General features: G+C 68.8%; 59 protein-coding genes (2 of these 59 only partly in view). 22 read left to right on the forward strand and 37 right to left on the reverse strand.

Features of this window, described 5'->3' with window-relative positions:
• Both NO998_RS06930 and NO998_RS06935 read left to right on the forward strand, forming a co-directional pair.
• Positions 1 to 1,061, forward strand: the 3' portion of a protein-coding gene (locus NO998_RS06930; RefSeq protein ID WP_267646375.1) for a putative sulfate/molybdate transporter. The gene continues 43 nt to the left of window position 1, outside the view; 1,061 of the gene's 1,104 nt are visible here — the last part of the coding sequence; its start codon lies off the left edge, out of view; the stop codon is at positions 1,059 to 1,061.
• A 31-nt stretch (positions 1,062 to 1,092) separates the two neighbouring features.
• Positions 1,093 to 1,866, forward strand: a complete 774-nt coding sequence (locus tag NO998_RS06935) for a hypothetical protein (RefSeq protein WP_267646376.1) — start codon at positions 1,093 to 1,095, stop codon at positions 1,864 to 1,866.
• An 80-nt stretch (positions 1,867 to 1,946) separates the two neighbouring features.
• Here the strand turns inward: NO998_RS06935 and NO998_RS06940 are convergent, their stop codons facing one another.
• Both NO998_RS06940 and hpt read right to left on the reverse strand, forming a co-directional pair.
• A complete protein-coding gene (locus tag NO998_RS06940) occupies positions 1,947 to 3,323 on the reverse strand; it encodes a uracil-xanthine permease family protein (protein ID WP_267646377.1) in 1,377 nt (458 codons plus the stop codon).
• A gap of 93 nt (positions 3,324 to 3,416) precedes the next feature.
• A complete protein-coding gene (gene hpt / locus NO998_RS06945; protein WP_267646378.1) occupies positions 3,417 to 3,965 on the reverse strand; it encodes a hypoxanthine/guanine phosphoribosyltransferase in 549 nt (182 codons plus the stop codon).
• Positions 3,966 to 4,065: 100 nt separating this feature from the next.
• Between hpt and NO998_RS06950 the strand changes: the two genes are divergently transcribed.
• Together NO998_RS06950 and NO998_RS06955 are read left to right on the forward strand one after the other, a co-directional pair.
• Positions 4,066 to 4,392 (forward strand): rhodanese-like domain-containing protein, encoded by a 327-nt coding sequence (locus NO998_RS06950; RefSeq protein WP_267646379.1) that lies wholly within the window; start codon positions 4,066 to 4,068, stop codon positions 4,390 to 4,392.
• A gap of 1 nt (position 4,393) precedes the next feature.
• The gene (locus tag NO998_RS06955) at positions 4,394 to 4,816 is read left to right on the forward strand and encodes a desampylase (protein WP_267646380.1); all 423 of its coding nucleotides are present in this window, start codon (positions 4,394 to 4,396) and stop codon (positions 4,814 to 4,816) included.
• Here NO998_RS06955 and NO998_RS06960 read toward each other — a convergent pair whose 3' ends face one another.
• Both NO998_RS06960 and NO998_RS06965 read right to left on the reverse strand, forming a co-directional pair.
• Entirely contained in the window at positions 4,817 to 5,197 is a 381-nt protein-coding gene (locus NO998_RS06960) for a YccF domain-containing protein (protein WP_267646381.1), read from the reverse strand.
• A 78-nt stretch (positions 5,198 to 5,275) separates the two neighbouring features.
• The gene (locus tag NO998_RS06965; RefSeq protein WP_267646382.1) at positions 5,276 to 6,907 is read right to left on the reverse strand and encodes a thiamine pyrophosphate-binding protein; all 1,632 of its coding nucleotides are present in this window, start codon (positions 6,905 to 6,907) and stop codon (positions 5,276 to 5,278) included.
• A gap of 121 nt (positions 6,908 to 7,028) precedes the next feature.
• Between NO998_RS06965 and NO998_RS06970 the strand changes: the two genes are divergently transcribed.
• Positions 7,029 to 7,391 (forward strand): hypothetical protein, encoded by a 363-nt coding sequence (locus NO998_RS06970; RefSeq protein ID WP_267646383.1) that lies wholly within the window; start codon positions 7,029 to 7,031, stop codon positions 7,389 to 7,391.
• Positions 7,392 to 7,397: 6 nt separating this feature from the next.
• Here the strand turns inward: NO998_RS06970 and NO998_RS06975 are convergent, their stop codons facing one another.
• The 5 genes from NO998_RS06975 to NO998_RS06995 form a co-directional block, all read right to left on the reverse strand.
• Positions 7,398 to 8,198: an aldo/keto reductase gene (locus tag NO998_RS06975; protein ID WP_267646384.1), complete on the reverse strand. Its 801-nt coding sequence runs from the start codon at positions 8,196 to 8,198 to the stop codon at positions 7,398 to 7,400.
• Between the two features lie 54 nt (positions 8,199 to 8,252).
• Positions 8,253 to 9,551: an Asp-tRNA(Asn)/Glu-tRNA(Gln) amidotransferase subunit GatA gene (gene gatA, locus NO998_RS06980; protein WP_267646385.1), complete on the reverse strand. Its 1,299-nt coding sequence runs from the start codon at positions 9,549 to 9,551 to the stop codon at positions 8,253 to 8,255.
• Positions 9,551 to 9,841, reverse strand: a complete 291-nt coding sequence (gene gatC, locus NO998_RS06985) for an Asp-tRNA(Asn)/Glu-tRNA(Gln) amidotransferase subunit GatC (RefSeq protein ID WP_267646386.1) — start codon at positions 9,839 to 9,841, stop codon at positions 9,551 to 9,553. Before gatC ends, gatA begins: the two co-directional genes overlap by 1 nt.
• 117 nt (positions 9,842 to 9,958) lie before the next feature.
• Positions 9,959 to 10,549: a hypothetical protein gene (locus tag NO998_RS06990; RefSeq protein ID WP_267646387.1), complete on the reverse strand. Its 591-nt coding sequence runs from the start codon at positions 10,547 to 10,549 to the stop codon at positions 9,959 to 9,961.
• A 60-nt stretch (positions 10,550 to 10,609) separates the two neighbouring features.
• Positions 10,610 to 11,770: an acyl-CoA dehydrogenase family protein gene (locus NO998_RS06995; protein ID WP_267646388.1), complete on the reverse strand. Its 1,161-nt coding sequence runs from the start codon at positions 11,768 to 11,770 to the stop codon at positions 10,610 to 10,612.
• Between the two features lie 135 nt (positions 11,771 to 11,905).
• On the opposite strand from NO998_RS06995, the gene NO998_RS07000 reads away from it, so the two are divergent.
• Positions 11,906 to 12,316 (forward strand): hypothetical protein, encoded by a 411-nt coding sequence (locus tag NO998_RS07000; RefSeq protein ID WP_267646389.1) that lies wholly within the window; start codon positions 11,906 to 11,908, stop codon positions 12,314 to 12,316.
• Positions 12,317 to 12,354: 38 nt separating this feature from the next.
• On the opposite strand, the gene NO998_RS07005 is transcribed toward NO998_RS07000, so the two are convergent.
• The 5 genes from NO998_RS07005 to NO998_RS07025 form a co-directional block, all read right to left on the reverse strand.
• Positions 12,355 to 12,948: a response regulator gene (locus tag NO998_RS07005; protein WP_267646390.1), complete on the reverse strand. Its 594-nt coding sequence runs from the start codon at positions 12,946 to 12,948 to the stop codon at positions 12,355 to 12,357.
• Positions 12,949 to 12,995: 47 nt separating this feature from the next.
• Positions 12,996 to 15,047: a PAS domain-containing sensor histidine kinase gene (locus NO998_RS07010; RefSeq protein WP_267646391.1), complete on the reverse strand. Its 2,052-nt coding sequence runs from the start codon at positions 15,045 to 15,047 to the stop codon at positions 12,996 to 12,998.
• Positions 15,048 to 15,113: 66 nt separating this feature from the next.
• Entirely contained in the window at positions 15,114 to 16,103 is a 990-nt protein-coding gene (locus tag NO998_RS07015; protein ID WP_267646392.1) for a transcription initiation factor IIB, read from the reverse strand.
• A 257-nt stretch (positions 16,104 to 16,360) separates the two neighbouring features.
• Complete coding sequence (locus tag NO998_RS07020) at positions 16,361 to 16,717, reverse strand: SpoIIAA family protein (protein ID WP_267646393.1); 357 nt, start codon at positions 16,715 to 16,717, stop codon at positions 16,361 to 16,363.
• A gap of 72 nt (positions 16,718 to 16,789) precedes the next feature.
• Positions 16,790 to 17,695, reverse strand: coding sequence for a DUF7260 family protein (locus NO998_RS07025; protein ID WP_267646394.1), 906 nt, complete (start codon positions 17,693 to 17,695; stop codon positions 16,790 to 16,792).
• A gap of 95 nt (positions 17,696 to 17,790) precedes the next feature.
• Between NO998_RS07025 and NO998_RS07030 the strand changes: the two genes are divergently transcribed.
• Entirely contained in the window at positions 17,791 to 18,108 is a 318-nt protein-coding gene (locus tag NO998_RS07030) for an EthD family reductase (protein WP_267646395.1), read from the forward strand.
• On the opposite strand, the gene NO998_RS07035 is transcribed toward NO998_RS07030, so the two are convergent.
• A complete protein-coding gene (locus tag NO998_RS07035) occupies positions 18,109 to 18,678 on the reverse strand; it encodes a DUF7344 domain-containing protein (RefSeq protein WP_267646396.1) in 570 nt (189 codons plus the stop codon).
• A gap of 277 nt (positions 18,679 to 18,955) precedes the next feature.
• On the opposite strand from NO998_RS07035, the gene NO998_RS07040 reads away from it, so the two are divergent.
• The 5 genes from NO998_RS07040 (at position 18,956) to NO998_RS07060 (ending at position 23,069) form a co-directional block, all read left to right on the forward strand.
• Positions 18,956 to 20,149 (forward strand): TasA family protein, encoded by a 1,194-nt coding sequence (locus NO998_RS07040; RefSeq protein WP_267646397.1) that lies wholly within the window; start codon positions 18,956 to 18,958, stop codon positions 20,147 to 20,149.
• A 15-nt stretch (positions 20,150 to 20,164) separates the two neighbouring features.
• Complete coding sequence (locus NO998_RS07045) at positions 20,165 to 20,302, forward strand: hypothetical protein (protein ID WP_267646398.1); 138 nt, start codon at positions 20,165 to 20,167, stop codon at positions 20,300 to 20,302.
• A gap of 6 nt (positions 20,303 to 20,308) precedes the next feature.
• Entirely contained in the window at positions 20,309 to 21,478 is a 1,170-nt protein-coding gene (locus tag NO998_RS07050; RefSeq protein WP_267646399.1) for a TasA family protein, read from the forward strand.
• A 111-nt stretch (positions 21,479 to 21,589) separates the two neighbouring features.
• Entirely contained in the window at positions 21,590 to 22,459 is an 870-nt protein-coding gene (locus NO998_RS07055; protein ID WP_267646400.1) for a TasA family protein, read from the forward strand.
• Positions 22,460 to 22,508: 49 nt separating this feature from the next.
• Positions 22,509 to 23,069 (forward strand): signal peptidase I, encoded by a 561-nt coding sequence (locus NO998_RS07060; protein ID WP_267646401.1) that lies wholly within the window; start codon positions 22,509 to 22,511, stop codon positions 23,067 to 23,069.
• A 13-nt stretch (positions 23,070 to 23,082) separates the two neighbouring features.
• Here the strand turns inward: NO998_RS07060 and NO998_RS07065 are convergent, their stop codons facing one another.
• Positions 23,083 to 23,508: a hypothetical protein gene (locus NO998_RS07065; RefSeq protein ID WP_267646402.1), complete on the reverse strand. Its 426-nt coding sequence runs from the start codon at positions 23,506 to 23,508 to the stop codon at positions 23,083 to 23,085.
• A gap of 30 nt (positions 23,509 to 23,538) precedes the next feature.
• Here NO998_RS07065 and NO998_RS07070 point away from each other — a divergent pair, with 30 nt between their 5' ends.
• Complete coding sequence (locus NO998_RS07070) at positions 23,539 to 24,735, forward strand: hypothetical protein (RefSeq protein ID WP_267646403.1); 1,197 nt, start codon at positions 23,539 to 23,541, stop codon at positions 24,733 to 24,735.
• Here NO998_RS07070 and NO998_RS07075 read toward each other — a convergent pair whose 3' ends face one another.
• Entirely contained in the window at positions 24,736 to 25,092 is a 357-nt protein-coding gene (locus NO998_RS07075) for a DUF5658 family protein (RefSeq protein ID WP_267646404.1), read from the reverse strand.
• 46 nt (positions 25,093 to 25,138) lie between these two features.
• On the reverse strand, positions 25,139 to 26,356 hold the full coding sequence (locus NO998_RS07080; protein WP_267646405.1) for a CaiB/BaiF CoA transferase family protein: 1,218 nt from the start codon (positions 26,354 to 26,356) through the stop codon (positions 25,139 to 25,141).
• Between the two features lie 78 nt (positions 26,357 to 26,434).
• Here NO998_RS07080 and NO998_RS07085 point away from each other — a divergent pair, with 78 nt between their 5' ends.
• Positions 26,435 to 27,268 (forward strand): aldo/keto reductase, encoded by an 834-nt coding sequence (locus tag NO998_RS07085; protein WP_267646406.1) that lies wholly within the window; start codon positions 26,435 to 26,437, stop codon positions 27,266 to 27,268.
• Position 27,269: 1 nt separating this feature from the next.
• Here the strand turns inward: NO998_RS07085 and NO998_RS07090 are convergent, their stop codons facing one another.
• Positions 27,270 to 28,604 carry an erythromycin esterase family protein gene (locus NO998_RS07090; RefSeq protein WP_267646407.1) on the reverse strand — a complete coding sequence of 445 codons (1,335 nt, stop codon included), beginning with the start codon at positions 28,602 to 28,604 and terminating at the stop codon, positions 27,270 to 27,272.
• 207 nt (positions 28,605 to 28,811) lie between these two features.
• Between NO998_RS07090 and NO998_RS07095 the strand changes: the two genes are divergently transcribed.
• Complete coding sequence (locus NO998_RS07095; protein ID WP_267646408.1) at positions 28,812 to 29,228, forward strand: DUF8009 family protein; 417 nt, start codon at positions 28,812 to 28,814, stop codon at positions 29,226 to 29,228.
• 90 nt (positions 29,229 to 29,318) lie between these two features.
• Here NO998_RS07095 and NO998_RS07100 read toward each other — a convergent pair whose 3' ends face one another.
• The gene (locus tag NO998_RS07100) at positions 29,319 to 29,513 is read right to left on the reverse strand and encodes a cold-shock protein (RefSeq protein ID WP_267646409.1); all 195 of its coding nucleotides are present in this window, start codon (positions 29,511 to 29,513) and stop codon (positions 29,319 to 29,321) included.
• 104 nt (positions 29,514 to 29,617) lie between these two features.
• Between NO998_RS07100 and NO998_RS07105 the strand changes: the two genes are divergently transcribed.
• On the forward strand, positions 29,618 to 30,550 hold the full coding sequence (locus tag NO998_RS07105; RefSeq protein WP_267646410.1) for an acetamidase/formamidase family protein: 933 nt from the start codon (positions 29,618 to 29,620) through the stop codon (positions 30,548 to 30,550).
• 9 nt (positions 30,551 to 30,559) lie between these two features.
• Here the strand turns inward: NO998_RS07105 and NO998_RS07110 are convergent, their stop codons facing one another.
• The 11 genes from NO998_RS07110 to NO998_RS07160 form a co-directional block, all read right to left on the reverse strand.
• A complete protein-coding gene (locus NO998_RS07110) occupies positions 30,560 to 31,006 on the reverse strand; it encodes a hypothetical protein (RefSeq protein WP_267646411.1) in 447 nt (148 codons plus the stop codon).
• A 43-nt stretch (positions 31,007 to 31,049) separates the two neighbouring features.
• On the reverse strand, positions 31,050 to 32,015 hold the full coding sequence (argF, locus tag NO998_RS07115; RefSeq protein ID WP_267646412.1) for an ornithine carbamoyltransferase: 966 nt from the start codon (positions 32,013 to 32,015) through the stop codon (positions 31,050 to 31,052).
• Between the two features lie 13 nt (positions 32,016 to 32,028).
• Positions 32,029 to 33,171 (reverse strand): [LysW]-lysine hydrolase, encoded by a 1,143-nt coding sequence (locus tag NO998_RS07120; RefSeq protein WP_267646413.1) that lies wholly within the window; start codon positions 33,169 to 33,171, stop codon positions 32,029 to 32,031.
• Positions 33,168 to 34,310, reverse strand: coding sequence for an aspartate aminotransferase family protein (locus NO998_RS07125; protein ID WP_267646414.1), 1,143 nt, complete (start codon positions 34,308 to 34,310; stop codon positions 33,168 to 33,170). Before NO998_RS07125 ends, NO998_RS07120 begins: the two co-directional genes overlap by 4 nt.
• Positions 34,307 to 35,230, reverse strand: coding sequence for an acetylglutamate/acetylaminoadipate kinase (locus tag NO998_RS07130; RefSeq protein ID WP_267646415.1), 924 nt, complete (start codon positions 35,228 to 35,230; stop codon positions 34,307 to 34,309). The genes NO998_RS07125 and NO998_RS07130 overlap by 4 nt, the downstream gene beginning before the upstream one ends.
• Entirely contained in the window at positions 35,227 to 36,276 is a 1,050-nt protein-coding gene (gene argC / locus NO998_RS07135) for an N-acetyl-gamma-glutamyl-phosphate reductase (protein ID WP_267646416.1), read from the reverse strand. The genes NO998_RS07130 and argC overlap by 4 nt, the downstream gene beginning before the upstream one ends.
• The gene (gene lysX / locus NO998_RS07140; RefSeq protein ID WP_267646417.1) at positions 36,273 to 37,151 is read right to left on the reverse strand and encodes a lysine biosynthesis protein LysX; all 879 of its coding nucleotides are present in this window, start codon (positions 37,149 to 37,151) and stop codon (positions 36,273 to 36,275) included. The genes argC and lysX overlap by 4 nt, the downstream gene beginning before the upstream one ends.
• Positions 37,151 to 37,321 (reverse strand): lysine biosynthesis protein LysW, encoded by a 171-nt coding sequence (gene lysW / locus NO998_RS07145; RefSeq protein ID WP_267646418.1) that lies wholly within the window; start codon positions 37,319 to 37,321, stop codon positions 37,151 to 37,153. Before lysW ends, lysX begins: the two co-directional genes overlap by 1 nt.
• A 282-nt stretch (positions 37,322 to 37,603) precedes the next feature.
• On the reverse strand, positions 37,604 to 39,085 hold the full coding sequence (gene argH, locus NO998_RS07150) for an argininosuccinate lyase (RefSeq protein ID WP_267646419.1): 1,482 nt from the start codon (positions 39,083 to 39,085) through the stop codon (positions 37,604 to 37,606).
• Positions 39,086 to 40,318, reverse strand: a complete 1,233-nt coding sequence (locus NO998_RS07155) for an argininosuccinate synthase (RefSeq protein WP_267646420.1) — start codon at positions 40,316 to 40,318, stop codon at positions 39,086 to 39,088.
• Between the two features lie 279 nt (positions 40,319 to 40,597).
• Positions 40,598 to 41,818: an aminotransferase-like domain-containing protein gene (locus NO998_RS07160; protein ID WP_267646421.1), complete on the reverse strand. Its 1,221-nt coding sequence runs from the start codon at positions 41,816 to 41,818 to the stop codon at positions 40,598 to 40,600.
• Positions 41,819 to 41,928: 110 nt separating this feature from the next.
• Here NO998_RS07160 and lhgO point away from each other — a divergent pair, with 110 nt between their 5' ends.
• Positions 41,929 to 43,131, forward strand: coding sequence for an L-2-hydroxyglutarate oxidase (gene lhgO / locus NO998_RS07165; protein ID WP_267646422.1), 1,203 nt, complete (start codon positions 41,929 to 41,931; stop codon positions 43,129 to 43,131).
• Between the two features lie 58 nt (positions 43,132 to 43,189).
• Here the strand turns inward: lhgO and NO998_RS07170 are convergent, their stop codons facing one another.
• A complete protein-coding gene (locus tag NO998_RS07170) occupies positions 43,190 to 43,843 on the reverse strand; it encodes a helix-turn-helix domain-containing protein (RefSeq protein WP_267646423.1) in 654 nt (217 codons plus the stop codon).
• A 123-nt stretch (positions 43,844 to 43,966) separates the two neighbouring features.
• On the opposite strand from NO998_RS07170, the gene NO998_RS07175 reads away from it, so the two are divergent.
• The 3 genes from NO998_RS07175 to NO998_RS07185 all read left to right on the forward strand — a co-directional run bounded on the left by NO998_RS07175 (position 43,967) and on the right by NO998_RS07185 (position 47,193).
• Complete coding sequence (locus tag NO998_RS07175) at positions 43,967 to 45,568, forward strand: sensor histidine kinase (protein WP_267646424.1); 1,602 nt, start codon at positions 43,967 to 43,969, stop codon at positions 45,566 to 45,568.
• 77 nt (positions 45,569 to 45,645) lie between these two features.
• Positions 45,646 to 46,212 (forward strand): response regulator transcription factor, encoded by a 567-nt coding sequence (locus NO998_RS07180; protein WP_267646425.1) that lies wholly within the window; start codon positions 45,646 to 45,648, stop codon positions 46,210 to 46,212.
• Positions 46,213 to 46,284: 72 nt separating this feature from the next.
• Positions 46,285 to 47,193, forward strand: coding sequence for a hypothetical protein (locus NO998_RS07185; RefSeq protein WP_267646426.1), 909 nt, complete (start codon positions 46,285 to 46,287; stop codon positions 47,191 to 47,193).
• Positions 47,194 to 47,242: 49 nt separating this feature from the next.
• Here the strand turns inward: NO998_RS07185 and NO998_RS07190 are convergent, their stop codons facing one another.
• Both NO998_RS07190 and NO998_RS07195 read right to left on the reverse strand, forming a co-directional pair.
• On the reverse strand, positions 47,243 to 47,431 hold the full coding sequence (locus NO998_RS07190) for a hypothetical protein (protein ID WP_267646427.1): 189 nt from the start codon (positions 47,429 to 47,431) through the stop codon (positions 47,243 to 47,245).
• A gap of 85 nt (positions 47,432 to 47,516) precedes the next feature.
• On the reverse strand, positions 47,517 to 48,905 hold the full coding sequence (locus NO998_RS07195) for a M20/M25/M40 family metallo-hydrolase (protein WP_267646428.1): 1,389 nt from the start codon (positions 48,903 to 48,905) through the stop codon (positions 47,517 to 47,519).
• Positions 48,906 to 49,131: 226 nt separating this feature from the next.
• On the opposite strand from NO998_RS07195, the gene NO998_RS07200 reads away from it, so the two are divergent.
• Positions 49,132 to 50,922 carry a sensor histidine kinase gene (locus NO998_RS07200; RefSeq protein ID WP_267646429.1) on the forward strand — a complete coding sequence of 597 codons (1,791 nt, stop codon included), beginning with the start codon at positions 49,132 to 49,134 and terminating at the stop codon, positions 50,920 to 50,922.
• Positions 50,923 to 50,975: 53 nt separating this feature from the next.
• Here the strand turns inward: NO998_RS07200 and NO998_RS07205 are convergent, their stop codons facing one another.
• The 3 genes from NO998_RS07205 to serA all read right to left on the reverse strand — a co-directional run bounded on the left by NO998_RS07205 (position 50,976) and on the right by serA (position 53,857).
• Entirely contained in the window at positions 50,976 to 51,869 is an 894-nt protein-coding gene (locus NO998_RS07205; RefSeq protein ID WP_267646430.1) for a TIGR01777 family oxidoreductase, read from the reverse strand.
• Between the two features lie 40 nt (positions 51,870 to 51,909).
• Positions 51,910 to 52,107 carry a hypothetical protein gene (locus NO998_RS07210; protein ID WP_267646431.1) on the reverse strand — a complete coding sequence of 66 codons (198 nt, stop codon included), beginning with the start codon at positions 52,105 to 52,107 and terminating at the stop codon, positions 51,910 to 51,912.
• A gap of 169 nt (positions 52,108 to 52,276) precedes the next feature.
• Positions 52,277 to 53,857 carry a phosphoglycerate dehydrogenase gene (serA, locus tag NO998_RS07215; RefSeq protein ID WP_267646432.1) on the reverse strand — a complete coding sequence of 527 codons (1,581 nt, stop codon included), beginning with the start codon at positions 53,855 to 53,857 and terminating at the stop codon, positions 52,277 to 52,279.
• A gap of 163 nt (positions 53,858 to 54,020) precedes the next feature.
• Between serA and serB the strand changes: the two genes are divergently transcribed.
• A protein-coding gene (serB, locus tag NO998_RS07220; protein WP_267646433.1) for a phosphoserine phosphatase SerB crosses the window boundary here: on the forward strand, positions 54,021 to 54,261 show its 5' end (the start). 398 nt of this gene lie beyond the right edge of the window; only the first 241 of its 639 coding nucleotides appear in the window; the start codon lies at positions 54,021 to 54,023; its stop codon lies beyond the right edge, outside the window.

The following is a 54,261-nucleotide window of genomic DNA, read 5'->3' on the forward strand; positions in this document are numbered from 1 at the left end:
TTTCGCCCGGCGAGCTCGCCGGCGCGTTAGGGGATTCGGTTACGGTCCTCCCCATCGTCGTCGCCGTCGGCGCGCTCACGGAGCTCTCGCTGGCGCGGATGCTGCTCGGCTTCGGCGCGTTTCAGGTCGTCTGGGGGCTCTGGTACGGCCTGCCGGTGTCCGTCGAGCCGATGAAGGCGCTCGCCGCGCTGACCATCGGCGGTGCGCTCGGCGCCGATGAACTGGTGATCGCTGGGCTGCTCGCCGGCGCCGTCCTCCTCGGGATCGGTACCACCGGCTCGCTCGGCCGGATCGCCGAGTACGTCGGCGAGCCAGTCACCCGCGGCGTGCAGTTGGCGGTGGCGCTGATCCTCCTCCGAACCGGGGTCGGACTCGGCGTCGGTGATCCCACGCTGGCGCTCCTCGGCGTCGTCGCCGCAGGCGCGACGGTCATCGCCGGCTACCGGCGGGCGAGCGCACTGGTCGTGCTCGGACTGGGGCTGGCACTCGCGCTGGCCGCCACCGGCGTCCCCGAACTGGCCCTCCCCTCGCTGACGCTGACCCTCCCTGCCCCCGCTGACTTCACTGCCGGCGCCGCGGAAGCGACTGCGGCGCAGTTGGCCATGACCGTCGGGAACGCGGCCGTGGCCACCGCACTCCTCCTCTCGCAGTACTACGACGCCGACGTGAGCCCGGACGAGTTGGCGACGAGCATGGGTGCGATGAATCTCGCGGCCGTCCCGCTCGGCGCGCTGCCGATGTGTCACGGCTCGGGCGGCGTCGCCGGCAAGTACGCCTTCGGCGCCCGGACCGCCGGCGCGAACGTGCTGCTGGGCGGCCTCTACGGCCTCGCGGCGCTCGGAACGGCCGCGGTGTCGGCGTTCCCGATGGCCGTCTTGGGGGTGGTGCTCGCGCTGGTGGCGGTCGAACTCGGTCGCTCGGCGTACGGCACCGACCACCTGCCGACGACGCTCGCCGTCGGCGCGCTCGGCCTGCTCACCAACGTCGGCGTGGCGTTCATCGTCGGCGTCGGCTGGTGGGTCGTTCGCGGTCAGTTCGGGCCGGCGTTCTCCCGTCGGTAGTTTCAAACCGAACCGCAGAAATGTGGCCTGTATGCCACATTCACGTCGACGGTTTCTGTCGACTGCCGCCAGCCTATCGATCGCCGGCATCGCCGGCTGTTCGAGCGCGACCGAGGGTCTCAGCGATGCAGCCGGGGCGGTAGGATCGCAGGGGATCGAGGAGCAGAAAGCCGTGATCGACCGCTTCATCGCGGGCGTCAACGAGAACGACGTCGACGCGGTGGACGCCGCGACGACGGGGTGGGCCGCCGGCGGGTTCACCGGGGAGAACATCGACGAGTACACGCTCGAGCGTGGCGATCTCAGTCGGACCAACAGTGAGGACGGACGCGCGACGCTCAAGGCCGACCTCACCATCACCCACGACGGGGAGTCCAGAACTGACCGCACGTCGTTCGTCGTGGTGGATCTGGTCGACGGCTGGGGGGTCGATCAGATACTTGTCAGCGGCGGGTTCGTCGTCGGCGGCACGACCCTTGCCCCCCCGATGGCATCCATCGCCTCGTCCTACGACCGGAACGCGACCAGCAACGAGGGGACGGGCGTGCTCACCCTTACCCACGAGAGCGAGGGGACGCTTCCCACGAACGAGATGTCGGTCCACGGGACGATAACGGACCCCGACGGCGCGGGCCCCGACATCACGACCGACGGCGCGGTGGTTCGGGACGCGACGGGCCGTTCCCGGTTCTCCTCGGGTGACACGCTGACCATCGGCGTCGAACACGAGTACGACGTCTCGGTCCATTACACCAAGGAGAACACCGGCGATACCGTGTTCCTCGGGGAGTTCAGCCACTCGTAACGACACCGGCGTCCCCGGTAGCCGCCCGATTCAGTGCACCTGTCGGCGGTGGGGTCGACCGAAGGGGCTCGGTCCGCGGTTCAGTCGTCGTCGATGGTACCGGTCGGCTCCGGTCCGAGCGGCGGCTCCTCGGTCGCATCGAACAGCGGGCTCGCCTCGCCCGGCGCGACGGCGTTCAGGACCAGCGCCGAGAGCGCGGTCAGGATCACCGGCTGGGTGACGAACGTCTGCAGCGCCGAGGGCAGGCCGCTCGCGGCTTCGGGCCGGGTGGCGATCCCCAGCCCCAGTCCGATGGAGACGGCGATGACGACCATGTTCCGGCGGTTGAACTGCGCGTTCTGCTCAATCAGGCGGACGCCGCTGGCGGCGACCATCCCGGCCATCAGCAGCACCGCGCCGCCGAACACCGCCGAGGGGATGGTGGTGACGAGCGCGCCGATCTTCGGGCTGAGGCCGAGAACCGCCAGCATGCCGCCGGCGATGGCGACGACGTAGCGGCTCAGTACGCCGGTGAAGTTGACGATGCCGACGTTCTGGGAGAACGACGTGACCGGGAACGCGCCGAACGCCGCGCCGACCGAGGAGAGCAGGCCGTCAGTGAAGAGGCCGCCGCGGAACTCCTCGTTGCTGGGGTTGCGGCCCTCGGCGGCGGTGACGCCGGACATGTCGCCGACGGTCTCCATCGCCGAGACGAGGAAGAGAAAGGCGAAGGTGACGATCGCGACGGGGTCGAACTCGGGCGCGCCGAAGCGCGTCGGGTTCGGGAGCGCGATCCACGCGGCCGATCCGACAGCCGCGAAGTCGACGATCCCGAGGACGATGGCGACGGCGTAGCCCACGGCGATCCCCGCGAGCGTCGAGAGCAGGCGCGTGACACCCTCACCGTAGAGGTTCAGTCCGACCGAGACCCCGAGCACGAGCGCCGCGAGGCCGATGTTCTGCAGCGAGCCGTAGTCGGCGGCGCCGACGCCGCCGGCGGCGTAGTCCATCCCGACCGGGATCAGGTAGAGGCCGATGATGACGACGACCAGCCCGGTGACGAGCGGCGGGAAGAAGGGTTTGATGCGGTCGAACTGCCAGCCGATCAGCCCCTCGACGAGGAAGCCGGCGACGAGGACGGCGCCGAACACGGTCGCCAACCCCGACTCGGCACCGATGGCCGTCGCCGCACCCACGAACGTGAAACTGGTGCCCATCACGATGGGGAGCTTCGAGCCGACCGGGCCGGCGCCGAGCGTCTGGACCAGCGTGGCTACCCCGGAGAACAGCAGGACCATCTGGACCAGGTACGCCGTGTCGGCGGCGGAGACCCCGGCCGCGTTGGCGACGATGTACGCCACCGCGGTGGCGGGGACCACCATCACTGCGACGTGCTGGATCCCTAGCAGCGCCGCCTTCAGCGGCGGGGGTCGCTCGTCGAGGCCGTACTCGATGTCGATTGCGCCGTCGTCGGGCATCTGTGATCCGGACGAACGACGCGGGGCTCATAATCGTTCCGCATCGGTGCTCATCTCCTCCCGACTATCGGCCGGGAATATCCACGAACGTGCTTAGTCGTGGATCGTCACGCCGCCGTCGTCGACCGTGATGTCGAGGAGGCTGGTCGCCTCGTGGTCGGTGCCGTCGAGCGCGGAGTCGCCGACCTTCCGCAGCGCGACGACGATGTCGGTGATCTCGGCGCCGATGTCGTCGAGGGCGTCACAGATGGCCGCGAGCGTACCGCCCGTCGAGAGCAGGTCGTCGACGATGAGCACGCGGTCGCCCTCCTCGATGTCGTTGATGTACATCTCGGACTCGGAGTAGCCGGTCTGCTGGTGGAGCGCGACCTCGCCGTCGAGGCCGTAGGCGCGCTTGCGGATCACCACGAGCGGGATGTCCGTCTGGAGCGACACCGCCGTGGCGATGTGGATGCCCATCGCTTCGGGGGCGACGATCTTGTCCACGTCGAGGTCGGCGGCCCGGGTGACGCCGACGGTGACCTCTCTGAGCAGTTGGGGATCGAGCGAGGGGACGCCGTTGGAGATGGGATGAACGAGGTAGTCGTACCCGTCCTTGTCGATGATCGGCGCGTCGTGGAGCGACTCGCGGAGGCGTTCCATGCCGTCGGTATCCGCGACGCTCCCAAAAGCGGTTCGCTCCCGACTCGACGCTCGGCCGGCGCCGAAAGCCGCATGGGCGTCGACACCCAACCGGGTGGTAATGGTCGCGGAGATCTCCCCCGAGGAACTGCAGGATCGACTCGATGACGACGACGCCCCCCAACTGATCGACATCCGCCCGCCGTCGGCGTTCGCGCGGGGCCACCTCCCCGGCTCACAGAACGTCCCGATGGCCGAACTCACCGGCCGCGTCGGCGACATCGAGTTCGGCGACGAGGTCGTCGTCGCCTGCCAGATCGGCCAGTCCTCGAAGCAGGCCGTGAAGCTGCTGACGAGCTACGAGGGCACTGGCGACGCCGACCTCCGGAGCCTCGAGGGCGGCCTCGAAGCGTGGGAGGGCGAGGTCGAGACCGGCCGCTCGAACTGACGTGCTCTCGATCCCTCGCGCGGCCTACGGCGCAGTCCTCGCCCACGCCGACGCCGGCGGTGAGAACGAGGTCTGTGGGATCCTGGCGGGGGAACGGACCGGCGACGGCGGCGAGGACGCCCGGGTTGAGACGGTCCACCGCGCGACGAACGTCGCCGAGACCCCCGAAACGCGCTACCTGATCGATCCCGAGCAACAGCTTCAGCTCATCGAGGAGATCGAGGCCGCGGGTCGGGAGGTGATCGGCTTCTACCACAGCCACCCCCGGGGTCCGCCTGCCCCCAGCGAGACCGACGCCGAGCGGGCGACGTGGCCGGGCTACAGCTACGCGATCTGTGTGCCCGGCGAGCACCCCTACCTCGGTTCGTGGCGCTGGACGGGAGAAACGTTCGAGCGCGAGGCGGTCGCGCTCCGGCCGGACTGACTAGTACTCGTACAGCGAGACGACGAACGGCAGTTTGTTGTACATCCACACCGCCAGCGGGATGCCGACGATGCTCACCGTGAAGGCGTAGGCGACGCTCATCCAGATCCCGCTGGCCCACCAGCCGACGAACAGGAACCACACCGCACGCACGAGCAGGCCGTAGCGCTGCTCCTCGGGGCGACCCTCGACGTCGACGAAGTCCCGCTCCTTCAGCGAGAGCACCTTCGGCGTCGCGTTGATCATCTTGATCCCGAGCGGGAGGCCGATGATGGTGACGTTCAGGAACCACGCGATGCCCAGCCAGATTCCGGTCGCCCACCAGCCGATCAGGAGGAACCACGCGGTACGGACCGCGAGTGAAGGGCCGTCGTCGCTCATGGCCGAAAATGGGGGCCGGACGTGGTTAGCCCTGTCGCCGACCGGTCATCCGCCGCGGCTGCCAGCGTGCCGCGCCGATCACTCCGTCAGGTAGTCACTCGCCTGTGGCTCTGCGGGATCGGTCGGAACCTCGACCAGCCGCGGCTCGTCGGCGTCGACGGCCGCCGAGACCGCGTCACGGACCGCCTCGGGCGTCTCCGCGCGGGCCGCGCTCACACCCATCGACTCGGCGAGCGCGACGAAGTCGATGGGCGAGTCACCCCACGCGTAGGAGCCCGCTGGCAGCCCGTGGTCGCGCTCGGCGCCGTCGCTGATGATCGCGTAGTCCTCGTTCCGGAAGACGACCGTCGTCACCGGGAGGTCCTCTGCGGCGGCGGTGTGGAGTTCGTGGACCGCCATCATCAGCCCGCCGTCGCCGGCCAGCGCGACCACGTCGGCGTCCGGGTTCGCCGCCTGAGCACCCAGCGCGGACGGGAGCCCGCTGCCCATCGTCGCCCACGATCCGGGATTGACGTACGAGCGTGGCCCCATCGCGGGGAACGTCGCCAGCGCCCAGATCCGGAAGCCGCCGGCGTCGGCGGCGACGATGGCGTCGTCCGGGACCGCCTCCCGAACGGCCCGCAGCGCGCCGGGCGAGGTCAGCGGCGTTTCGCCGTCGGCGAGTTCGTCGACGCGCCGCGAGACGGACTCCCGGAGCCGGCTCGCGACCGCCTCGGCCTCGTGGTCCGAGACCGGGAGTTTCCCGTTCAGCGCCGCGATGGTCGGCTTGGCGTCGGCGACGATGCCGACGGTCGGCTCGTAGTTCGTCCCGAGGTCGTCGGGCGAGAGCGTGACGTGGATCAACTCCCCCGGGAGTTCGAGGGTGCGCCCGCGAGTGACCAGTTCGTCGAAGTCCGTCCCGACCGCGAGCACTGCGTCTGCATCGGCGATGTACTGGTGGATCTCCGGCGTCGTCGCGCCACAGAGCACGCCCGCCGAGAGCGGGTGGGTTTCCGGAATCACGCCTTTGCCCTTGTACGTCGTGAGCACGGGGGCGTCGTAGCGCTCGGCGAAGGTTCGGAGCTCCTCGCTCGCCTCGGCGCTCCGGACGCCGCCGCCGGCGATAACGACTGGCGCGTCGGCGCCCGCGAGGATGCCGCCGGCGTCGGCGACGGCGTCGGCCGGCGGCCGGGAGAGTTCGCCGGCGTCGATCTCGCCGACGCCGCCGTTCGGCGTCGAGCCGGGGAGGTAGGACTTGGGGATGCCCAGCCGGACCGGCCCCTTCGGCGCCGTCGTCGCCGTCTCGACGGCGCGTTCGACCTCCGCGAGCACGCCGTCGGGGTTCTTGACCACGCGGTTCTCCTTGGTGACGGTGTCGTAGGTCTCCGGCGGCGTCTCGTGAATGCCGTCGCGGCCCCGGACCTCCGGGTCGGTTTCGACGGCGATGTGGACCAGCGGCGTGTTGTCGTTGTACGCGTTCTTCAGCCCGTTCATCGCGTTCATGTCGCCGGGGCCTGGGACGACGACGGTGGCAGCGGGTCGGCCGGAGGTCTCGGCGTAGCCCCACGCTTGCTGGGAGACGGCCGTCTCGTGACGGGCCATCACGAACCGCACGTCGTCGCGGCCGTCGATGGCCTCGTTCAGCGGGAGTGTCTGCTTTCCGGGGATTCCGAACACGGTGTCGATGCCGGCCTCGACGAGTCGGTCGATGACGGACGCAGCGAGGGTCATGCTCGGACGTGGGGGCCGGCGACGGGAAAACTGTATCTCACTCCGCGTGGCCGGTCACCGACGGGCGACCGGCGTCTCCGGGAGGAAAAGCGGTTTGGGCGCGCCCCACCCACCGTTGGGCGTGAAAGACCAGTCGATGCGGCTGGAGGTCATGTTCGCGTTCGCCCGCGACGACGACAACCCACTCGCAGAGAGCGAGGAGACGCCGCTCCGGGAGGCGGACGTTCGCTTCGTCGATGAACTGCTGGAGGAACACGGCTTCGCGCCGGACGACTCCAAACTCGACGACCAGATCATCCAGTGCAAACACATCCCCGACGCGGAGGCCGTCGACGCGGTTGTCGACGGCATCACGGAGCGCTACGGGGAGTCGAACGTCGAGCGAACGGTGTACAGCGGCGGGGAGTTCGGCGTCTCGCCGGACGTGGCGGTGACGGGCATCGCCATCGAGTCGCTCCCTGAAACCCTGCGAAGGGAACGCTAACGGCGCTTACTGGTTCCAGGCGGCCGCGTCGGGGTCGATCAGCCGCTCTTCGTCCTCGATTCCGTCGATAGTGGCCACGTCCTCGTCGGTGAGTTCCAACGCCGTCGCCTCGTAGTTCGCACGGATGTGCTCGGGGTCGGTCGACTGCGGGATCGGGACGACACCCTTCTCCATCGCCCACGCGAGACAGACCGCGGCTACGCTCGTGTCGTGGCGGTCGGCGACTGTCTGCAGTTCGGGCGTGTCGAAGATCTCGCCCTGCCCCAGCGGACAGTAGCCGACGAGCGTGTGGCCGTGGTCGTCGGCGTAGGCCCTGAGTTCGTCCTGCGGGAACAGCGGGTGACACTCGACCTGGTGAGCGGTGATGTCGGCGTCGAGGATCTCGCGGGCCTCGTCGAGCAGTTCGGGCGTGAAGTTCGAGACGCCGACGCTGCGGGCGACGCCCGCCTCGTGGAGTTCGTCGAGCGCGCGGAGGCTCTCCTCGGGGTCGTAGGCGCCGGTCGGCCAGTGGACGTACAGCAGGTCGACGGCGTCGACGTCGAGTCGCTTCAGACTCTCCTCGCTCGTCCGCTTGGCGTCCTCGTAGCCGAGGTTGTCCGGGAGAATCTTGCTCGCGAGCACGACATCGTCCCGATCGACGTCCGCGAGGCGCATCCCCGCGCCGACGGCGGGCTCGTTGTCGTACATCTGTGCGGTGTCGAGGAATCGGTAGCCGGCGTCGAGGGCCGTGCGGACGCTCTCGACGCAGTCGTCGCCTGTCGCGCCGGAGGTACCGAAGCCGATGTCGGGGAGGTCGATGTCGCTCATGGCTGTAGCTTGGCTGTCGTGGAGCGAGCCTAAAGAACTCCGCTTCCCGGCGACTTACTCCAGTGCGCTCGCCGCGCGCACGATGGTCGCCTCGTCGAACTTCGCGCCGATGAACTGCATCCCGACCGGGAGGCCGTCGGCCTCGCCGGCGGGCACCGAGATGGCGGGGAGGTCAGCCAAATTGACCGGGACGGTGTTGGCGTCGGCGAGATACATCGTCCGGGGATCCGCCAGTCCCTCGCCGAGTTCGAACGGCGGCACGGGCATCGTCGGCGAGGCGAGCACGTCGGCTTCCTCGAGCGACTCGTCGAAGTCCTGCTTGATCCACGCCCGGGCGTCCTGTGCCTTGGCGTAGTACTTGTCGTGGTAGCCCGCCGAGAGCGCGAACGTCCCCAGCAGGATGCGGCGCTTGACCTCGGGGCCGAACCCTTCCTCGCGGGCGGTCGCGAACGCCTCGTTCCAGTTGCCGGCCTCCGAGAGGTCGTCGTAGTCACCCGCCTCGACGGCGTTCAGGCCGTATCGGGTGCCGTCGAAGCGCGCGAGGTTCGAGGAGGCCTCGGACATCGCGATCACGTAGTAGGCGGCGACAGCCTTCTCCACCGAGGGCATCGAGACCTCGACGTACTCGGCGCCCTGCTCCTCCAAGTCCTCGATGGCCGCCCAGAACGTCTCGACGACGCCCTCGTCGGCGCCGTCGAGCAGTTCGACGGGGACGCCGATGGTCATCCCCTCCACGTCGCCGTCGGCGGCCGCGGCGTAGTTCGAGTCCTCCCCCTCCTCGACGGTGGTAGCGTCGCGCTCGTCGGCGCCGGCGATCACGTCGAGCAAGCCCGCGGCCTCCTCGACGGTCGGCGCGATCGGGCCGATCTGTTCGAGGGAGTTCGCGTAGGCGACGAGGCCGTAGCGGCTCACCAGCCCGTAGGTCGGCTTGATGCCGACGACGCCACAGAACGCGGCCGGCGCACGGACCGAACCGCCGGTGTCGCTACCGAGCGCGAGGTCGGCCTCGCCAGCGGCGACGGCGGCCGCGGAGCCACCGGAGGAGCCACCGGGAACGCGGTCGGTGTCGACCGGGTTCAGGGTCGCGCCGAAGTGGGAGGTCTCGGTGGTCGAGCCCATCCCGAACTCGTCCATGTTGGCCTTGCCGTTGATCGTCGCGCCGGCGTCCTTGAGGTGCTCGACGACCGTGGCGTCGTAGGGCGGGACGTAGCCCTCGAGCATCTTCGAGCCACAGGTGGTTTCGACGCCCTTCGTCGAGATGTTGTCCTTCACGGCGACGGTCTTGCCCGCGAGCGGGCCGTCGTCGTCGCCCTCGATCGTCTCCCGGGTGATGTAGGCGTTCAACTCCGACATTACGACACCCGGGGCCCCTTGAAGTAGCCGTCCTCGGTCTCGGCGGCGTTCTCGAGGGCCTCCTCCTGCGTGAGCCCCTCGGCGACCTCGTCGGCCCGCATCACGTTCACGAGGTCCGGTTTGCTCTCGACTTCGGGCACCTCGTCGAGGCTCTCGAAGTCGGCGAGCACCGCCTCGAACTGCTCGGTGAAGGTCTCGACCTCCTCGTCGCTGAGGTCGACCCGCGCGAGGTCGGCGACACCGCGGACCTCCTCGGCGGTGACCGCCGGCTGATCGTCGTCGTCGCTCATACGTTCGGGTCGCCGCGGACCGGGAGTAAGGGTTTCGGTGAGGCCCCGAGGACGCCGCCGGAACGCGTTTGGCCGGAGCATCGCCGGCCGCCGGTGGCGGGGAGCCCAGTCGTCGTTCTACTCCTCGAGGGCGTCCTTGATCGCCTGCTCGGTCCCCTCGACGATCCCCTCTTCCGTTTCGGAGCCGCCCGACTTCCCGCCGCTCCCGCTGCTGGTGCTCCCCTCGAAGGCGTCCTGTTTCCAGTCGGAGTTGTGGGACTCCTGGTCTTTCTTCGAGGAGCCGGAGCCCTCGTCGCTGTCGGAGTCGCTGTCGGAGTCGCTGTCGGAGTCGCTGTCGGAGTCGCTGTCAGAATCGCTGTCGGAGTCGCTGTCAGAATCCGAGTCCGAGTCACTATCCGAATCGGAGTCGCTGTCGGAGTCGGAATCACTGTCCGAGTCAGAGTCGTTGTCGGAATCAGCGTCGGTGTCCGAATCAGAATCGCTCTCGTCGTCCGAATCGGCGTCCGGCGGGTCAGGAGCGTCGGCGGAGTCCTCGGAGGTCTGTGTCGAGTTCGCGTGCGTCTCGACCGTGCTGCTCCCGGGTTCGATCTCGATTTCCTCCCAGTCGCTCGATTCCCCCGAACTCCCGTCCGCGCCGCCGTCGGCGTCCCCGGAACCGCCGTCGGAATCGGCGTCCGAGTCCGGCGGGTCCGGCGGGTCGTTTCCCATACGTTCCCCTCTCTCCCCGGACCTATCAAGGGTGGGGGCCCGAGCGCGGTTCGCCCCGGCTCAGAGCCCGATCTCGCGGCCGATGACGAGGTGCTGGATCTCGCTGGTCCCCTCGCCGATCTCCATCAGCTTCGCATCGCGGTAGAACCGCTGGGGCGCGAAGTCCTCGGTGTAGCCGTAGCCGCCGAGGGTCTGTACGGACTCCTCGGCGACCTTCCGGGCGGCCTCGCTGGCGTCGAGTTTGGCGAGTGCGGACTCGCGGCCGACCGTCTGGCCCTGGTCGTACGCCCACGCTGCCTTGTGGGTGAGGAGTCGTGCTCGCTCGATCTTCCGGTGCATGTCGACGACCTTGTCGCGGATCGCGTCGAACTTCGAGATCGGCTGGCCGAACTGCTCGCGCTCGGTGGAGTAGTCCCGCGCGGCCTCGTAGGCGCCCTGTGCCAGCCCCGTCGAGAGCGCGGCGATGCTGATGCGGCCGCCGTCGAGGGTCTTCTTCGTCTGCTCCCAGCCCTCGCCCTCCTCGCCGAGCAGGCGGTCCTCGGGGATGCGCACGTCGTCCAACTGGATCTCGCAGGTCGGCGAGCAGTTGAGCCCCATCTTCTCCCAGACCGTCGATATCTCGAACCCGTCGTCGTTCTCGGGGTCGACGATGAACGTCGAGATGCCGCCGTAGCCCGCGTCGGGATCGGTGACGGCCTTCACGAGCACGCTGTTGGCGACGTTCGCGTTGGTGATGAACTGCTTCGTCCCGTTGAGGACGTACTCGTCGCCGTCCTTCACGGCCGTGGTGTCCATGTCCGAGGCGTCCGAGCCGCTGCCGGGTTCGGTGAGCGCCCACGCGCCCATCCCCTCACCCTTCGCGAGCGGCTCCAGCCACTCCTCCTTCTGTTCGTCGGTGCCGAACATCTCGATGGGCTTCGAACCAAGCGAGACGTGTGCGGCGTAGGAGAGCCCGATCCCGCCGGAGACTCGACCCAGTTCCTCGGTGACGAGTGCGTACATGAACTGGTCGCCGCCGAGGCCGCCGTACTCCATCGAGACGGGGACGCCCATCATGTCGAGTTCGCCGAGCTGCTCGAAGATCTCCTCGGGGAAGCGGTGCTCGCTCTCGACTTCTTGGGCGATGGGGGCGATCTCCTCCTCGCAGAACTCACGCACCGTATCGCGGATCATCCGGTGTTCCTCGCTGTCGATCACGTCAAGCAGGCCGGGCTCGCTCATGCGCGGCCGTTCGGGCGAGACGGGCAAAAACCCCGCCGGTCCGCCGGCGTCGTCGGTCCGCATGAGGCCATTGACCCCGACCGTGTCACGCGGTGGCGCCCAAACACACTAACGTCTCCCCCGAGTGATCCGCGTATGAGCGTGAGTTCGCGCGACGTCGCCGGCGGCTACGCCCACGCCTCCGATCACCACTCGGTCACGCTCGACGAGGAGACGTTCCGGGCGCTGCTGACCGACTGCTACGACCGGCTGGCGAGCGTCGCCGCCGACGGCGAAACGATCACCGAGGAGGTACTCGCCGAGACGCTGGGGTTCGACGACCCCGGCCGCCTGACGCCGCTCCTCGACGCCATCGCCTTCATCGAGGCAAAAGCCGGTCGCCCGCCGCTGACGGTGCTGGTGGTGAAGCGCCGGACCGGTAAGCCCGGCGTGGAGTTCTTCGACACCGTCGAGCGACTGGGCCTGGACGACGGCTACCGCGCCCGGACCGACGACGAACTGCTGGCGATGATGGCGACGAACGTCTACGCGGCGTGGCAGCGCTGAGAAGGGCCGCTTTCCTGCCAGAAGCGATCGAGGACCGCTTAGCGGTGGCGCAGGGCCGTATCGAACCCGTCGCGGAACCGCTCGGCGTCCTCGGCGTGGAGTTCGGTGACGTCCGCCGTGACGGCGGCGGCTTTCGACGCCAGTTCGTCGACCAGTTCGGTGTGGCGCTCGTCGGTCTCCAGTTCGTGACGCGGGTAGCGCTCACCCAGTGCCTCGATGGTCGAGACGAGGGCGAACAGCTCACGGAGTTCGTCGGGGTAGTTCGAGCGCCGTGCCAGTTTCTCGGTCGTCCCCAGAATGTCGGCTTTCGCCACGGGCTTGCGGAGGTAGTCGTCGAACGGCATGTCGATCACGTCGTAGTCCGGTTCGACGGCGCTCATCATCGCGATCCCGGCGTCGCCGGGCGCGGCGTCGATCCGTGTAAGCGCCTCGTCCCCGGCCATCCCCGGCATCCGGCGGTCGAGCAACACGGCGTCGACCTCGTGGTCGTACCGTTCGACGGCCTCGTTCCCGTCCGTGGCGACACGCACGTCGTAGTCGGCATCCAGCCAGAGGGCCGCGGACTCCGCGAACGCCTCCTCGTCGTCGACCACCAGGACGGTGGGACGCCCCCCGGCGTCGCTTTCGGTCATGGCTTGCTAACGGTGGACCTTCGGATAAAGCCCCGACGTGGCCCCGCTCAGGGCGTCGGCTGTTCGCTGACCGGGAACACGAGGTCGACCACCGTTCCGTGTGGGTCGTTGTCCCTGATGCGCACCTCGCCGCCGTAGCTCGCCATCATCTCGTGGACGAGGTAGAAGCCGAACCCGTTCCCGGGGTCAGAGAGGTTCGCCTCGCCGGCCGTGAGCAACTCCCGCTTCTGGTCGTCCGGGATCCCCGGGCCGTCGTCGGCGACGTGGATCGTGAGCGTTCGCTGGCTCTCGCGCCGACCACCGTCGCTCAGTGCCGCCGGCGTCCGACGACGGTCACGGACGCCGTCGCTCGGGAGCCGTTGGCTGGCCCGAGTGGTCCAGACCTCGACTTCGGGTTCGCCGTCGCTGTGTTCGACGGCGTTCTCGAGGACGTTCCCGATCACTTCCCCGAGTACGTCGTCGGCGGTGACGTGCAGGTCGGCGTCGGGGAGGTCGTGTACGTCGAAGGTGGCGTCGTAGCGCTTCGAGGCGCGTGTGAGCTGTTCGGAGAGCGTCGCCCGGATCGGCACCGGTTCGAGCGGCCGGTCGTGCAGCGCGGCGTCCATGAACGCCCGGATGGTGTCGATCAGGTCGGTCATCTCGTCGACGCGGCTCCGGATCACCGAGAGGTGTTCCTCTGCCTCGGGGCCGTCGACGCCGGCGTCGAGGTGTTCGATGCGGGCGTTCACGAGGTTCAGCCCGTTGAGAAGGTTGTGCCGGACGACGCGGTTGACGAACTCGAGGCGCTCACGCTCGTGGGCGAGTTCGCGCCGGTCGCTCCCGAGTTCGTAGCCGACCCACGCCGCGAGCAGTTCCGTGAGCGCGCGCTCCCACGCAGTCGCCGGGGTGCCGACACGGTCGAGGAAGGTGAGCACCGCGACGGTGTCGGCGTCACCAGAACGCGGAGCGTTCTGGTTGCCCGCAGAGCTTCGCTCTGTGACGTCGACGACGACGGGTGCGGCGACGTACGTCTGGAAGGAGGAGCCGGCACCGTGGTCGAACTCGAAGCCGCCGGTGACGGCGTCGCTCCCGGCGGGGCCGTCGCTCGATCCGGTCTGGAGTCCGCCGGCGTCGACCACGTCTTCGACGGAGCGGATGTGGAGGTCGGGGACGGCGTCGCCGGCCGTGGGGTCGACGGTGTCAGAGCGGACGGTTTCGATGGAGCGGTCGCCGTCCAGTCGCGTGACGGCGGCGTAGTCGGCGTCGAGGTACTCCCGGCCGGCGTCGAGGATGCGGCCGACGGGGTCGGGGTCCTCCGTCTCTCTGGGGAGGCGGGCAAGCCCCTCGAGCGCGTCGAAGGCCTCGCGCTTCTCGGTCACGTCGGGGTACTCCTCGATCCAGCCGCCGGCGTGGAGGCCGTCCTCGATCCGGTGGCGGGAGCGCTCGACCCACTGTGGCTCCCCGGCGGTACGAACCCGGTAAGCCGGGTCGTCGGCGTCGGGGATTCGCTGGGCAGGGGTGAGAACCTCGCCGAGTACGGCGTCGCGCCCGCGGCCGACGGCCGACTCGTGGTCGATGTCGAACGTCTCCGCGGCTGCCGCGTTGAGCCACGCGATCCGGCCGTCGGCGTCGACGACGATGGTGGCGACCGTCGAGGAGTCGATGACCTCCATCGCGAGTTCGCGGTGGGCGGTCTCGTCCCGCCGGGCGGCCTCGCTGCGGCGCTCCTTCTCGACGTTCAACACGGCCGTGGCGAACGCCAACAGGCCGGCGATCAACACGCCGTCGATGGCGATAACGTACTGGGTCGGGTCGCCCGTGCTCCAGAGGGCCGTCGCCCACCCGGCCAAGACGGCCGCGGCGACGGTCACCCCGTACGTCTGGACGACGACGCTGTTCAGGTGGTCGGTCTCCCACTCCCGTGTGGCGAGCCACGCGCCGCCGACGAGGAGGGACATGGCGATGCTGGAGACAGCGAGACTCCCCGCGAGCGTCTCCGGTCCCCACGGATCGGGAACAGTAGGGGCGAGGTCCGCTGCGGGGAGCGCGAGCGCGAGCATCCCGAGCAGCGAGATCGCGCCGCCGCGGAGCCACCGACCGCGACGGCTCGTACTGTGCATGGCGAACCGAACACAACGGATCGGTGTAAAACCAGACGGTGGGTGTGAACGGAACTACAGCCCGACTCAGGGCATGTGGATGCTCTCCTCGGCCTCCAACAGCTCGTGGTAGCGGTTACGGATGGTGACTTCACTGATGTTGGCGACCTCGCTGACCTCCGACTGGGTCACCTTCTCGTTGGTCAGCAGCGATGCGGCGTAGACGGCGGCGGCCGCGAGGCCGACCGGCGACTTGCCCGAGTGGACCTCTTGTTCCTTCGCGGTCTGGAGGAGCTGACGCGCACGGCGCTCGGCCTCGTCGGAGAGGCCCAGGTCGCTGGCGAAGCGGGGGACGTACTGTTCGGGGTCGGCGGGCTGGATCTCGAGTTTGAGCTCCCGTACCACGTAGCGGTAGGTTCGGGCGATCTCGTCCTTCTCGACGCGGGAGACGGCGGAGATCTCGTCGAGGCTGCGCGGGGTCCCGGCCTTCCGGGCGGCCGCGTAGAGGCTCGCCGTCGAGACACCCTCGATCGAGCGTCCCGGCAGGAGGTCCTCGCTCAGCGCGCGCCGATAGATCACGGACGCGGTCTCGCGGACGTTCTCCGGGAGGCCGAGGGCGGACGCCATCCGGTCGATCTCGCCGAGGGCCTGCTTGAGGTTCCGCTCCTTCGAGTCCCGGGTCCGGAACCGCTCGTTCCAGGTCCGAAGCCGCTGCATCTTCTGTCGCTGGCTGGCCGACAGCTGGTTGCCGTAGGCGTCCTTGTCCTGCCAGCCGATGTTCGTCGAGAGCCCCTTGTCGTGCATCATGTTCGTCGTCGGGGCGCCGACGCGGGACTTCTCGTCTTTCTCGCGGGAGTCGAACGCGCGCCACTCGGGGCCGCGGTCGATGCTGTCCTCGTCGACGACGAGGCCACAGTCCTGACAGACCGTCTCGCCGTGTTCGGTGTCGGTCGCGAGGCTGCCGCCGCACTCGGGACACTGGAGTTCGTCGACGGACTCCTGTTCGTCCTCGGTCTCTTGCTCGCTCTTTGCGGCCTCGGCACGCTCGCTGGTGTACGCTTGGACTTTGTCGCTCATTGGGTGTAGTGGGGGGGGGAGAGACAGATGGGTCTGGGCTGCAGTCGTCTCACCTCTGGGTACCACGCCACACTACTTGAATCTACTGGCTAATTTCTCGGATTAGCATGCTGGGAGAAATGCTTGTGTAGCCCTGACACTCGATAATTCGGCAGTGTTCTGGATGTGTTCCATCCGTGAGGACAGCCGTACAGTGACTACTTGAGGGTTTCGTCGGGGTGAACGAAGGGCTCTATTGAGGGTTTCGCTCGGGTACCTTACGCCAACCACGCCCACGCCACCGCGAGTTCGTCGGGGTCGAACTGGCGGATCTCCATCTCCGTGAGGCGGTCCTCGACCGCCACCAGCCCCTCGATCAGCCGGCTCCCCGAGACCACCGCGTGGCGGTCGATGTCGTCGCCGTGTTCCAACCAGAACCCGAGTTCCTCGTCGAGTGCGCCGAACTCGACGCCGGGGAAGTCGTCGAAGCGCAACAGTACCCGGACCGGCCGGTCCTGGGTGGCGATGGTCCGCTCGATCTCCCCGAGGATGCCGTTCAAGTCCGCTTCGGTCACCTCGTCGTGGAGTTCGAAGCCGATCACCCGTCCCTCGCTGCGGTCGAGTGTCTCGTACATCGTCGACGTAACACTCGGAAACGGCAAAAAGCGTCGGGGCGGCTACCGGGCGTCCCCGACGCTGGGTCGGCCTTACACCTTCGCAGTCAGGGCCGTCGTGAGCCGGTGTTCCACGTCGTCGAACCGATCGAGAACCCGCGCCCCGTCGGCCAGCACGGGGTACGTGGCGTCGATGTCGCGGTAGAGGTAGCGGTACACCGACTCGGCATCGCGGCGTTGCCACCCGAAGGTCACGCCCTCGTGAAGTTCCTGCTGGCGGGTTTCGAGGGCCGACTGAAGCGCACACCGCTCGCTTTCGAGTCGTTCGTAGCGGTCCCTGAGCTCCGTGAACGGGCGACGCCTGAGGCGGTCCCCGTCGAGTTCGGCCGATCTGGTGGCGGCACGGTCGAGCGCGTCGCCGGCCGAGCGGAGCCGTTCGCGCTCCCGTTCGAGTGTCTCACGGTACTGCTGTCGCTGAGTTCGGCTCTCGGCTGCACTGGCGAGGACGGCGCGCTTGACCTGCGGGGAGAGGCGTTCGTTCGCCAGCACGGCGCCGGCGACCCCCTCGCCGAACTCGTTGGCGAAGTTGTCAGCGAACGGCTCGTTGTAGTCCCTTTCGTAGTGGTCGACCGCCATCACGGTGTCGCGGTAGGCCTCCTTGAGCTTCGCCATCCCGGCGGAGTGGCTCCCGGCACCGACGACGCCGACGCCGCCGGCGCCGACGGTCGTGGTCGGTCCCGCCGTCGGGAGTTTCTCCACACGGGTGGTGAACGCCGAGAGGGCGTCGTGTTCGGTCACGACCGTGGCGATCTCCTCTTCGAGCGCCGAGACCGCGGCACGGACGTTCGCTCGGGGGGCGAACAGCAACCCCGTCGTGAGGCCGGCCCACAGCAGCAGTGCAAGCACCGAACCCGCGACAGCCTCGACGCATCCGAACGCGCCGCTACACGTGGCGACGCCGCCATCGATCTCCGGCGCGAGGCTGTATGAAGCGGGCATTGATCGTGTGAGTGTGTGGCGCGGACCTACTTCAAACAACAGGGTGGCTGGCACTCGACCGACAGAAGCAAACCCGGCCCGCTGGACACACGAGCATGGTCAAGATGGTCGTGCTGCTGGTCCGAAAGGAGTCGCTCGACTACGACGCGTTCCGGGAGTACTGGGAGAACGAACACGTCCCGCTGGTCGAGGAACTGCCCGGCGTCGAGCGCTACGTCACCTCCCACCCGACCGACCCCGAGAAGAGCGCCTACGACGGCGTCGCCGAGGTGTACTTCGAGGACATGGAGACACTGAGTGCGGCCTTCGACTCCGAGGCTGGACAGGCCCTGCAGGCGGACGCCGCGGAGTTCTCCGACCAGGAAGCCGGCGAGACCCTGTTCATGGAGGAGACCGAGCAGTTCGTCGCGTAGTTACTCGATGCCGGGCGGGGCACCGTCGCCCCCGAGACGGCGCTGGTCGGCGTAGTAGACGTGGACCGCGCTGGTAGTGCCGAACAGGGCGACCAACCCGACCATCCACCCGAGGTCGGGCACCATTCCGAACGGCGGCGCTCCCACCCAGAGGGCGGCGACGAGCGCCGCCGCGAGCGCGCTGAGACCGAGGTAGAACTCGCTCCACGGGATCTCGTTCCCCTCGACGACCTCCATGTAGACCCGTAGGGACTCCCCACGCTCCGTGAGTTCGATCGTGTCTCGTGAGTTCTCGTACTGCAGGAGGCCGGCGTCGTCCATCCGTGGTAGATGCGTTTGGTGGAGCGAGACGTAGACGCGCCGACGCTCCTCGGAGCTCACTTGCTCCAGGTTCTCGCCGTTCTCCCAAGCAGCGATCTGTTCGGAGAGTTCGCCGATCTCTGCCCCCTCATCTCGTCCGATCAGGTAGTGGAGCGCGTGGCGACGCCTGTCGTTGCTGAGTATGTCGAACGCCTCCGTTTGACTCAGATCTCCACTGCCGTCGGCGGTGGAACGTTGGGACAGGGCCATCGTGTATTCGGTTAGTAGTCAATTAGTTAAGAGTTTCTATAACCTAAGTTAGTTGAAATGTTTACGAGTCCATCGCTTCTGGAACAATCCGGAACCTCGCCGATTAAGCCGGCCTTACACCCTACGCAAGCCGGTCCTAAAGCGGTGTATGGTCGTGATACGCTCGCTTACAGCGAGCCTACGAACGTGTACGTCAATCATGAAGAAGGGGGTGTACCCCAATGGCTGTGATGTCGCACACCACCGCTCGAACGGTCGGTGTGTGGGAAAACGAACTATGTCCGACGACGACAGCGGTTCCACGATCGAGCTGAATAGGCGGCGAGTACTCGCAGGACTGGGCACCATCGGTGTCGCGTCTGCGGGGGCGGGCGCGGGGACGATGGCACTGTTCTCCGACACGGAGAGCAGTAGCGGGAACACGGTGCAGGCGGGGACCCTGGATCTGACCCTCGGCAACGGCGGCAGTGCGCCACTTTCGGCGTCAAACGTCGCCCCGGGCGATTCCGGAACGAGCGTCCTGCAGGTGAACAACGAGGGCTCGATCAACGGCTCCCTCGACGTCAACGTGGCGAACGTGTCCCCGAATGACGCCAACCCGGAGCCCGAGCAGTCCCTCGACGGCACTCGGCAGTTCGACATCCACTACGGGTTCGACAACGCGAGCCCGCAGAACCAGGTGTCGCTCCAGTCTGAGTTCGGCGGTATCGCGACGGTCGAGATCGACCTGAGTTCCGATCCCGTCGTCGTCACGGCCGACCTCCCCTACGCGCTGGACCCGGACGGAGGGAGCAACGATTTCGACGACTCGATCACGTTCGCGTTCGACGCCGACAACGACGGCGTCGAGGACTTCCAGCTGGCCGCGCGGGATTCAGACGGGAGCGACACGTTCGAGCTGGTCTACGACGACGGGAGCGCGCTGCCGTCCGGATCGCGCAACCGCAATCAGCCGGTCCCCTCCGGGTACGACGTCCGTCTCGAGAACGGTAACAAACGATTCGTGGTGGAGGTTCCGGCCGGCGACCTCGCTGACCCGTTCGCGATCACCGGTCAGGCGAACCTCGCTGCGTACTCCCCCAGTACTTCCGGGAGCAACCTCTCGATCCCGCTCATCCCCGGGTTCGGCTACAACAACCCGCCTGTGGCCGGGACGAGCCCGTTCGACGGGACCGCGACGAAGATGGTCGAGATCCAGTCGGGTGAGCTCCGGACGCTCGCGGATCTGTTGGACGTGACCGTCTCGGTCAGTTCAGACGCGGCAGCCAGCTCGAACGACACGTTCGTCTCGGCGGGCAAACTCAACCGTCTCCCGATGGTGGACGCGGAGCCGAACGAGCCTCTCGATTCGGGTGGCAGCAAGTACGTGATCGTCGAGTACGAGCTCTCCCCGAACGTGGGGAACGCGGTCCAGAACGACTCGGTGGACTTCGACGTGGAGGTCGAGCTCAACCAAGAGGACTCGCAGTAACCGAGGTGACCTCGCATGAGTGAACAGTCCCTCATCGTCCGCCTCGCCGGACGCCGAACCCACACCGGGCTTGGCACCGACAGGAGCGACAGCCCCGTCGGCGCCGAGGGCGAGAAGTCGACCGGCGCGCCCGAGCGAGGAACCCGGAGGTAGCCACGCATGAGCGACGACGACAGTTGGTCGGCGGAGATCACCCGACGGCGCGCGCTCGGCGGTATGTTCACGCTGGGCGCCGCCGCCTCGGCCGCGGGTGCAGGGACGATGGCGTTGTTCAGCGACACCGAATCGAGTACCGGAAACACAGTGCAGGCCGGCACGCTCGACCTCACGGTGAACGGCAGCGGCTCGAACGCCGTCGTCGACGTGTCGAACGTCGCTCCGGGCAACACCGGCAGCGACTCGACGAGGATCCGGAACGACGGCACGCTCCCTGGCTACCTCACGTTCGGCGTCGCCGGTTTCGCGAACCCCGAAAACGGCGTCAACGAGCCTGAATCGGGCGCCCTGCTGGAGCGTGATCCGCGTGGAGCCAGCTCCGGGGGCGACCACACCGGCGAGTTGGCACAGAGCCTGGACATCAAGATGAAGCTGCTCGTCGACGGTGACCCACACTACCTCGTCGGGGACGAGAACGAGTACGAACTGGCGTCCGAGGTTCGGCTCGGGGCCTACTCGCTGAACGGTGATTCGGGGCCCGCGGACCTGCAGCTCGATGCCGGACAGGAGATCGAGTTCGTGACGGACTACAAGATCTCCGACAACGTCCGCAACGAGGTCCAGAGCGATAGCGTCGTCATCGACCTCGCGTTCGCGCTCATGCAGGAGCGGGGACAGACGGTCGTTCCCGAGACCCGGGAAGTCGACGCGTCGACGATCGGTCCCAAAGGGAACAACGCCGGCGTTCGGTTCGCCGTGACGAACGACTTCGGGCAGGAGGCGACCGTCTCCGCGCTCCACGTCCAGCCCGCGAACACGGATCTCGAACTCTTGAGCGACCTCCAGGGCGGCTCCGGCTACCGAAACGGGAACTACGACTTCGGCGCCGACGTGTACGTCGATGCCGACACCGACGGCTGGGTCGACGGCGGGAGCGGCGAGTTCCCCGTCCCCGGTTGGATCGACCTGACGGCGGACGGCTACGACGACAACGCCGACCGGGAAGCGGTGATCGCGGCCGGCAACACCGCGACGGTGTCGCTCTATGCCTTCCGACAGACGGAAGGCAGCTACCCGTTCGACATGACCGACGAGCCGGTTCGTGTCACCCTCGACGTGACCCTGAACGACGGGACCGAGACGTTCGTACCGCTCACGATGACGCCCGAGTAGCATCGATCAACCAACGACGACACGCGCGGGTGCGGGCCGGCCCGGGGAGCGACAGACGCTCACCGCGGTCGCTCCGGCGGTTCGACTCCGCCGGCGTGCATTCGGATCCAGATGGGCAACGATCACACCGACCGACCGCTCTCGCGGCGGCGATTACTGACGAGTCTCGCCACCATCGGCGGCTCGCTGAGCGCCGCGGGCGTCGGGACGTGGGCGCTGCTTGACGACCGCGAACGGGGGGCGATGACGGTCCAGGCGGGGACCGTGTCGCTCGCTACCGGCGACGGCGCGGTCAGTCCCACCATCACCGTCGATGACGTCGAAGCCGGCGCGAGCGGGGCCAAGCGCCTCGAACTGACGAACACGGGCAGCCTCGCCGCCGGCCTCACGGTGTGCGTCGACAGCGTGACCGCCGGCGGGAGCGGACCGGCACCCGACGAGTCGCCGATCGTCGACGTGGTGTTCAACGGCTGCGGGCAGGCACGGCTGCTGTTCGATCGGCAGCCCGACTCGCCGGTGTCCGTGACCGTCGAACACGGCGACGGCGACGCCCGTTCCGTCGAGATCGGGACCGACGACCTCGAACGGGACGGCGACGGCTGGCGGTTTACGTACACCCGAACGGGCGGGAAGGGCGGCTACATCCAGCGCGTTCTCGCCGCCGACCGACGCTGGGACAACGACGACTGCTCGAAGGCCGGCAAGTCGGCTCCCAACCCCTCCGACGGGGCCGAACCCACCGACCTCGCCGAACACGTCTCGGTCTCGCTCGGGATCGACCCCGCGAGCGGTGCCGAGGAGACGCTGTTCGACGACGTTCCCGTGGAGGCCCTGGCCGACGGAGCGACCTGCCACGGCGCGTCGGGCACGCTCGGCAGCGGCGAGAGCGCCGCCCTCGTCGTCGACTGGGACGCCGACGCGTCGCCGGCCCGACTCGACGGCCGGATCACGATCGACCTGACTGTGACACTCCAAACATGACCGAACGTACTCGACTCGACCGACGGACTCTCGAACGGGTGACGCGCCGATGAAGACCCCGGACCTCGAAACGGTCGGTGCCATCGTGCTCGTGCTCGCGGTGCTCCCCTTCGTCGCCTACGCGGTCCCACAGGCCGTCGGCGCGACGAACAGCTACGTGGTTCTCTCGGACAGCATGTCCCCGGAGATCCGGGCCGGCGACGTGGTGATCGTCGACGACGTGTCGAGCGACTCGATCGGCGTCGGCGACGTGATCACCTACGAGTCGGCCGACTCGGACGAGCGGATCACCCACCGCGTGGTCGCCGTCGACGCGTCGGACGGCGAACGGCGGTTCGAGACGAAGGGGGACGCCAACGAGGAGGCCGACCCGCGCCCGGTTCCGGCGAGTGCCGTGATCGGCGTCGTCCAGTTCCACATCCCCCTCATCGGCCACGTGATATCGTTCGCCAGCTCCGACCTCGGCCTGTTGCTGTTCGTCGTCCTCCCGGCGTCGGCGCTCGCGATCTCCGAGGTATACTCGCTCTACCGCGACGCCACCGGCGGGGGCAGTACCGAACCAACGGAGACGACCCCGGACAGTCGGCAGGATCACGGAGGGGACGACTGATGGGGAGCAGTCGCTACCGGGCCGTGTTCGCGGCGCTGTTGTTCGCACTCGCGCTGACCACGGCCGGGGTCCTCGGCGGCGGCGGGAGCGTGGCGGGGTTCTCCTCCAGCGTCGCGGTCGGCGTCGGCTTCGTCGCCGACGGGACGCCGACGGCAACCGCGGCCCCGACGGCGACGGCAACCCCCACCGCAGCCCCGACAGCAACCTCGACGCCGAACGCCACCGTCACACCAACACCTACCGCCACGCCAACCCCGACACCTACCGCCACACCAACCCCGACGCCTACCGCCACGCCAACCTCGACGCCGAACGCCACCGTCACACCAACACCCACCGCCACACCAACCCCGACACCTACCGCCACGCCAACACCCACGAGCACACCAACCCCCACCACCACGCCGACGCAGTCACAGAACACCACTAGTAGCGCCACGCCGACCGAGACCCCCGAAACCGAGTGACCATGGCGGGAACACGACGAGTAACCAAACGGACCGTGCTGATCCTCCTCGTCGTGTCACTCGTGCTGTTCGGTCTCGGGGCGGGGATCATCGACAGCGGGGACGATAGCCCCTCGCCGGACCAGACGCCCCCGCCTTCGACGACGGAGACGACGCCGGGCGTGGGACAGCCGACTGTCACGGTCACGCCGCCGGAGGGAACACCGACCGAGACGGACCAACCGGAATTTACATCCACAGGAACGGCCCGCCCCAACGCGACCGAAACCACGACACCGACTGTGGCCGAGACGCCGGCGACCGCTCCCAACGCCTCGCTCCGAATCGACGCGTCCTCACCCCCGGATGTGGAGAACGACGACGGCGTTGTCGGGCCGCTCTGGGGCTCGCTGGGGGGGACCCTCACGTGGAACGGCTCGGTCGACAGCGTCGTGATCGTGGTGAGCGCGGTGGCACCCGACGAGGGGTGGGTCGAACGCGAACGCGTAACCGTTCGGCCAGAAACTGACTCGGTCGGGATCGCCGACGTGCTCGACGGCGAGCGCTACCGGCTCCTCGGCGGCGACCTGTCGCGAGGGCTCGACAACCCGGACGGCGGGACGACGGTCACCCGAACCGGCGCCGTCGGCGTCACCGCCGTACTGTTCGAGGACGGCCGGGAGCGAACACGCGTGACCGACACCGCGACCTACCGCTTCGACGTGGCCAACACGGGCGACGTCGACATCTCGGTCTCGGCCACGGACGACGACGAACAGGTCACCGCAGTCAGTGACGGCGGCGACTTCGCCCCGGGAAGGAGCGCGAACCGGTCGATGACGGTCAGCAACACCGGCAGCTTCGCGGGGACCGTCGGGGTGTACGTAGAGAACAGACGCGGCAGCGAGAACGGGTTCGCGGCGCCCGAGAAAGCCGTCGACGACGACCCAGCGAGCGAACTGCTCGAACAGCTCCGCATCCGGATCGCTGTCGGCAGCGGTGCGGATCGACGCTACGTGCTCGGCGGCCCGACCACCTGGGTCGACCTCTCCGGATCGATCGACGAGAACAGGCAGATCACCTCGTTCGGTCTCGATCCGGGCGAGAGCCGTACACTCGTCGTCGAGTGGCGGCTCCCCGAGAGCGCTGGGAACGAACTGATGACCGACACCGCGAACTGGGACGTCACCTTCGTCTTCGAGAGCGACGGCGCCGACTGATCAACCGAGGAGCAATCGGAGATTGAGCGACGTGGTGAACGCCCCGATCAGCGCGATCGTGACCGGCGGGAGGTAGTAGAGCACCCGGTCCTCGGCGTTCGCCCCGTCGACGCTGATGAGGATACAGGCGACGAACACCCCGATCTTCAGGACCACGAACCCGGGGAGCCCGTAGGCGTCGGTCACGGTTCGGACGAGGGCGTTCGCCTCCCTGACGCTGTCGCTGTACCACAGGAGCGCGATGGTCGTCACCACGTCGCCGACGCCGTAGGTGGCGGTGGCGACGATCCAGAGCTGCGTGAACGTCGCCCGGTCGACGTCGGTGTCCTCGATACTGAACCGTGCCAGAAATGTCACAGAGAAAGGACGGCGGTTCCGAAGAAATAGCTACCGGTCGGATGGTTCAGAGCACGCCGTTCTCGCGGAGTTCGGCGATCCGATCCTCGCTGTAGCCCGTCTCCGCCAGCACCTCCTCGGTGTGTTCACCCAGTAGTGGCGGGTGGCGGCGAGCGTCAGCGGCGTACTCGCTGAACCGCATCGGCGACCCCGGTAGTTGGACCTCGCCCGCCGTGGGGTGCGGGACGCGCTGGTACATGCCGCGAGCCTCTGCTTGAGGGTCGTCGAAGGCCTCCAGCACGTCACGGATGCGACCGACGGGCACGTCGTTCTCCCGGAGCAGTTCGACCACTTCGTCGACGGTGCTGTCGGCGAAGGCGTCGGTGAGCGTCGCCTCCAGTTCCTCGCGGTTCTCGACGCGCTTCTCGTTGGTCTCGAACCGGGGGTCTTCGAACAGTTCGGGCCGGTCGAGCGCCTCACAGAGCCGGTACCAGATCGCCTCGCTCGCACAAGCGACGACGACGTAGCCGTCCGCCGTCTCGAACGCCTGATAGGGCGCGATGTTGGGGTGGCGCGAGCCCATCCGCCCCGGCGCCTCGCCCGAGGCGAAGCCGTCGGTCGCCATGTAGCTGAGCCACGCCAGAAGCGCGTCGAACAGCGCCACGTCGATCCGGTCCCCCGTCTTCTCCTCACCGTCGTCGGCGAACTCCCGCTGGAACAGCGCCGCCAGCACCGACTGGGCCGCATACATCCCCGCCGCGAGGTCGGCGACGGCCACGCCGACGCGGACGGGGGGACGCCCCTCCTCGCCGGTGATGCTCATCATCCCCGCCTCGGCCTGCATCATCAGGTCGTACGCCGGCCGTTCGGCTTTCGGTCCGGTCTGGCCGTAGCCGGTGATCGAGCAGTAGACCAGCCCGGGGTTCTCCTCGCGGAGGCTCTCGTAGTCCAGCCCCCACTCGGCGGCCTTGCCCACGCGGAAGTTCTCCAGCACCACGTCGGCCTCGGCGGCGAGGTCGCGGAACGCCCCGCGGCCGGCCTCGCTGGCGAGGTTGAGCGTGATCGAGCGCTTGTTCCGGTTGATGCTGGCGTAGTAGGAGCCGGCGCCCTCGCCGAAACTCGGCGGGGTCCAGCCGCGGGTCTGGTCGCCGCCGTCGGGGCGTTCGACCTTGATCACGTCGGCACCCAGGTCGCCCAACTGCATCCCGCAGAACGGGCCAGCGAGCACGCGCGAGGCGTCGAGCACCGTCACGCCGTCGAGCGGTCCGGTCGAGTCGTCGGTCATGCTCCCCCGCTGTCGGGCCAGCGGCTTAGTGGTTCCCACCGGGCAGCAGCGTTTTGGTCACGCAGCCGAACTATCGGTATGGAACACATCGACGCCGGGGGCGCCCGGATTCCGAAGCTCGGACTCGGCACTTGGCAGAACGAGGATCAGTCGTGTGCCGGGGCCGTCGAGACGGCGCTGGAACTGGGCTATCGCCACATCGACACCGCACAAGTGTACCAGAACGAGGTGGCGGTCGGGAACGGCATCGCCGCCGCCGACGTGGACCGCGAGGACGTCTTCCTGACGACGAAGGTGTGGCGCTCGAACTTCCACCACGACGACGTGATCGAATCGGTCGAGGAGAGCCTCGAAAAGCTCGACACTGACTACGTCGACCTTCTGTTGATGCACTGGCCCCACAAGCGCGTTCCCGTCGCAGAAACGCTCGGCGCGATGGCGGAACTCCACGACCGCGGGCTGGTCGAGCACATCGGCGTCAGCAACTTCACGGCCGAGCAACTCCGACAGGCAATCCGGGTCTCGAACGTCCCCATCGTCGCCAATCAGGTGCTCTACCACCCCTACTACGACCAGTCGGACCTCCTCGAAGTCTGCCGGGAGGAGGACGTGGCGCTGACGGCCTACAGCCCGCTCGCTCGTGGCGCCGTACTCGACGACGACGTGCTCGCGACGATCGGCGAGCGCTACGACAAGTCCGCCCCACAGGTCGCGCTCCGCTGGCTGGTCCAGCAGGAGGGCGTCGTCGCCATCCCCAAGGCCAGCAGCCGGGAGCACCTCGCGAGCAACCTTGCCGTCTTCGACTTCGAACTCTCGGAGTCGGAGATGGCCCGCGTGGGAAGTCGAACGCCCGGCATCCGGACCCGACTCTACAACCTCATGCCGCGGCTCGGGCGGAACATCCCGGTCTGAGCTACGGCTCGCCGGTGGCTCGCGTCGGCGTCGACTCGGGAAGGAACAGCAGGTAATCGAACGTCGCCGGGAGGTCAGTCCGGGCGTACCCTACTCCCTCGTCAGCGGTCGGGTCGAACACCGACCCGACACACCGCGTTCGTCGTGGTTCGCCGAGCCAGTCCGACAGTCGCTCGTCAGTGGCTGCGGCGTCGAGGTCGAGCAGGAACGGCGCGTCGTCGACGCCCGCGAACGCCGCGGTCGCGCTGCGCTCGGCTGGCTCGCCAACCGAAAAGGTCCCCAGATCGCCGCTCTCTGCCCCGACCGCACGGAACGAGCCCTGCCCGAAGTCGACCCCGACCGGCCGGTAGCCGTCGCCGAGTTCCGCGCTGAGTCGCTCGCCCATCGCGGTCGCGTCGGCCCAGACCGTCCCGTCGTCGAACGTCCCGCGGCCGACGTGGCTGTCGTGAGCCCAGAGCGCCACGCCGGAGCCAGAGTCCCGCTCCAGCGCCCACAGCGCGTTCTCGGCCATGAACCGATCGCGGGCCGCCATCCCTTCGGGGTGGGGGCCGGGCTGTTGGTGCCGGACTCGCGCCCACTCGGTCGCCTGCTCGATCACCCGGCAGAAGTGGCGGGCCCTCCGCCACGCTTCCGGCGATGACCGGCGCTGGTAGGCCTCTCGGTTCGCCTCCACTCTGTCGGTGAGCGTCGCCGCGGCCGCGGCAACGTCGTCCAAGGTGCGTTCGCGTTCGGCCTCGTCGTCAGGGACCGTCGTGTTGGAAACGGCCCGGAACGCATCACTCCCGGTGGTGTCGGGATCGACCCGCTCGAAATAGCTGCCGAGCGGTGCTGCCGGCGTCGATGGTGCCGAGAGGTCGACGCCGTGAACGCGGACCTGTTCCTCGGCGGGTCGGCCGCGGTTGAATCGCCGGAGCCACGTGAGGAGATCCCTGACCGACTCGGTTTGCCACTGCCACATGTCGAGTTCGGCCAGCGACGACTCGGGGCTGTCCGGGGCGTCGTCGACGGGGTCGGCACGAACGAACGCGTCCAGGGCCGTCGCCGCCGCGGCGCCGGCCTCGAACCCGACCGTCCGGAAGCCACAGTCGGCCACGAGCCACTGGATCAGGCGGGCCTTGTGCCGGAAACACTCCCGAGTCCCGTGAGTCGCTTCACCGAGGCCGACGATTTCGGCATCGGCGAGCGCCGGTGGGTACGGGGCGCTATCCACTTCGCCGGTGCCGTCAGACTGCCTCTGACTGCCTGCAGAGCTTCGCTCGGAAACGTCGCTGCCCGGCCGAGGGATGGGCAGGGAGTGGTCGACGAGCGCGGCACGAACCCGGGAAGGGCTGGACATGGACGTGGCTGGTGACCGGAACGGCAGAAGCATGCCGATCCGGTGTGGCATACCGTGACAACATTTACCAACCATGGAACCGTAGAGACAGCCGATGGTCGGCCCACAGTTCGCCTGTAAGGAGTGCGCTCGGACGGTGAGTAACCTCTCGTACCGCGCTGCCTGCCCGGATTGTGGCGGCGAACTCGACCGACAGCGACGCGCGACGTGAGTGTGGAGCCCCGGCGGATCCGCTCGCTCGCGGTCACCCGCGAGGACGCCGTCGCCGCGTACGAAGCCCGCGAGCGTGGCCGCAAGCCAACCGTACTCCGCGTCGTTGCGCCCCTCTCCGGGCGGATGCGTGCCCGACTCCACGTCGCCACCGAAGCGCCCGGCCCAAACGAACTCCACCTCCACCCGGCGACGTTCGTCGCCGACCCGCCGCCGTTCCCCGAGGTCGACGAGACCGAGGACGAACTCCGGGAGTGTGGGGAGTACGACCTCGACCGACACCGAGCGGCCCACGAGCGGGCGGTCGCCGAGTGGCGCGAAACCGTCTCGGCACAGCTCCGTGAGCGGATCACGCTCCCGCCGACCGACGACGCGGACGAGGGCCACGAGGTCACGGTCAGCTACTTGGGCTGAGTCGGTGCCGTGGGAATCGACTCGACGTCAAGCGAGTGCGTCGGTTGTCGGCGCGTCGACGCCGCGAAGAAAAATCGTGATCGGCCGCGCTCAGAGCCGTTTCAGGTTCGTCGCGCGTGGGCCTTTGTCTGCCTCCTCGATATCGAACTCCACCTCCTGTCCTTCTTCGAGGTCCGGGCCGCCGACGTCTTCCATGTGGAAGAACACGTCGTCGTCCGCCTCGTCAGTCTCGATGAAGCCGTAGCCACCCGTGTCGTTGAAGAACGCAACCTTGCCTGTCGCCATCGCTATCTCCGTCGCTGGTGTAGCAGTTCCAGCGACAAATAGGTGTGGGTGTGCCCAACATACCCATCCGGAGCTTTTTGCAGTCTCCGACCCACCGCCCGGTCGTGAGCCGAGACACCATCAGCGACGACACCCACGGCGTCGTCTACGAGTTCGCCCCCGAGATGGATGCCGTCAGGGAAGTCGAGCCGGGCACCAGCCTCACCTTCGAGACGCGGGACAGCCTCGACGGGGTCATCCAAGACGACGACGACCTGCTCGACCGGATCCCCGAGGAGGTCAACGCTGCCACCGGCCCCGTCGCCGTCGAGGGCGCCGAACCCGGCGACGTGCTGAAAGTCGAGATCGAGGACGTGCGCCTCGCCGAGGACCACGGCCGGGTCGTCACCACGCCCGGCTTCGGCCTGCTGCAGGACGACCCCGATATCGAGGCCCCGTTCACCCGGATGACGCCCGTCGAGCCTGCCGAGAACTACGACGACGGCCGGCCGCGCGTGCGCTTCGCCGAGCGATCCATCCCTGTGGACCCCTGTATTGGCACCATCGGCGTCGCGCCCGCCGAGGAATCCTACACCACGCTCGTCCCGCACGACCACGGCGGGAACCTCGACACCAACGACGTGACCACCGGCTCGACGCTCTACCTCCCGGTGTTCCAGCCCGGCGGCATGCTCGCGATGGGCGACTCGAAGGCCGTCATGGCCGACGGCGAGATGTGCGGCACGGGCGCCGAGATCGCGACTGACGTGGACGTGACGCTGGACCTGCTCAAGGACCCCGAGTTCGACCTCCAGCGGCCGCTGATCGACACGGGCGAGGCGTGGAAAACCGTCGCCAGCGCGGAGACACTGGAGGAGGCGTCGAAGCTCGCTCATAAGGACGCGATCGAACTCCTCTCGGCCGAACACGGGTTCGGGCCGACGGAGTCCCACGCGTTCGGGAGCCTCGTCGGCGGGCTGGAGATCTCGCAGGTCGTCGACCCGCTGGTGACAGTGCGGAACGCGATCCCGAGCGAGCACGTGTCGTCGCCGTTCTGAGGCGGGTACTCAGGGGTCGGCGGGGAGACGTTCGAGCAGTTCCAGATCGCTGCTCCCGAGGAGGTCTCGTAGCTCCGCGAACTCGTCCTCGTCGAGGTAGATCCGGTTTGCGTGGGTGTCGTCCCTCGCGAATATCGGGTTCCCCTCGCTGTCGTCGATGTGGAGTTCGATGAGGGGATCCGAGAGCAGCTTGATGGCGTCGTTCAGGGTCCGGGTCGTCGCTTCGACTCGCCCCTCGATCGTGCCGTCTCCCGTCTTCACCGCGTCGTCCCCTCGGAGTCTTTCGACGGCCTCGCCGTCGACGTATTCGCCGAGGAGATCCGTGATTCCCAACAGCCGGATCGATCCCGGCGTCCGGCCCGTGACCGCGAGTGTCGCGTCGGCGAACGCCCGCACGATCGCCGATCGCTCGGATCGATCCACGTCCTCCGTGTGAATGTAGTAGGGTTCGGTCACTTCTCGGAAGCCGGCAGCATGCGACTTAAATGACGGTTACCGACTACTCCCCGAGCAGTTCCAGTAACAACGCCTGCTGGGTCGGCTTGCGGTTGCCGGCCTGCTGCCAGACCACCGAGTTCTCGCTCTCCAGCGCGCCGTCGGTCACCTCCCGTCCGCGCTCGGCGGGCAGGCAGTGCAGCAGCTTGACGCCGCCGGCGAGCAGCTCCTCGTCGACCTGGAACCCCTCGAAGGCGGGCAGCTTCTCCTCGCTCTCGCCCATGCTCACCCACACGTCGGTGTAGACGGCGTCGGCGCCGTCGGATCGGTGATCCGACGAGGATCGCGAACCATCGGTTCGCTCACCGCCGGCGACGGCGGCCTCGGGGCTGTCGTAACAGGTCGGCTCGCCGCCCAGCGAGGCCGCGGCCGCGAGCGCCTCGTCGTCGACGCCGTAGCCCTCCGGCGTCGCGATATGGAGGTCCACGCCCGCGAGCGCACAGCCGATCACGAGCGAGCGCGCGACGTTGTTGCCGTCGCCGACCCACGCGAGCGTCACCTCGTCGAGGTCCTTCCCGCAGTCGGCCGCCAGTTCCCGCAGCGTCAGCAGGTCCGCGAGCGTCTGGCAGGGGTGTGCTTCGTCGGTCAGGGCGTTCACCACCGGCACGTCGGCGTACTCGGCCATCTCCACGAGGTCGTCGTGGCTGTTGAGTCGCGCCACGATGGCGTCGACGTACCCCGCGAGGGCGCGGGCGGTGTCCTTCAGCGGCTCGCCGTGGCCGAGATGGATGTCGTCCTGCCCGAGGAACGTCGGGTGGCCCCCGAGTTCGCTGACGCCGGCCTCGAAGGAGGTCCGGGTGCGCGTCGAGGGTTTCTCGAACACCATCGCCACGGTCCGGTCGTCGATCCGGGCCGGCTCCTCGCCGGCCTTGACCGCGGCCGCCCGGTCGAGCAGCCGCGAGAGCGTCGTCGGCGAGAGCTGATCGATCGTGAGGAGATCCGTCGGGAACGTGGTAGTAGTGTCGTGCATCGGTCTGAGTAGATTAGTCGATGAGCTGTTCACAGGCAGTCGTGAGTACGGAAACCGCGCGGTCGAACGCCGCGAGGGGAAGTCGCTCGTCGGGTGCGTGATCGAGGTCGGCGTCGCCGGGGCCGTAGGTAACGACGGGGACCCCCCACGCGTCGGCATAGAGGTTCGAGTCGGCCGTGCCGGTCTTGTGGAGGTGTGTCGGCTCGCCGCCGGCCGCGCGGATCCCCTTCCGCAGCGCCGCCGGGAGCGGCCCGCGTGGCGAGGCGACGTGGGGCGGGATCGACGCCCCCCACGAGAGGGTTCCCTCGTCGAGACAGCTCTCGACGAGCGCGCGGACCGAGTCCGGGGTCGCACTCGGCGGCACGCGGAAGCGCGCCGACATCGACGCAGCGACGGCCGATCCGTCGTCGGTGAGGCCACCGGCCATCGACTCGGTCGTGGCGGTGATCGTGTCGAAGCCGCCCGGCTCCGCGTCGCCGTTCTCGTCGGCGACGGCCGCGCGGACGCGTTCCCACCACGCAGTCGCGTGGTCGATGGCGTTCGATTCGGGCCGGGAGCTGTGGCCCGCCGGCGTCGAGGACGTGTACTCGGCGCCGACGATGCCGCGGTAGCCCAGCGATATCGCGTCCCAGCCGGAGGGCTCGCCGTTGATGACCGTCTCGGGCGCCTCGCGGTTCTCGATCAGGTGGAGCGCGCCGCGGGAGTCGGTCTCCTCGCCGACGACGCCGACGAAGGAGGCGCCCGTCTCGACTGCCACCACCGCCATCGCCGCCAGCGGACCGGTGGCGTCGACGCTGCCGCGCCCCCACAGCACGGGGCCGGGGACGCCGAGTTCCGAGTCCCCGTCCTCGACACGAACCGGGATCTCGCCGGGGACGGTGTCGATATGCGAGGTCAGCAGCACCGAATCGTCGCCCGGCGCGTGGAGGTTCCCGGCGTCGTCTACGAACGCCTCGCGGCCGTGTTCGGCGAAGAAGCCAGCGAGGTGGGCCACCGCGTCGGCCTCCTCGCTGGAGGGTGAGGGGATCGAGACGAGTTCCGCCAGTAGCTGCCGGCCGGTCGTGTTCAGCGCGCCCGCCGGGTCCGGGACGCTCCCCAGGAGCGTGTCGCCGCCGTCGGCGACCGGTGCCTCGTCGTCCGCTGTGGGAACGCTCACGAGAGCACCTCCACGAGCGCGTCGACGACGCTGTCTGCGTCGCCCTCGTCGATGGTCAGCGGCGGCAGTAGGCGCACGACGGAGCGCCCGGCGGGCAGCGCGAGTACCTGCTGGGAGAGCGCCAGATCACGGAGCACGCGCATCGAGCCCCGCTTGACCTCGATGCCGATCATGAGCCCCGCGCCGCGCACCTCACGCACCGGGAGGTCGTGTTCCTCGACGGCTGCACGGAGTTCCTCGCGGAGGTACTCGCCGACGACAGCCGCGTTCTCGGGGACGTTCTCGGCCTGTAGCTGTGTCAGCGTCGCGCTCGCGGCGGCGGCCACGAGTGGGTTGCCGGCGAACGTCGAGCCGTGGTTCCCCGCGCCTTCGGCGATCCAGTCCGCACAGAGGGTCACGCCGAGCGGGAGGCCGGAGGCGACCCCCTTCGCGGCGGTCAGGACGTCCGGGACGACGCCCGCCTGCTGGCAGGCCCACATCGTCCCCGTGCGGCCGACGCCGGTCTGGATCTCGTCCAGTACGAGCGCCGCGCCGGCCTCAGTCGTCGCCTCGCGGGCGGTCTGGAGGTAGTCGTCGCCGCCGGGATGGACGCCGCCCTCGCCCTGGATCGGTTCGATGAAGACAGCGGCCGTCTCGTCGTCGACGGCTTCGGCGAGCGCCTCTGAATCGCCGTAGGGGACGAACTCCACCCCGCTCGGCAGCGGGCCGAACGGGTCGCGGTAGTCGTCCTTCCACGTCAGCGAGAGCGCACCGAGCGTGCGGCCGTGGAACGCGCGCTTGGCTGCCACGACCTTCTCGCGGCCCGTCGCCGAGCGGGCGAACTTCAGCGCGGCCTCGTTGGCCTCGGTGCCGGAGTTACAGAGCCAGACCTTCGGGAGGTCGCCCGGCGCGACCTCGGCGAGCTGTTCCTGCAGCGCGGTCCGGGTCGCGACCGGGTAGGAGCCCTGCACGTAGAGCAGGTCCTGTGCCTGTTCGGTTATTGCGTCGACGACCGCCGGCGGGGAGTGTCCCAGCGGCGTGCAGGCGTAGGAGGCGCCGAAGTCGAGGTACTCAGTGCCGTCCTCGGCAGTGAGCGTCGCGCCCGAACCGGACTCGATGGCGATGGGCTTCTGTGAGAAGACGAACCCCTCGCCGCTCATTCGGCGTCACCCCCGTCGGCCGTGGCTGCCGTATCGTCGGCGCCGTCGGCCTCGGCGTTTCCGCCACCGACCGCCCCCTGATCGATCCACGTCCCGTGACCGTCGAGCGCAGCCAGGAGCGGCTTGCGGAGGCCCGCGTCGGAGATGACGACGCCCGTTGCGCCGCCCGAAAGGGCTTCCTCGGCAGCGTGGACTTTGCGGCTCATGAACCCCTCTGCAGCGTCCTCGACAGCCGCGAACTCGGCGGGCGTCGACGCCGCGTCGATGAGGGTGTCCGGGTCCTCGGGGTCGGCGTAGACCCCCTCCACGTCGGTGAGGAGGACCAGTTCGCCCCCGAGTTCGGCCGCCAGCAGCGCTGCCACGCGGTCGGCGTCGGCGTTGACGGCGGTGCCGTCGTCGGCCAACATCGGCGGCGAGACGGTCGGCACGTAGCCGTCGGAGAGCAGCGACGAGAGGAGCCCGGCGTTGACCGCTTCGGGCTTGCCCGCGTGGTCGCCGCGGCGGATCTTCTTCTTGCCGTCCTCCAGCACGCGGACCGCAGACTTGCGCGGGCCGGTGACGAGGCCGCCGTCGACGCCCGAGAGCCCGACGGCGTTGACTCCCGCCGCGCGGAGGTCGGTCACCAGTTCGGTGTTGAGTTTTCCGGGGAGCACCATCGAGAAGACCCCCATCGTCTCCTCGTCGGTGAAGCGGCCGGAAACCCCGGAGGGGGTGGTGACGTACTCGGGTTCCTTTCCCATCGCTTCCAGCGTGTCGTCGACGGCAGTCGAGCCGCCGTGGACGACGACGACCTCACGGCCGGCGGCGACGACGTGGGCCACGTCCTCGATCACGCCAGCCGGATCGACCGCGCGAGCGCCGCCGATCTTCACGATCAGCGGGGGCTGGTCCGGGCCGACCGCCGCGTTGGACTCGCTCATGGCGATCCCACCGGGTGCAGTCCCAGTTGGTTCAGTCCGGCAGTCTCGTCGAGGCCGAACGCGAGGTTGGCGGCGTGGACCGCCTGCCCCGCGGCACCCTTCATCACGTTGTCGATGGCCGCGAAGGCGACGACGCGGTCGCCGTCGGCCGCGAAGCCGACCTCCGCGAGGTTGGTGCCCGCGACGGACTTGGGCTCGGGGTAGCGGTACACGCCCCCGCCGCCGGCGACGAGGCGGACGAACGGCTCGTCCTCGTAGGCGTCGCGGTACGCACTCCAGAGGTCGGGCGTCTCGATCTCTCCCTCCGCAGCCTTCCCGCCGGTCGGGAAGGTGTGGCAGGTCGCGGCCGCGCCGCGGACCATGTCCACCGCGTGGACCGAGAAGGAGAGCGAGAGCCCCAACTGCTCCTCGATCTCGGCCTCGTGGCGGTGGCCCGTGGGCGCGTACGGGCGGACGACGCCCGAGCGCTCGGGGTGCGAGGACGCCGGGCCGCCGCCGGCGCCGCCCTCCGAGGAGCCGACTTTGAGGTCGGCGACGACCTGATCGTCGGGAGTCAGCAGGCCGGCGTCCACGAGCGGCTTGAGCGCGAGCATCGTCGCCGTGGCGTTGCAGCCGCCGGAGGCGACGATGTCGGCGCCGTCGAGCCCCTCGCGGCCGAGTTCGGGCAGCGCGTAGACCGCGCGGTCGAGGTACGCCGGCGCGGTGTGACCGTCGTACCACTGGTCGTAGGCCGCCTCGCTGCCGAGGCGGAAGTCGGCCGAGAGGTCGACCAGCGTGTCGGCGGCGTCGAGGTAGGCCTCGACGTTCTCCATCGAGACACCGTGGGGCGTCGCCGCGAACAGCGCGTCGACCGCGTCCAGGTCGTCGGGCGCCGAGAAGCGCAGGTCGAGTTCGCGGAGGTTCGGGTGGACGTAGCCGACCGTGCGGTTCTCGTACTGGCGCGAAGTGGCCTGAACGACCTCGAACTCGGGGTGGGCTGTCAAGAGGCGGAGTAGCTCGCCGCCGGCGAAGCCGGAAGCGCCGACGACGCTCGCGGTGAGTGTCACGCTTCGGCCCCCGCGGTCGCGGCCTCCTCGCTCGCGAACTCGCGTTCCAGCCAGTCGACGATCTCGCCGGCCACGTCGATATCGACGGCGGCGTTCAGCGCCTTGAACTCCACCGTGTGGTTCACCTCGTGGACGGTGTAGCCGTCCTCCAGTTCCATCAGGTCGACGCCGAGCAGCCCGCCGCCGACGGCCGCGCTGGCCTCGCGGGCGAGGCGTTCGACCTCGTCGTCGATGTCGAGCGCCGCCGTCTCGGCGCCCGTCGCGGCGTTGGTGAGCCAGTGGTCGGAACTGCGGCTCATCGCCGCCACCGGCTCGCCGTCGACGGTGACGACGCGCAGGTCGCGGCCGGGCTTCTCGACGAACTGCTGAACGTAGAAGACGCTGTGCTCGTAGTGACCCAGCGTCTCCTTGTGTTCGAGCACGGCCTCGGCGGCCGAGCGGGACTCGATCTTCGCCATCAGTCTGCCCCACGACCCGACGACCGGCTTCAGCACGCAGGGGTAGCCGAACGCCTCGATCGCCTCGAGTGCCGACTCCTTCGTGAACGCGACGGTGGTCTCGGGGGTCGGGACGCCCGCATCGGCCAGCGCGAGGCTGGTCTCGACTTTGTCCGCACAAACCCTCGCGGTTTCGGGGTTGTTGACCACCGGCACGTCGTAGTGTGCGAGGAAACGCGTCGCGTACTTCGAGCGCGAGGTCGCCAGACAGCGGTCGAGCACCACGTCACAGTCCCCGAGCGGTTCGGGGGCCTCGCCGAGCCCGAACGTCGTCTCGCGCACGTCGACCTTGTGGACCTCGTGGCCGCGCTCGCGGAGCTCGGTGAGCAGGAGCTTCTCGTCCGGGCGTATCCGGGAGTAGAGCAGACCGACCTCCATCACTCCCCCCAGTCTTCGGCGAGGTCGGGCGCCTCCGCCAGTTCGGCGGGATCGACGCCCACGACTTCGAGTTCGGTGCCGCAGCCGCCACAGTCGACGATCTCGCCGACCTCGGCGTCCTCGGGCAGTGCAACGGCCGCGCCGCAAGTCACACAGTCTGCTTCTGACATCGTACTCGGTTCGAGGCGACGGGGGTACTTTAATCCATCTACTTCAAAACTGCAAAAAAGCCCCGTGGAAGCCTCTACGGGGATATTTCGGACGAATCGGTGCCGCGCGGAACCGGCCGCAGCGGCGCGAAGTGAGTCGTGGCCCGGAGGGGCCGCGGCCGTCGTGGCCGCCGCCGGAGTCGGCCCGGCCGGCGCCGGTTCCCGGCCCGGAGCCGCCGCCGACCCCGAGAGAGTCGTGGCTGTCGCCGCCGGAGCCGGACGAGCGTCGCAGCGAAATTCGCCTCAGACATAGTCGGCCACCTCCGCGGCGAGGCGTTCGTCCGCCGCTGCCAGCCCTTCACGGTGGGCGTCGACGGCGGCGGCGTGGTCGTCGTACGTCTCACGGAGCCGGGTGAGCGAGTCTTCGACCGCCGACGCCGCCGGGCCGCCGTGGGAGTCGCGCGCGGCGACGCTCCCGGCCGGCGAGAGCAGGTCCGCGAGCGTCTCGTCGTCGACGTAGGCCGAGAGCGGCTCGTCGAGCACCGCGTCGGCGGCCGCGGCGAGCGCGTCGATCTGGTCGTCGACCGTGGCGCCGTCGTCGATCGTCGTCACGGACTCGGCCACGAGTTCGTGTGCGGTACGGAACGGCAGCCCCGCGGCCGCGAGCGCGTCGGCGACGCCCGTCGCCGTCGAGAAGCCGGCGCCGGCATCGGCCGCGCAGGCCGCGGCGTCCCAGTCGGCGGTGGCGACCGCACCGGCGGCGACCTCGGTCGCCTCGGTAGTGATGTCCACCGCGTCCCACGCGTGGGGCGTGGCACGCTGTAGGTCGCGGTTGTACGCGCGGGGGAGCCCCTTCAGCGTCGTCAGCAGCCCCGTGAGGTCGCCGACGGCGTCGCCGGCGACGGCGCGGACCAACTCCAGCGAGTCGGGGTTCTTCTTCTGGGGCATGATCGAGGAGGTCGAGGCGTAGGCGTCGTCCAGATCGACGTGGCCGTCCTTCGCGCCCTCGATCAGGTCCGTCGAGAGTCCCGAAAGCGTCGCCGACAGCGCGGCGAACGCCCCACAGCCCTCGATCAGGAAGTCGCGCGCGGTGACGGCGTCGGCGGCGTTCTCGATGGTGTCGTGGAACCCCAGCAGGTCGGCGGTGCGCCCGCGGTCCACGTCGAAGGTGGTGCCGGCGAAGGCGGCGGCGCCGAGCGGCGAGCGGTTCGTGCGTTCGTACGCCGCGAGCAGGCGGTCGGTGTCGCGCGCGACGGCGCCGGCGTAGGACGCGAGCAGGTGGCCGACGGTGGTCGGCTGGGCGTGCTGGCGGTGGGTGAACCCTGGGACCACGGTCTCGGTCTCCGCGGCCGCGGCGTCGAGAAGCGCGCCGCGGAGGTCCAGCGTCGCCTCGGCGGCGTCGAGGAGGTCCTCGCGGAAGCGATAGCGGATACAGGCCGCCACCTCGTCGTTGCGCGATCGCGCGGTGTGCATGCGCCCGCCGGCGGGACCCACGTCGGCGACGACCGCCGACTCGATGGCCTCGTGTACGTCCTCGCCCTCGGGGAGCGCGTCGTGGCCGGCGTCCTCGACCGTGTCGAGCGCATCGAGGATGGCGCCGGCGTCGTCGTCGCCGATGATCCCCTGCTCGGCCAGCATCACCGTGTGGGCACGGTCGACCGCGAGGTCGGCCGCGAAGATGCGCGTGTCGGCGTCGAGACTCGACATGAACGAGCGTGCCGGGCCGCCGGCGAAGCGCTCGCGGCGGACGACGGTCTCGGCGTTCCCGCCCGTGTCCCCGGACATCTACTCCCCGCCGTCGGTCGATAGCGTGGTTTTCTCCGGTTCGGTCTCGGTTTCGGCGTTCGCGGCCACGTCGTTGGCCAGACGCTCCTGGAAGCCGTGGTACTTCGCCACGCCGGTCGCGTCGGCCTGCTCGATGCCGTCGACGGTTTCGGTGTTGAACGAGGCGGCGTTCTCGGAGTAGACGCCGTACTCGGACTCGCGGGCGACCGGGCGGACGTGCCCGCCCTGTAGCTTCACCGTCACCGTGCCGGTGACTTTCGACTGGGAGGCGTCGAGGTAGCCGTTCAGGCTCTCGGTCAGCGGGGAGAACACCAGCCCGCGGTAGGCCTGTTCGGCCCACTGCTGGTCGATCTGGGGCTTGAAGTCGCGCTCGGTCTTCGTGAACACGTACTGCTCCAGCCCCTCGTGGGCCGTGAGCAGGACCGTCGCCGCCGGGTGCTCGTAGTTCTCGCGTACCTTCAGCCCGAGCATGCGGTCCTCGAGCATGTCCGTGCGGCCGACGCCGTGGGCGCCCGCCAGTTCGTTGAGTGTCTCGATCAGTTCGACCGGCTCCAGCGCCTCACCGTCGAGCGCGACGGGGTAGCCGTCCTCGAACGTGATTTCGACCAGCTCCTCGCCGCCGCTGGGCGTCTCGGTCCAGTCGTAGATGTCCTCGCTCGGGACGTGGCTCGGATCTTCGAGGTCGCCGCCCTCGACCGAACGGGACCAGAGGTTCGTGTCGATGCTCCACTCACCCTCGTTGCCGGCCTCGACGGGCAGGTCACGCTCGGCGGCGTACTCGACCTCCCACTCGCGGGTCAGGCCGAGTTCGCGCACGGGGGCGATGACTTCGAGGTCCGAGCCGCGCCAGACCGTCTCGAAGCGGAGTTGGTCGTTCCCCTTCCCGGTGCAGCCGTGGGCGATGGCGTCGCAGTCCTCCGCCTCGGCGACCTCGAGGATGGCTTCGGCGATCACGGGGCGCGCGAGCGCGGTCCCGAGCGGGTAGCCCTGGTAGGTGGCGTTCGCGCGTACCGAGTCGAAACAGAGCGACGCGAACTCCTCGGTGGCGTCGACGACGTGGATGTCGAGGCCGAGGGCGTCGGCGGTTTCGCGGGCCTCGGCGAACTCGGCTTCGGGCTGGCCCACGTCGACGGTCACGGCGACGACGTCGTCGTAGCCGTACTCCTCTTTCAGTAGCGGTACACAGACGGTGGTGTCGAGACCACCGCTGAACGCGAGTGCGACTTTCGTCATACACCACTCTGACGGGTGCTACCCCATAAATACAGCGCTTCTAAGTTTGGAAGAAAAGGACATACAGCACGCTACGCGGACGGGAAAGTGGTGAACGACGGCGAAACGGCGACGATGGGGTGAGATAGAGTTGGGCCTAGATGGCCCGCGGCCGGAACGCGACCCGTCGCTGTCGGGGTGCGGCGCCGACAGCGGCGGCGACGGCGGACGTGCCGTCGTTAGTCGCGCGAGTCACAGTGATCAGTCTGGGCCGGGGGTAAATAGCTGTTTCGGCGGTCGTTACTGCAGTGACGCCTCGGCCGCGCGGCCGAGTGCGGCGATGCCCGCTTCCAGTTCTTCGGGCGAGACGTGGCTGAACGACACCCGCAGCGAGCGCGTGCCCTTCCCGTCGGCGGCGTAGAACCGCTCGCCGGGGAGGTAGGTCACGCCCTCCTCGGCCGCCAGCGGGAGCATCGCTTCGGCGTCGACGCCCTCGGGGAGGGTGATCCAGAGGAAGAAGCCGCCTTCGGGCTCGGTCCACGTCGAACCGGCCGGGAGGTGCCGTCCGAGCGCGTCGAGCATCGCGTCGCGGCGCTCCTCGTAGCCCTCGAGCAGTTCGTCAAGCGTCTGCTGGTAGTGGCCGGCGTCGAAGTAGCGCCCGAGCACGCTCTGGGTGAACGTGTTGGTGCCGCCGGCGGCCATGCGACTCATCTGCTCGATCAGGGCCTCGTGAGCGACGATCCAACCGGTCCGCACGCCCGGCGCGATGGTTTTCGAGACGGTTCCCAGCCGGATCACCCGGCCCGAGTCGTCGAGTGCGGCCAGCGGCGGCGGCGACTCCCCGGAAAAGCGGAGTTCGCCGTAGGCATCGTCGGCGACGACGAGGAAGTCGTACTCCTCGGCGAGTTCGAGCACGCGCTCACGGCGCTCGTGGGTCAGCGTCGCCCCCGTCGGGTTCTGGAACTCAGGGATCGTGTAGAGCAGTTTCGGGGTCGGCTCGCCCGCGGCCTCGCGGGCTTCGAGGGTCGCCTCCAGCGCGTCGGGGTCGAGGCCGTCCGAATCGAGGTCGACACCGGTGAGTTCGGCGCCATGGTTGTCGAGCACCGCGAGGCTCCACATGAACGACGGCGACTCCACCAGCACCTCGTCGCCGGGATCGAGGAACGTCGCGCCGACGGCGTCGAGCGCGGCGGTCGCACCGTTCGTGAGCAGCAGTTCGTCCCGAGTGGCGTCGATGCCGCGGCGGCGTTCGCGGCCGAGGATTCCCTCGTGGAGGCGATCGACGTACTCGCCGCCGCCGTACTGGAGCACGTCCGATCCCTCCTCTTCGAGGACGGTGTCGACGGCGTCACGGAGCGCCGCCTCGGGGAACGAGTCGGGGTAGGGGAAGCCGTAGGTCAGGGGCACGGCGTCGGGCGCGTCGGGCGAAGCGCCGGCCGTGTAGCCGGGGTCGCCCAGGCGCTCGCGGACCGTCGTCGCGAACAGGTGATCGAACCGCTCTTCGCGTGCTTGCTCGGTCATGTGGGGAGTCAACGGCGGCGGGTCAAAAAGCCACCCGTGGCGGTGCGGACGATCCGGTAGGGGCAGAGTAGCTATATGCCACCGCTGTCGAAACCCCCGAACGAACCCGGATGATGCGCCACGATGTCGCGGTTGTCGGCGGCGGCTGTGTCGGACTCTCGGTCGCGAAACACCTCGCGGAGTCGACGGACCTCGACGTGGCCGTTCTGGAGAAGGAACACCACCTCGCCAGCCACCAGAGCGGCCGGAACTCCGGCGTGCTCCACCCCGGCTTCAACTACGAACCGGGGTCGACGAAGGCCCGTTTTGCCGCGGAGGGGACCGCGCGGATGAAGGAGTACTGCGCCGAGCACGACGTCTCGTGTGAGGAGTGGGGCGTGCTCGTCGTCGCCAAGAGCGACAGCGAGGAGCGTCGCCTCCACGAACTGGCCGACCAGGCCGAGTCGAACGGCGTCGCCTACGAACTGTTCGACTCCCCCGCGGCGATCCGAGAGCACGAACCCTACGCCGAGGGGCAGGCCGCGCTGTACGCGCCGGAGGCCGCCTCCGTCGACTCCGAGCAGTACGTCTACGCGCTCGCGAAGGAGGCCCGGAAGCTGGGGGTCACGGTCTACACCGGCTACGAGGTCGAGTCGATCGAACACGCGACCGAGGGCTACCGCCTCGACACCAGCAACGGCCGGTTCGACGTATCGCTGCTGGTCAACGCTGCGGGGCTCCACGCCGACACGCTCGCCCATCAGGTCGGCGTCGGCGAGGGGTACCAAGTGGTCCCGTTCCGCGGCGAGTACTACGAGGTTCGACCCGAGCGAGCCGAGCTCTGTGAGACGATGATTTACCCGACGCCGGACCCCGAACTCCCCTTCCTCGGCGTCCACTACACCCGGCGCGCCGACGGGAAGGTGATCGTCGGCCCCAACGCGGTGCTCGCGTTCGGCCGCGAGGCGTACGAGAACACCGACCTGAACCCGGGCGAACTGTTCGAGACGCTCACCTTCGGGGGGTTCCGGAGACTGCTCGCCTCGAAGAAGATGCTCGGGGTCGCGTGGGACGAACTCAACAAGTCCTACCGCAAGGCGATGTTCGTCGCTGCCGCCCAGCGGTTGGTGCCGGACGTGCGGGCCGACGACCTTCACAAGAGCTACGCCGGCATCCGCGCGCAGTTGGTGAGCGAGGAGGGCGAACTCGTGAAGGACCCCCTGTTCGTCGAGCGCGACGACGCCGTCCACGTCCTCAACGCCGTTTCGCCGGGGCTGACCTGCTCGCTGCCGTTCGGCGAACACATCGCGGAGACGATCGCGGCGAAACGCTGACCGTCGTGGCTGGGAGCGAAGGAAGCGACGATGCGACGATGCAACAGGACGGCGCCGACTATACCGTCCGCTTCTCGAGCAAGGTGTTGGCGATCAGTTCGGCGGTCGCTCGCCGGAGCGTCTCGCTGGTGGAGGAACTCTGGATCCCGAGTTCCTCCGCGAGTTCCTGCTGGGTGGTCTCGCGGGGGACGTGGAAGTAGCCCATCTCCAGTGCGGTGATGAGGGTGTCCCGTTGCTTGCTCGTGAGGCCGTACTCCATGTCGATCTGGTCGGCGGAGACGGAGTAGACCCGCTGTACGTCCAGCGAGATGTGGAGTTCGCCACAGCGCTGCCGGAAGTTCGAGAGGCTCTCCCGGTCGGGGAAGCGGAGCGTGAACTGCCACGTCCCCGAGGAGCCGACGCCGTCGAGAATCGTTCCCTCCTCCTCGGCGATGCTGTACAGGAGGCTCTGGACCTGTTCGGCCCACTGGGCACGGTAGAGCGCCGAGTCCGTCAGCCGGAGGTGTTGGTGGATCTCCTCGACGGTCGGGTCGCTCTCGATGGACTCCTCGAACTCGTCGAGTGACTTCCCCGAGACCCAGAAGTACGGCATGGCGCGGTTCCCCGTCGGGATCACCTCCTCTAAGGTGATCGTCACGTCGAAATCCACGTTCAGTGTCCGCCCGAGGACGAAGTCCTCGGAGTCGATGGACACTTCGAGGATACTGCTCATACCTCAGCGGTCGCTCCCCTCCGATTTATGCGTATTGGCCGGGAAGAGCCGGCTCGTTTATGCGTGCTGTCGCGGGTCCGACGCCCCCGAGGAACTATCCGACGCGCCTCCGACGGTCGGGCCATGAGTGGGGACATTGAGGGGGTGCCGACGAGCGGCGCCGGCGCGAACGGCGTCGGCGGGGTCCGTGCACGAGTCGCCGCCGCCGCGGTCAGTACGGTCGGCATCGCGTTGCTCGGCGTGCCGGCGTTCGACATCTGGGACGACGCGAGCAACCTCGGCTGGGGGCTCGCGGCGACGGTGGTCGAGAACTCGGTGCTGATCGTGCTCGCGTCGGTGTTGGTCGGCGGGGGGATCTGGCTGTTCAGGCGGGACTGGGCCGACGGTGACGTGGTACTCACCGCCCGGTGGACGCTCGGTGGCGCGGTCGTTACTACCGGGGTCTACGCCCTCGTCATCCTCCTCCAGTTGGACGCGATGGGGGAGGTGAAACCGTACGTGCTCGCCGCCGACGGCGTGTTGATGGCCTCGGTCGCCGCGTTCGGCGTCGGCCTCTACGACGTTCGCCGCCGGCGAAGTCGCCGGGAACTGCGCACCGAACGCGACCGCTTCCGCTCGTTCTTCGACGGGACCGAGGCCCGAATCGTCACGGTGTTCCACCGCGACGGGGAGCTTCGGGCCCGCGACGCCAACCCCGCCTTCGACGACACGTTCACCGTGGGGTTCGACGAACTCCTCGACGCCGCCGAGCCGACCGACGACAGCCGGTTCGACCGCGAACAGTTCGTCGGCGCGACGCTCCGTCACGAGCCGTACCGGGAGGAGATCCACGTCCCGCCGTCGAAGCTGACTGCCGCCGCCCGTGACGAGGACGACGAGCGGCTGACCGAGGGACGGTACTACGACTTCCGGACCGTCCACGTCGCCGAGGACGAGACGTTCGTCGTGTTCCCGGACATCACCGCCGGCAAGGAGCGCGAACAGCTACTCGGCGAGCGAACCGAGCGGTTGGCCCGCGAGAAGTCCGAGCGCGAGCGAACCCTGGAGGAGCGTACCAACCAACTGGAGTTCCTCCACTCGCTGTTGCGCCACGACGTCCAGAACGGGATGATGGTGATCGACTCCCGGGCGGAGATCATGCGGGACGAACTGGACGGACGCAACGAGGAGTTCGCCACGACCGTCCTGACACGGGCCCGCGAGATCTCCGACCAGATCGACCGGATCCGGACCGCGCTCAACACGCTCACCGACGGCACCGACACCGAGCCGGTCGACCTCTCCGGGCTGCTGGAACGGCGGATCGAGACCTTCCGGAACAACTACCCCGAGGTCACCGTCGACGCGCGGATCGACGCCGGGCTACGGGCGGAGGCCGACGACATCTTCGACGACGTGGTGGCGAACCTGCTCCGCAACGCGGTCGAGCACAACGACAAGGAGCAGGTCCAGATCGAGGTGTCGGCGACCGACGCCGGCGACGAGGTGCGCGTCGAAGTCGCGGACAACGGCCCGGGCATCCCCGCCGCGGAGCGCGACCAGGTGTTCCGCCGCGGCGTCTCGAACGCCAAAGCCGGCGGACCCGGCGGCTCGGGCTTCGGCCTCTTCTTCATCGACACGATGATCGAGAGCTACGGCGGGGCCGTCCACGTCGAGGACAACGACCCCGAGGGCGCGCGGTTCGTCCTCACCCTCCCGAAAGGTGAGACGACGTTCGACGGCTAACGGAGGGCAGGGAGACTCGCACACGCGGACGGCGGGGCGTACGCTTTTCAGGATGTCTTTCGTTTGGGCGACAATCGATGGATCAGTCTGATCCACCCGTCGTGCTCGCCGTCGACGACGACGACGACGTGCGGACCACCTACGAGCTCTGGCTGAACCGCGACTGGGAGGTCCGAACCGCCTCGGGCGGCGAGGAGGCCCTCGAGGAACTCGACCCCGCCGTCGACGTGGTGCTGCTCGACCGCATGATGCCCGGGCTCTCGGGCCGGGACGTGCTCGCGGCGATAGGGGACCGCGAGGCCGACCCGCAGGTGGTGATGATGACCGCCGTCGACCCCGGTCTCGACATCGTCGAGATGCCGTTCGACTCCTACGTGACCAAACCGGTCGACCGTGACGAACTCAACGACACCGTCGACACCATGCTGGAGCGTCGGGAGTACGACGACCGGCTGCAGGCCTACTACGCGCTTGTCGAGAAGCGGGCGACGCTCGAAGCCGAGAACACCGAGTCGGCACTGCAGGACGACGAGCGCTACCACGAACTCGGCGACCGGATCGAGGAACTGGAGGGCGAACTCCACGCGGAGATGGGCGACATGGACACCGCGGAGTTCGCCGCGCTGCTCGACGACGTGGTCTGAGCGGCCAGGTGTTACGTTCCCGACACTCCATCGGCAAGAAAGGTTTTGCCGGTAGATGGCGAACCGGTGGGCATGGAACAGACGACACTCACGCGACGTGATGCCCTCCGTGTCGGCGGCGCAGCAGCGCTGGTCGGTCTCGCCGGCTGTTCCGGGAGCGGCAGCCTGGGCGGTAGTGCAACCGTCTACGGCCAGTGGACCCCCGAACAGGAGGGCAGCGGCGCCGACCAGAGCGGCGAGTCGATGCGGGCGATGAAGCCCTCGACGCTCGCGGAGAACCGCTACGTGCTCGGCGACCGCTACGACCTGATGGCGGCGTTCCTCGACCCGCCCGTGCCGACGCTGGAGTTCGGAGAACTCGACTCAGTCTACTACAACGGCGGCTGGGCGACCTCGCTCTACGGCGTCGAGGCCGAGTTCGACCAGTCGGCGATGGTCACGGCCTATCAGGAAGAACAGGGGGCTGAATCAGTCAACAGCACCTACGAGGGCTACGAACTCTACCGGATCGACGCGACGCTCACCTCCTACCTCGTCGGCGTCGCCGACGGCCGCATCGCCATCGCGGGCAACGGCGACCGCGACCGCGCGGCGATCGAGTCGCTGATCGACGCCCGCGAGAAGGGGAACCGACGGGCCAGCAACGACGGCCCGCTTGCCTCGATCCAGTCGGCGGTCGGGCAGGAGTCCCACACGCAGGTCTCACTCGGCGACGACGTGGGGCTGCAGGTCGGCGAAACGACGCCGACGGCCGTCGCCACCGGGTTCAGCGTCTCCGACAGCGAGAACGACCTCGTCACCCTCACCAGCGGCTTCGTCCTCCCCGAGACGGTCTCCGACCCGGAGGCGGCCGTCGAGGCGCGGGTCAGCGCGGACGCATCCGTCGGCGTGCTGAACTTCTCCGAGGCCGACGTGAGCACCGACTCGGGCGTCGTCGTCGCCACCGAGGAGCGCGCGGCCGGCGACGCGCTCTCGTTCTGACGCGGGGTCGCTGGACTGTCCTCGCGTTTCGGCCGGTCCCGCCGAGGCGTTACTCCTTCGCCTCGGTGGACGGGCCAAGTACGTCGACGTTCGAAACCGGCTCGAGGAGCGCCGCGAGGACGAACGCGATGAACGCGCCGCCGAACCCGAAGTAGTAGTAGGTGTTGATCAGGATGCCGAGTACGATGAGGTTCGAGAGATAGTTCAGCTGCTCTGCGGTCGCGTTATCGGAGCTCATTCACCGATCGATTCTCCCACGATAGTGATAAATCGGATGGCTGTGTCCCCGCAGCGGGGGCCGGGTACGGGGCCCCGGTTCGAACCTACTGGGGAAGCCCCGAGAACAGTTCGACGCTCGTCAGGATCCCGCTCCGGAAGCAGTCGAGCGCGAGGTTCTCGTCGGGCGAGTGGTTGTTCTCGTCCTCGTTCGCGTAGGGCACCGTCACGCAGGGCAGGCCCAGTTCACGCTCGAACACCGCCGTCGGGAGCGACCCGCCGAGGGTCGGCTTCAGGATCGGATCGGTCGCCCACGCGGCGGCGACGGCGTCCATCACCGGCTTCCGAACCGGGTGGTCAAGCGCGGTCCGCTGGGGGTACATCTGACCCATCTTCGTGACCTCGACGTCACAGACGCCGGTGGCGTGCTCGTGGACGTGAGCCTCGAAGGCGTCGTAGATCGCTTCCGGGTCCTGATCGGCGACGAGGCGCATGTCCATCTTCAGCGTCGCCGTCGAGGGCAGGACGGTCTTGCTCCCCTCCCCGCCGTAGCCCGAGGAGAACCCACAGATGTTGCAGGTGGGGTAGTAGAGCAGTTTCTCGAGGTAGCTATCGCCGGGCCCCTCGGCGAAGGCGTGGATGTCGAGGTCGGCCATGACCGCCTCGGCGTCGAACGGCATCGCGTCGAGGGCCTCGCGGTCCTGCTCGTCGATCGGGCGCACGTCGTCGTAGAAGCCGTCGATGGTCACCCGGCCGGTCTCGTCTTTGAGCGAGGCGACGATCCGGACCAACTCCCACGCGGGGTTTGGGACCGGGCCGCCGTAGTTCCCCGAGTGGAGGTCGCGGTTCGGCCCCGTCACGTCGACTTGGACGTACTGCATCCCGCGGGCGCCCATCAGGACGTGCGGGCGGCCCGAGGCGTCGATGGGGCCGTCGGCGACGTACGCGAGGTCGGCGTCGGCGAACACGTCGGCGTACTCCCGGACAACCCCGTCGAGGTTCGGGCTGCCGCTCTCCTCCTCGCCCTCCAGCAGGAGCGTGACGTTGCAGGGCAGACCGGTCGTCTCCCGCAGCGCACGGACCGCACAGAGATGTGAGAACCACTGGCCCTTGTTGTCGCCGGCACCGCGCGCGTAGATCCGATCACGGCCGTCCGGGCCCTCGCGGATCGTCGGGTCGAACGGCGGCGTCGTCCACTCGTCCGGGTCGGCCGGCTGCACGTCGTAGTGGCCGTAGACGAAGATGGTCGGCGCCTCGTCGCCGGCCACGGCGCGTTCGTCGGCGTCGGCCCGAGCGATCACCGCCGGCTGGCCGGGCGTCTCGATGCGCATCGTCTCGTCGAAGCCGTACGTCTCACAGAGCTCCTGTACCAACTCGACACACTCCGCGACGCCCTCGCCGGTCGCGCTGACCGACGGCTGGGAGAGGAGGTCGAAGAGGTCCGCGAGCTGGTCGTCCTCGTGGTCGTCGACGAACTGGCGCGCCTCGGCGCTCATCGTCGGTCACCCGTGTTCGTGTCCATGCGGGCTGGTGGCAGGGGTGGGATAAATGCGCGTCGGAGGCGGCGATAGAGGCGGCTTGGAACGGACTGATCCAAGGTCGAGAGATTATCTCGCGCGGACCTGTCACCGTGGAATACGATACGGTTATGGCCGAAACGCTGTACCCTCCGTTCGAGAAGATGTGTAGGGCCACGCGCGCCACGGCGGAGGACCGGAGCTGATGCAGTTCACGCCGGAAGTCGCCGCGTCGGCCGGGACGGCCCTACTCACCGCTGGAACCGCGGCGTACCTGTATCGCCGACGACAGCGCTCGCTTCCGATACTCTCGCTGGTGGCGTTCAACGTCGCCGTGGCGGTGTGGACCGGCGGCAACGCGCTCCAGGCGGCCGCGACGGTGCTGTCGGCGAAGCTGTTCTGGGTGAACGTTCAGTACGTCGGGATCAGTGTCCTTCCCGTCTCAATCGTCGCGTTCGGACTCTCGCTGTCGGGCAACGAGGACCAACTGTCGCGGCGGCGGGTCGCCCTGCTCGCGGCACCGTTGGTCGCGGTGACGCTGCTCTCGTGGACAAACGGCTACCACGGCCTCGTCCGCTCCTCGGTGGGCCTCGTCACCGTCGGGGGCACGGTGATGCTGGAGCGGGAGTTCGGTGCCGCGTTCTGGGCCGCCTGGCTGTACAGCGCCGCCCTGAACGTCGTCGGTACCGCGCTGGTGATCCGGGCGGTGGCGTACGCCGATCAAGTGGTCGAGCGCCGCGTCCTCACGCTGTTGCTCGCCCCGCTGGTCCCGTGGACCGCACAGTTCCTCTACCTCGCGGGCATGCTCCCCGTCGAACCGGAGGTGTTCTTCGGGGTCACGGGAGTCGCGTTCGCCTACGCGGTCCTCACCTGGCAGTCGGTCGACCCGACGCCGGCCCGCGACGCCGTCTTCGAACTGCTCGACGAAGGGGTCGTGGTCGTCTCCGGTGACGGCCACGTCGTCGACCTCAACGGGGCCGCCCGCGACCTGCTCGGACTGGGCGAGGCGTCCGTGGTCGGAGAACCCGTCGAGGCCGCCCTGGCGGCCCACCCCGACCTGCTCGACGCGGTCCGGACGGGTGAGCCCCGCGAGGACCTCGTCGTCGAGGCCGACGGGATCGGGCGTCGGCTGGACGTCCAGTTCACCTCGTTCGACAACCTCGTCGGGCCGCCCGACCGGATCACGGTGCTGGTCGACCTGACCGACGTTCGGGAACAGGAGCGGACGCTCGAACGACAGAACGAGCGGCTCGAATCCTTCGCGAGCATCGTGAGCCACGACCTCCGGAACCCCCTGAGCGTCGCGGTCGGCCACACCGAGTTGGCCCGCGAAACGTGTGACAGCGAGCACTTGGCGGCCGTCGAGCGGGCACACAAGCGCATGGAGGTACTGATCGAGGACATCCTCACGATGGCTCGTGAGGGCGACGCCGTCGACGAGGTCGAGCCGGTCCCGCTCGCCGCGACGGCGGAGTTGGCGTGGCAAGCCGTCGCCACCGACGGCGCGGGGCTCCGCGTCGACGCCGACGCGGTGATCTCGACCGATCGGAGCCGGCTCCAACAGCTGTTCGAGAACCTCTTTCGGAACAGCGTGGAGCACGGCTCGACGGGCAACCGAAGGGGATCCGGTGACCGCGTGGTGCACGACTCCCCGGATGCCCAAGTCGGGACCGCCAACGCGGAGGCAGCAGGGACGCGTTCCGGGACTTCTTCGGGGGAAGAGGCGTCGGCCGAGGCCGAGCGCGAGCACCTCACCGTCAGCGTCGGCCCGACGGCCGATGGGTTCTACGTCGCTGACGACGGCGAGGGGATCCCGGAGGCAGACCGCGAACGCGTGTTCGAACCGGGCTACTCCACCGGCGGTGGCGGGACGGGACTGGGGCTGAGCATCGTCGCCGAACTCGCCGAGGCTCACGGCTGGACCGTCGACGCCACGGAGTCCGCCGAGGGCGGCGCGCGGTTCGAGTTCTCCGGCGTCGGTCACGTCGAGGACTGAGCCGGTCGGCCGGTCAGCCGGTCGGGGTGTGCTCGTGTGCCCCGGCCGGTCGCTCAGTCCGCGAAGACGTGTTCGAGCGCCGGTTCCAGTTCCGGGTACTCCCACGTGAAGCCGTTCGCGGCCAGTTTCGCCGGGCGAACCCGGTCGCTGGCGAGCAGGAGTTCCGCACCCATCTGCCCGAACAGCAGTCGGACGGCGACCCCCGGCACCCACATCACCGTCGGCCGACCCAGAACGCTGCCCAGCGTGTCGGTGAAGGTCCTGTTGGTCACCGGTGTGGGCGTACAGACGTTCACCGGGCCGCGTACCGACGAGCTCTCGAGGAGGTGCGCGATGATCCGGACGGCGTCGGCCCGCGTCACCCACGACATGTACTGCTCCCCGGAGCCGAGGTGGCCGCCGAGGCCGAGCCTGAACGGGGGGAGCATCCGTGGCAGCGCGCCGCCCTCGGTGCTGAGGACGATACCCATCCGGGTGTTGACGACGCGAATGCCGGCCTCGGCGGCCGGTTGGGCGGCGGCCTCCCAGCGCTCACAGACCGTCGAGATGAACAGGTCACCCGGTGACGCGTCCTCCGTCAGCCAGCGGTCGCCCCGGTCCCCGTAGTAGCCCACGGCCGACCCCGAGACGAGGACCGCCGGCGGGTCGTCGAGGTCGGCGAGCGCGCTCGCCACCAGCCGAGTCCCCTGCACGCGACTCTGCTCGATCCGTCGTTTCGTTCCTGTGGTCCACCGCTGGTCGATGGGCTCCCCGGCGAGGTGGACGACGGCGTCGAACCCCTCGAGGCGCTCGCGGTCGATCGTCCCGACGGCCGGGTCCCACTCGATGCCGTCGACGCCGCCGGTTCCGGGGCGGACGAGCCGTGTCACTTCGTGGCCGGCCCCTTCGAGATGGGGGACGAGCGCACGGCCGATCAGGCCCGTGGAGCCGCTGATGAGGATGTTCATGGTCTCGGTGTCGGTTCGTGTACGGCCCGCCACCCGACCGTCAACACGGGACCCCGACGTCGACGAGGTGCCGCCCCTGCTGTCGGCGCTCCCGTCGGCGCCGGGTCTCGCGTTCGAGGCCGACGTAGGCGACGTACCACTGGATCGGGGTGAGCAGAGCACCGACCGCGAGCAGGAGAACGCCGAGCAGCACGCCGCGTCGCCAGGTCCAGAACCGGGCCTCGTGTGTCGTGATCATGGGTCTCTCCGGTCCGTCGCGGCGGACACACCCGTCCCATGTCCCGTGTATCGGCGCGACGACGAACACAGGAGGGAGTTGGTACCGGGCGAGAATAGCTGTTCACGCTGGCTACCGAAGGTCGATCGGCGGGAGGGCGAACAGGAGCGACGAAAGGGGCGGGTCGTGGTCAGTCCGAGAGGTGAATCTCCCGGATCTCCATGATCCGGTCGTCGGCCTCCAACTCCGTGACCGCAGCGTCGGGCATGTCGTCGTCGAGGCTGTACACCGTCAGCGCCTCGCCGCCGATGGTCTCACGAGCGTTGTACATCCCCGCGATGTTGACGCCGTGTTCGCCGAGCACGGTGCCGATCAGCCCGATCACGCCCGGCGCGTCCTCGTTACGGGCGACGAGCATGTGGCCGTGGGGTAGCGCGTCGACGCGGTAGCCGTCGATGGAGACCAGTCGGGGCTCCTCGCCGGTGAACAGCGTGCCCGACACAGAGAGTTCGTCGTCGCCGTCGCCGACGGTGACGGTGAGGAGGCTCCGGAAGTCGTCGGAGCTTCGCGTCTTGCTCTCGGTCACGTCGACGCCGCGCTCCTCGGCGACCCGTGGGGCGTTGACGGCGTTGACCTGCCACTCGAGCGGCGCGAACGCGCCCTGCTGGGCGCTCGCGGTGATCAGTTCCACGTCCTCCTCGGCGATCTCGCCGGCGTAGCTCACGCCGATCTCCTCGATGCGGCCGTCGAACAGCTCCGCGGCGACGCGGCCCGCGGTTTCGGCGAGGCCGATGTAGGGCTCGATGCGCGGGAACGCGCTCTCGTCGACCGACGGCGCGTTGAGCGCGTTCATCACCGGCTCACCCGCGAACGCCGCGAGCACCTGTTCGGCCGTGGCGACGGCGACGTGTTCCTGTGCCTCGGCCGTCGAGGCCCCGAGGTGGGGCGTAAGGACGATCTCCTCGGCCTCGCGCAGCGGCGAGTCCGCGGGCAGCGGCTCCTTGGCGAACACGTCGAGGGCGGCGCCGGCGACCACGCCGTCGTCGACCGCCTCCGCCAGCGCCGCCTCGTCGACGACGCCGCCGCGGGCGACGTTGATGACGTAGCCGTCCTCCATCTGGGCCAGTTCGGCCTCGGAGATCAGCCCCTCCGTCTCGTCGGTCAGCGGGACGTGGACGGTGAGGAACTCCGCGCGCTCGATACACGCCTCGAGTTCGACCAGTTCGGCGCCGATCTGGTCGGCGCGGTCCTCGCTGATGTAGGGATCGTAGGCGACGAGCTCCATCCCCAGCGCGCCGAGTCGCTTGGCGGCCTCCTGTCCGACGCGGCCGAGGCCGACGATGCCGAGCGTCTTGCCGTTGAGTTCGGTGCCGAGGAACTCCCCCTTCGCCCACGCGCCGTCGACCATGCGCCCGTGGGCCTGCGGGATCGAGCGCGCGGCCGCGAACGCCATCCCGACGGTGTGTTCGGCCGCCGCGCGGACGTTCCCCTCCGGCGCGTTGGCGACGACGACGCCGTGTTCGGTCGCCGCGTCGATGTCGATGTTGTCGACGCCGATACCCGCGCGGCCGACGATCTGGAGGTCCGGCGCGGCGTCGAACACGGCCTCGTTCACGTCGGTTCCCGAGCGGACGATCAGGGCGTCGGCGGTGGAGACGGCGTCGAGGAGGTCCTCTCCCTCGGCGTCGTAGGCGGTGGCGACGTCGTGGCCGGCACCGCGGAGCCGCTCGATGCCGGCGTCGGCGATCGGGTCCGTAATGAGTACTCGCACGGTCGGGTGGAGCCCCCGTCGGGACATAACGCTTTCTCACGCGTGGCACGGAACAACACGGTTTTTGACCATACTCGTGGATATATCTTCGTGGAAGTGTGAATACCTATCCAGCTATGTGCTGTTCCACAAGCGGAATAAGCGGGGGGCCCGCAGGGGGCGTATGACGCTCGTCGCCTTCGACTTCGATGGGACGCTCTCGGACGCGGAGATGCTGGTCGGCCTGGGTGATCGCTTCGGCGTCGCCGAGGCCATCGGCGACATCACCGCCCGCGCGATGCGGGGGGAACTCTCCTACGCCGAGAGCCTCCGCGAGCGCGCCGCCATGCTCGAGGGGCTCCCCGAACACGAGGCCGCCGCGGCCTACGAGGAGACCACCCTTCGACCCGGTGCCGCGGCCGTGA

This window comes from Halolamina litorea (assembly GCF_026616205.1).
Taxonomy (GTDB): Archaea; Halobacteriota; Halobacteria; order Halobacteriales; family Haloferacaceae; genus Halolamina; species Halolamina litorea.

What these genes read in the sequence shown, in the direction of transcription:
- NO998_RS06935 (WP_267646376.1), top strand. Translation starts at nt 1,093, where the DNA reads ATGCCACATTCACGTCGACGGTTTCTGTCGACTGCCGCCAGCCTATCG.
- NO998_RS06940 (WP_267646377.1), bottom strand. Translation starts at nt 3,323, where the DNA reads ATGCCCGACGACGGCGCAATCGACATCGAGTACGGCCTCGACGAGCGA.
- hpt (WP_267646378.1), bottom strand. Translation starts at nt 3,965, where the DNA reads ATGGAACGCCTCCGCGAGTCGCTCCACGACGCGCCGATCATCGACAAG.
- NO998_RS06950 (WP_267646379.1), top strand. Translation starts at nt 4,066, where the DNA reads ATGGTCGCGGAGATCTCCCCCGAGGAACTGCAGGATCGACTCGATGAC.
- NO998_RS06960 (WP_267646381.1), bottom strand. Translation starts at nt 5,197, where the DNA reads ATGAGCGACGACGGCCCTTCACTCGCGGTCCGTACCGCGTGGTTCCTC.
- NO998_RS06965 (WP_267646382.1), bottom strand. Translation starts at nt 6,907, where the DNA reads ATGACCCTCGCTGCGTCCGTCATCGACCGACTCGTCGAGGCCGGCATC.
- NO998_RS06975 (WP_267646384.1), bottom strand. Translation starts at nt 8,198, where the DNA reads ATGAGCGACATCGACCTCCCCGACATCGGCTTCGGTACCTCCGGCGCG.
- gatA (WP_267646385.1), bottom strand. Translation starts at nt 9,551, where the DNA reads ATGTCGGAGTTGAACGCCTACATCACCCGGGAGACGATCGAGGGCGAC.
- gatC (WP_267646386.1), bottom strand. Translation starts at nt 9,841, where the DNA reads ATGAGCGACGACGACGATCAGCCGGCGGTCACCGCCGAGGAGGTCCGC.
- NO998_RS06990 (WP_267646387.1), bottom strand. Translation starts at nt 10,549, where the DNA reads ATGGGAAACGACCCGCCGGACCCGCCGGACTCGGACGCCGATTCCGAC.
- NO998_RS06995 (WP_267646388.1), bottom strand. Translation starts at nt 11,770, where the DNA reads ATGAGCGAGCCCGGCCTGCTTGACGTGATCGACAGCGAGGAACACCGG.
- NO998_RS07000 (WP_267646389.1), top strand. Translation starts at nt 11,906, where the DNA reads ATGAGCGTGAGTTCGCGCGACGTCGCCGGCGGCTACGCCCACGCCTCC.
- NO998_RS07005 (WP_267646390.1), bottom strand. Translation starts at nt 12,948, where the DNA reads ATGACCGAAAGCGACGCCGGGGGGCGTCCCACCGTCCTGGTGGTCGAC.
- NO998_RS07010 (WP_267646391.1), bottom strand. Translation starts at nt 15,047, where the DNA reads ATGCACAGTACGAGCCGTCGCGGTCGGTGGCTCCGCGGCGGCGCGATC.
- NO998_RS07015 (WP_267646392.1), bottom strand. Translation starts at nt 16,103, where the DNA reads ATGAGCGACAAAGTCCAAGCGTACACCAGCGAGCGTGCCGAGGCCGCA.
- NO998_RS07020 (WP_267646393.1), bottom strand. Translation starts at nt 16,717, where the DNA reads ATGTACGAGACACTCGACCGCAGCGAGGGACGGGTGATCGGCTTCGAA.
- NO998_RS07025 (WP_267646394.1), bottom strand. Translation starts at nt 17,695, where the DNA reads ATGCCCGCTTCATACAGCCTCGCGCCGGAGATCGATGGCGGCGTCGCC.
- NO998_RS07030 (WP_267646395.1), top strand. Translation starts at nt 17,791, where the DNA reads ATGGTCAAGATGGTCGTGCTGCTGGTCCGAAAGGAGTCGCTCGACTAC.
- NO998_RS07035 (WP_267646396.1), bottom strand. Translation starts at nt 18,678, where the DNA reads ATGGCCCTGTCCCAACGTTCCACCGCCGACGGCAGTGGAGATCTGAGT.
- NO998_RS07040 (WP_267646397.1), top strand. Translation starts at nt 18,956, where the DNA reads ATGTCCGACGACGACAGCGGTTCCACGATCGAGCTGAATAGGCGGCGA.
- NO998_RS07045 (WP_267646398.1), top strand. Translation starts at nt 20,165, where the DNA reads ATGAGTGAACAGTCCCTCATCGTCCGCCTCGCCGGACGCCGAACCCAC.
- NO998_RS07050 (WP_267646399.1), top strand. Translation starts at nt 20,309, where the DNA reads ATGAGCGACGACGACAGTTGGTCGGCGGAGATCACCCGACGGCGCGCG.
- NO998_RS07055 (WP_267646400.1), top strand. Translation starts at nt 21,590, where the DNA reads ATGGGCAACGATCACACCGACCGACCGCTCTCGCGGCGGCGATTACTG.
- NO998_RS07060 (WP_267646401.1), top strand. Translation starts at nt 22,509, where the DNA reads ATGAAGACCCCGGACCTCGAAACGGTCGGTGCCATCGTGCTCGTGCTC.
- NO998_RS07070 (WP_267646403.1), top strand. Translation starts at nt 23,539, where the DNA reads ATGGCGGGAACACGACGAGTAACCAAACGGACCGTGCTGATCCTCCTC.
- NO998_RS07080 (WP_267646405.1), bottom strand. Translation starts at nt 26,356, where the DNA reads ATGACCGACGACTCGACCGGACCGCTCGACGGCGTGACGGTGCTCGAC.
- NO998_RS07085 (WP_267646406.1), top strand. Translation starts at nt 26,435, where the DNA reads ATGGAACACATCGACGCCGGGGGCGCCCGGATTCCGAAGCTCGGACTC.
- NO998_RS07090 (WP_267646407.1), bottom strand. Translation starts at nt 28,604, where the DNA reads ATGTCCAGCCCTTCCCGGGTTCGTGCCGCGCTCGTCGACCACTCCCTG.
- NO998_RS07100 (WP_267646409.1), bottom strand. Translation starts at nt 29,513, where the DNA reads ATGGCGACAGGCAAGGTTGCGTTCTTCAACGACACGGGTGGCTACGGC.
- argF (WP_267646412.1), bottom strand. Translation starts at nt 32,015, where the DNA reads ATGCACGACACTACTACCACGTTCCCGACGGATCTCCTCACGATCGAT.
- NO998_RS07125 (WP_267646414.1), bottom strand. Translation starts at nt 34,310, where the DNA reads ATGAGCGGCGAGGGGTTCGTCTTCTCACAGAAGCCCATCGCCATCGAG.
- NO998_RS07130 (WP_267646415.1), bottom strand. Translation starts at nt 35,230, where the DNA reads ATGAGCGAGTCCAACGCGGCGGTCGGCCCGGACCAGCCCCCGCTGATC.
- lysX (WP_267646417.1), bottom strand. Translation starts at nt 37,151, where the DNA reads ATGGAGGTCGGTCTGCTCTACTCCCGGATACGCCCGGACGAGAAGCTC.
- lysW (WP_267646418.1), bottom strand. Translation starts at nt 37,321, where the DNA reads ATGTCAGAAGCAGACTGTGTGACTTGCGGCGCGGCCGTTGCACTGCCC.
- argH (WP_267646419.1), bottom strand. Translation starts at nt 39,085, where the DNA reads ATGTCCGGGGACACGGGCGGGAACGCCGAGACCGTCGTCCGCCGCGAG.
- NO998_RS07155 (WP_267646420.1), bottom strand. Translation starts at nt 40,318, where the DNA reads ATGACGAAAGTCGCACTCGCGTTCAGCGGTGGTCTCGACACCACCGTC.
- NO998_RS07160 (WP_267646421.1), bottom strand. Translation starts at nt 41,818, where the DNA reads ATGACCGAGCAAGCACGCGAAGAGCGGTTCGATCACCTGTTCGCGACG.
- lhgO (WP_267646422.1), top strand. Translation starts at nt 41,929, where the DNA reads ATGATGCGCCACGATGTCGCGGTTGTCGGCGGCGGCTGTGTCGGACTC.
- NO998_RS07170 (WP_267646423.1), bottom strand. Translation starts at nt 43,843, where the DNA reads ATGAGCAGTATCCTCGAAGTGTCCATCGACTCCGAGGACTTCGTCCTC.
- NO998_RS07175 (WP_267646424.1), top strand. Translation starts at nt 43,967, where the DNA reads ATGAGTGGGGACATTGAGGGGGTGCCGACGAGCGGCGCCGGCGCGAAC.
- NO998_RS07180 (WP_267646425.1), top strand. Translation starts at nt 45,646, where the DNA reads ATGGATCAGTCTGATCCACCCGTCGTGCTCGCCGTCGACGACGACGAC.
- NO998_RS07185 (WP_267646426.1), top strand. Translation starts at nt 46,285, where the DNA reads ATGGAACAGACGACACTCACGCGACGTGATGCCCTCCGTGTCGGCGGC.
- NO998_RS07190 (WP_267646427.1), bottom strand. Translation starts at nt 47,431, where the DNA reads ATGAGCTCCGATAACGCGACCGCAGAGCAGCTGAACTATCTCTCGAAC.
- NO998_RS07195 (WP_267646428.1), bottom strand. Translation starts at nt 48,905, where the DNA reads ATGAGCGCCGAGGCGCGCCAGTTCGTCGACGACCACGAGGACGACCAG.
- NO998_RS07200 (WP_267646429.1), top strand. Translation starts at nt 49,132, where the DNA reads ATGCAGTTCACGCCGGAAGTCGCCGCGTCGGCCGGGACGGCCCTACTC.
- NO998_RS07205 (WP_267646430.1), bottom strand. Translation starts at nt 51,869, where the DNA reads ATGAACATCCTCATCAGCGGCTCCACGGGCCTGATCGGCCGTGCGCTC.
- NO998_RS07210 (WP_267646431.1), bottom strand. Translation starts at nt 52,107, where the DNA reads ATGATCACGACACACGAGGCCCGGTTCTGGACCTGGCGACGCGGCGTG.